Origin of the sequence: Microbacterium sp. MYb62, assembly GCF_002979475.1 — a bacterium.
Taxonomy (GTDB): Bacteria; Actinomycetota; Actinomycetes; order Actinomycetales; family Microbacteriaceae; genus Microbacterium.
Genome location: NZ_PCOY01000006.1, coordinates 112,157 through 169,182 on the forward strand (window position 1 = coordinate 112,157; position 57,026 = coordinate 169,182).

Annotated in this window: 51 protein-coding genes (1 of these 51 cut by a window edge); 25 read left to right on the forward strand and 26 right to left on the reverse strand. The window is 68.0% G+C overall.

Annotated elements, in window-relative coordinates; all coding sequences use genetic code 11:
* A protein-coding gene (gene glnA / locus CQ042_RS08885; protein WP_105670117.1) for a type I glutamate--ammonia ligase crosses the window boundary here: on the reverse strand, positions 1-1,348 show its 5' portion. The gene continues 77 nt to the left of window position 1, outside the view; only the first 1,348 of its 1,425 coding nucleotides appear in the window; the start codon lies at positions 1,346-1,348; its stop codon lies off the left edge, out of view.
* Positions 1,349-1,495: 147 nt separating this feature from the next.
* Here glnA and CQ042_RS08890 point away from each other — a divergent pair, with 147 nt between their 5' ends.
* Positions 1,496-1,891 carry an RDD family protein gene (locus tag CQ042_RS08890; RefSeq protein ID WP_258132159.1) on the forward strand — a complete coding sequence of 132 codons (396 nt, stop codon included), beginning with the start codon at positions 1,496-1,498 and terminating at the stop codon, positions 1,889-1,891.
* Positions 1,892-1,898: 7 nt separating this feature from the next.
* Here CQ042_RS08890 and CQ042_RS08895 read toward each other — a convergent pair whose 3' ends face one another.
* Positions 1,899-2,390, reverse strand: a complete 492-nt coding sequence (locus CQ042_RS08895) for a RimK/LysX family protein (RefSeq protein WP_181157506.1) — start codon at positions 2,388-2,390, stop codon at positions 1,899-1,901.
* A gap of 20 nt (positions 2,391-2,410) precedes the next feature.
* Here CQ042_RS08895 and CQ042_RS08900 point away from each other — a divergent pair, with 20 nt between their 5' ends.
* Complete coding sequence (locus tag CQ042_RS08900; RefSeq protein WP_105670119.1) at positions 2,411-3,598, forward strand: RimK family alpha-L-glutamate ligase; 1,188 nt, start codon at positions 2,411-2,413, stop codon at positions 3,596-3,598.
* A gap of 60 nt (positions 3,599-3,658) precedes the next feature.
* Here CQ042_RS08900 and CQ042_RS08905 read toward each other — a convergent pair whose 3' ends face one another.
* Positions 3,659-4,369, reverse strand: coding sequence for a DUF4191 domain-containing protein (locus tag CQ042_RS08905; RefSeq protein ID WP_105670120.1), 711 nt, complete (start codon positions 4,367-4,369; stop codon positions 3,659-3,661).
* 161 nt (positions 4,370-4,530) lie between these two features.
* On the opposite strand from CQ042_RS08905, the gene CQ042_RS08910 reads away from it, so the two are divergent.
* Positions 4,531-6,027, forward strand: coding sequence for a hypothetical protein (locus CQ042_RS08910; RefSeq protein WP_105670121.1), 1,497 nt, complete (start codon positions 4,531-4,533; stop codon positions 6,025-6,027).
* Positions 6,028-6,037: 10 nt separating this feature from the next.
* Here the strand turns inward: CQ042_RS08910 and sucB are convergent, their stop codons facing one another.
* The 3 genes from sucB to CQ042_RS08925 all read right to left on the reverse strand — a co-directional run bounded on the left by sucB (position 6,038) and on the right by CQ042_RS08925 (position 10,700).
* Positions 6,038-7,783 carry a 2-oxoglutarate dehydrogenase, E2 component, dihydrolipoamide succinyltransferase gene (sucB, locus tag CQ042_RS08915; protein WP_105670122.1) on the reverse strand — a complete coding sequence of 582 codons (1,746 nt, stop codon included), beginning with the start codon at positions 7,781-7,783 and terminating at the stop codon, positions 6,038-6,040.
* Between the two features lie 67 nt (positions 7,784-7,850).
* On the reverse strand, positions 7,851-9,224 hold the full coding sequence (lpdA, locus tag CQ042_RS08920) for a dihydrolipoyl dehydrogenase (protein ID WP_105670123.1): 1,374 nt from the start codon (positions 9,222-9,224) through the stop codon (positions 7,851-7,853).
* A 3-nt stretch (positions 9,225-9,227) separates the two neighbouring features.
* The gene (locus CQ042_RS08925) at positions 9,228-10,700 is read right to left on the reverse strand and encodes a leucyl aminopeptidase (protein ID WP_105670124.1); all 1,473 of its coding nucleotides are present in this window, start codon (positions 10,698-10,700) and stop codon (positions 9,228-9,230) included.
* Between the two features lie 113 nt (positions 10,701-10,813).
* On the opposite strand from CQ042_RS08925, the gene CQ042_RS08930 reads away from it, so the two are divergent.
* The 3 genes from CQ042_RS08930 (at position 10,814) to CQ042_RS08940 (ending at position 13,854) form a co-directional block, all read left to right on the forward strand.
* Positions 10,814-11,755 carry a proteasome assembly chaperone family protein gene (locus tag CQ042_RS08930; RefSeq protein WP_105670125.1) on the forward strand — a complete coding sequence of 314 codons (942 nt, stop codon included), beginning with the start codon at positions 10,814-10,816 and terminating at the stop codon, positions 11,753-11,755.
* Between the two features lie 168 nt (positions 11,756-11,923).
* Positions 11,924-13,162, forward strand: coding sequence for an RNA polymerase sigma factor (locus CQ042_RS08935; RefSeq protein WP_105670126.1), 1,239 nt, complete (start codon positions 11,924-11,926; stop codon positions 13,160-13,162).
* Entirely contained in the window at positions 13,159-13,854 is a 696-nt protein-coding gene (locus tag CQ042_RS08940; RefSeq protein ID WP_105670127.1) for a coenzyme F420-0:L-glutamate ligase, read from the forward strand. The genes CQ042_RS08935 and CQ042_RS08940 overlap by 4 nt, the downstream gene beginning before the upstream one ends.
* Positions 13,855-13,911: 57 nt before the next feature.
* Here CQ042_RS08940 and CQ042_RS08945 read toward each other — a convergent pair whose 3' ends face one another.
* Positions 13,912-14,928 carry a sugar-transfer associated ATP-grasp domain-containing protein gene (locus CQ042_RS08945; RefSeq protein WP_105670128.1) on the reverse strand — a complete coding sequence of 339 codons (1,017 nt, stop codon included), beginning with the start codon at positions 14,926-14,928 and terminating at the stop codon, positions 13,912-13,914.
* 80 nt (positions 14,929-15,008) lie between these two features.
* On the opposite strand from CQ042_RS08945, the gene CQ042_RS08950 reads away from it, so the two are divergent.
* Together CQ042_RS08950 and CQ042_RS08955 are read left to right on the forward strand one after the other, a co-directional pair.
* Positions 15,009-15,716, forward strand: a complete 708-nt coding sequence (locus CQ042_RS08950; RefSeq protein WP_258132162.1) for an alanine racemase — start codon at positions 15,009-15,011, stop codon at positions 15,714-15,716.
* Positions 15,713-16,753 (forward strand): alanine racemase, encoded by a 1,041-nt coding sequence (locus CQ042_RS08955; RefSeq protein ID WP_105670129.1) that lies wholly within the window; start codon positions 15,713-15,715, stop codon positions 16,751-16,753. The genes CQ042_RS08950 and CQ042_RS08955 overlap by 4 nt, the downstream gene beginning before the upstream one ends.
* A gap of 40 nt (positions 16,754-16,793) precedes the next feature.
* Here CQ042_RS08955 and CQ042_RS08960 read toward each other — a convergent pair whose 3' ends face one another.
* A complete protein-coding gene (locus tag CQ042_RS08960; protein ID WP_021200689.1) occupies positions 16,794-17,012 on the reverse strand; it encodes a hypothetical protein in 219 nt (72 codons plus the stop codon).
* 180 nt (positions 17,013-17,192) lie between these two features.
* Between CQ042_RS08960 and CQ042_RS08965 the strand changes: the two genes are divergently transcribed.
* Positions 17,193-19,319, forward strand: coding sequence for a type IIA DNA topoisomerase subunit B (locus CQ042_RS08965; protein ID WP_105670130.1), 2,127 nt, complete (start codon positions 17,193-17,195; stop codon positions 19,317-19,319).
* Positions 19,320-19,402: 83 nt separating this feature from the next.
* On the opposite strand, the gene CQ042_RS08970 is transcribed toward CQ042_RS08965, so the two are convergent.
* Positions 19,403-21,844, reverse strand: coding sequence for a DNA topoisomerase (ATP-hydrolyzing) subunit A (locus CQ042_RS08970; RefSeq protein ID WP_105670131.1), 2,442 nt, complete (start codon positions 21,842-21,844; stop codon positions 19,403-19,405).
* Between the two features lie 44 nt (positions 21,845-21,888).
* Between CQ042_RS08970 and CQ042_RS08975 the strand changes: the two genes are divergently transcribed.
* Positions 21,889-23,010, forward strand: coding sequence for an alkaline phosphatase family protein (locus CQ042_RS08975; protein WP_258132163.1), 1,122 nt, complete (start codon positions 21,889-21,891; stop codon positions 23,008-23,010).
* Positions 23,011-23,042: 32 nt separating this feature from the next.
* Here the strand turns inward: CQ042_RS08975 and sepH are convergent, their stop codons facing one another.
* Positions 23,043-24,092 (reverse strand): septation protein SepH, encoded by a 1,050-nt coding sequence (gene sepH, locus CQ042_RS08980; protein ID WP_105670132.1) that lies wholly within the window; start codon positions 24,090-24,092, stop codon positions 23,043-23,045.
* A gap of 198 nt (positions 24,093-24,290) precedes the next feature.
* Between sepH and CQ042_RS08985 the strand changes: the two genes are divergently transcribed.
* Positions 24,291-24,584, forward strand: a complete 294-nt coding sequence (locus CQ042_RS08985; RefSeq protein ID WP_028501760.1) for a DUF4193 domain-containing protein — start codon at positions 24,291-24,293, stop codon at positions 24,582-24,584.
* A gap of 80 nt (positions 24,585-24,664) precedes the next feature.
* On the opposite strand, the gene CQ042_RS08990 is transcribed toward CQ042_RS08985, so the two are convergent.
* Positions 24,665-25,129, reverse strand: a complete 465-nt coding sequence (locus tag CQ042_RS08990) for a DUF3093 domain-containing protein (protein WP_105670133.1) — start codon at positions 25,127-25,129, stop codon at positions 24,665-24,667.
* 12 nt (positions 25,130-25,141) lie between these two features.
* Between CQ042_RS08990 and dut the strand changes: the two genes are divergently transcribed.
* From dut to dxs, 5 genes are all read left to right on the forward strand, one after another.
* The gene (dut, locus tag CQ042_RS08995; protein ID WP_181157507.1) at positions 25,142-25,615 is read left to right on the forward strand and encodes a dUTP diphosphatase; all 474 of its coding nucleotides are present in this window, start codon (positions 25,142-25,144) and stop codon (positions 25,613-25,615) included.
* Positions 25,608-26,195: a DUF3710 domain-containing protein gene (locus CQ042_RS09000; protein ID WP_105670135.1), complete on the forward strand. Its 588-nt coding sequence runs from the start codon at positions 25,608-25,610 to the stop codon at positions 26,193-26,195. Before dut ends, CQ042_RS09000 begins: the two co-directional genes overlap by 8 nt.
* Positions 26,192-26,926: a DUF3159 domain-containing protein gene (locus CQ042_RS09005; protein ID WP_105670136.1), complete on the forward strand. Its 735-nt coding sequence runs from the start codon at positions 26,192-26,194 to the stop codon at positions 26,924-26,926. The genes CQ042_RS09000 and CQ042_RS09005 overlap by 4 nt, the downstream gene beginning before the upstream one ends.
* A gap of 153 nt (positions 26,927-27,079) precedes the next feature.
* Positions 27,080-29,914, forward strand: a complete 2,835-nt coding sequence (locus CQ042_RS09010; protein ID WP_105670137.1) for an aconitate hydratase — start codon at positions 27,080-27,082, stop codon at positions 29,912-29,914.
* Positions 29,915-30,071: 157 nt separating this feature from the next.
* Positions 30,072-32,012 (forward strand): 1-deoxy-D-xylulose-5-phosphate synthase, encoded by a 1,941-nt coding sequence (gene dxs, locus CQ042_RS09015; protein WP_105670138.1) that lies wholly within the window; start codon positions 30,072-30,074, stop codon positions 32,010-32,012.
* Positions 32,013-32,048: 36 nt separating this feature from the next.
* Here the strand turns inward: dxs and CQ042_RS09020 are convergent, their stop codons facing one another.
* The 3 genes from CQ042_RS09020 to CQ042_RS09030 form a co-directional block, all read right to left on the reverse strand.
* Complete coding sequence (locus CQ042_RS09020; protein ID WP_258132165.1) at positions 32,049-32,810, reverse strand: SPFH domain-containing protein; 762 nt, start codon at positions 32,808-32,810, stop codon at positions 32,049-32,051.
* Between the two features lie 71 nt (positions 32,811-32,881).
* Complete coding sequence (locus tag CQ042_RS09025; RefSeq protein WP_105670139.1) at positions 32,882-34,333, reverse strand: glycerol-3-phosphate dehydrogenase/oxidase; 1,452 nt, start codon at positions 34,331-34,333, stop codon at positions 32,882-32,884.
* Positions 34,330-34,908, reverse strand: coding sequence for a TetR/AcrR family transcriptional regulator (locus CQ042_RS09030; RefSeq protein ID WP_105670140.1), 579 nt, complete (start codon positions 34,906-34,908; stop codon positions 34,330-34,332). The genes CQ042_RS09025 and CQ042_RS09030 overlap by 4 nt, the downstream gene beginning before the upstream one ends.
* A 20-nt stretch (positions 34,909-34,928) precedes the next feature.
* Between CQ042_RS09030 and CQ042_RS09035 the strand changes: the two genes are divergently transcribed.
* From CQ042_RS09035 to CQ042_RS09045, 3 genes are read left to right on the forward strand one after another with little or no spacing between them, the layout of a single operon-like run.
* Positions 34,929-36,551, forward strand: coding sequence for an FAD-binding oxidoreductase (locus CQ042_RS09035; protein ID WP_258132166.1), 1,623 nt, complete (start codon positions 34,929-34,931; stop codon positions 36,549-36,551).
* A gap of 1 nt (position 36,552) precedes the next feature.
* The gene (locus CQ042_RS09040) at positions 36,553-37,458 is read left to right on the forward strand and encodes a YegS/Rv2252/BmrU family lipid kinase (RefSeq protein WP_105670141.1); all 906 of its coding nucleotides are present in this window, start codon (positions 36,553-36,555) and stop codon (positions 37,456-37,458) included.
* Complete coding sequence (locus CQ042_RS09045; protein ID WP_105670142.1) at positions 37,451-39,082, forward strand: GMC family oxidoreductase; 1,632 nt, start codon at positions 37,451-37,453, stop codon at positions 39,080-39,082. The genes CQ042_RS09040 and CQ042_RS09045 overlap by 8 nt, the downstream gene beginning before the upstream one ends.
* Here the strand turns inward: CQ042_RS09045 and CQ042_RS09050 are convergent.
* The 5 genes from CQ042_RS09050 to CQ042_RS09070 form a co-directional block, all read right to left on the reverse strand.
* Positions 39,067-39,618 carry a hypothetical protein gene (locus tag CQ042_RS09050; protein WP_105670143.1) on the reverse strand — a complete coding sequence of 184 codons (552 nt, stop codon included), beginning with the start codon at positions 39,616-39,618 and terminating at the stop codon, positions 39,067-39,069. The genes CQ042_RS09045 and CQ042_RS09050 overlap by 16 nt on opposite strands.
* Positions 39,619-39,714: 96 nt before the next feature.
* Complete coding sequence (locus CQ042_RS09055; RefSeq protein WP_105670176.1) at positions 39,715-41,859, reverse strand: 3-hydroxyacyl-CoA dehydrogenase NAD-binding domain-containing protein; 2,145 nt, start codon at positions 41,857-41,859, stop codon at positions 39,715-39,717.
* Positions 41,860-41,867: 8 nt separating this feature from the next.
* Positions 41,868-43,073, reverse strand: coding sequence for a thiolase family protein (locus CQ042_RS09060; RefSeq protein ID WP_105670144.1), 1,206 nt, complete (start codon positions 43,071-43,073; stop codon positions 41,868-41,870).
* Positions 43,074-43,145: 72 nt separating this feature from the next.
* Positions 43,146-44,339 (reverse strand): HRDC domain-containing protein, encoded by a 1,194-nt coding sequence (locus tag CQ042_RS09065; RefSeq protein ID WP_105670145.1) that lies wholly within the window; start codon positions 44,337-44,339, stop codon positions 43,146-43,148.
* Positions 44,332-44,913, reverse strand: a complete 582-nt coding sequence (locus tag CQ042_RS09070) for a DUF3000 domain-containing protein (RefSeq protein ID WP_105670146.1) — start codon at positions 44,911-44,913, stop codon at positions 44,332-44,334. The genes CQ042_RS09065 and CQ042_RS09070 overlap by 8 nt, the downstream gene beginning before the upstream one ends.
* 25 nt (positions 44,914-44,938) lie before the next feature.
* Between CQ042_RS09070 and CQ042_RS09075 the strand changes: the two genes are divergently transcribed.
* Positions 44,939-46,093: a S9 family peptidase gene (locus CQ042_RS09075; protein WP_105670147.1), complete on the forward strand. Its 1,155-nt coding sequence runs from the start codon at positions 44,939-44,941 to the stop codon at positions 46,091-46,093.
* On the opposite strand, the gene CQ042_RS09080 is transcribed toward CQ042_RS09075, so the two are convergent.
* Positions 46,077-46,508: a SufE family protein gene (locus tag CQ042_RS09080; RefSeq protein WP_105670148.1), complete on the reverse strand. Its 432-nt coding sequence runs from the start codon at positions 46,506-46,508 to the stop codon at positions 46,077-46,079. The genes CQ042_RS09075 and CQ042_RS09080 overlap by 17 nt on opposite strands.
* A 19-nt stretch (positions 46,509-46,527) precedes the next feature.
* Positions 46,528-47,421, reverse strand: a complete 894-nt coding sequence (locus CQ042_RS09085) for a sulfurtransferase (protein WP_105670149.1) — start codon at positions 47,419-47,421, stop codon at positions 46,528-46,530.
* 145 nt (positions 47,422-47,566) lie between these two features.
* Here CQ042_RS09085 and zapE point away from each other — a divergent pair, with 145 nt between their 5' ends.
* The 3 genes from zapE (at position 47,567) to CQ042_RS09100 (ending at position 50,579) form a co-directional block, all read left to right on the forward strand.
* Entirely contained in the window at positions 47,567-48,604 is a 1,038-nt protein-coding gene (zapE, locus tag CQ042_RS09090) for a cell division protein ZapE (protein WP_105670150.1), read from the forward strand.
* A gap of 134 nt (positions 48,605-48,738) precedes the next feature.
* Positions 48,739-49,977: an ammonium transporter gene (locus tag CQ042_RS09095; protein ID WP_105670151.1), complete on the forward strand. Its 1,239-nt coding sequence runs from the start codon at positions 48,739-48,741 to the stop codon at positions 49,975-49,977.
* A gap of 20 nt (positions 49,978-49,997) precedes the next feature.
* Entirely contained in the window at positions 49,998-50,579 is a 582-nt protein-coding gene (locus CQ042_RS09100) for a type II toxin-antitoxin system PemK/MazF family toxin (RefSeq protein ID WP_105670152.1), read from the forward strand.
* Here the strand turns inward: CQ042_RS09100 and CQ042_RS09105 are convergent.
* The gene (locus CQ042_RS09105) at positions 50,545-51,702 is read right to left on the reverse strand and encodes a DUF1611 domain-containing protein (protein WP_181157509.1); all 1,158 of its coding nucleotides are present in this window, start codon (positions 51,700-51,702) and stop codon (positions 50,545-50,547) included. The genes CQ042_RS09100 and CQ042_RS09105 overlap by 35 nt on opposite strands.
* 281 nt (positions 51,703-51,983) lie before the next feature.
* Between CQ042_RS09105 and CQ042_RS09110 the strand changes: the two genes are divergently transcribed.
* Positions 51,984-52,370 (forward strand): SPW repeat protein, encoded by a 387-nt coding sequence (locus CQ042_RS09110; RefSeq protein ID WP_105670153.1) that lies wholly within the window; start codon positions 51,984-51,986, stop codon positions 52,368-52,370.
* A gap of 63 nt (positions 52,371-52,433) precedes the next feature.
* Here CQ042_RS09110 and CQ042_RS09115 read toward each other — a convergent pair whose 3' ends face one another.
* Complete coding sequence (locus CQ042_RS09115; protein WP_105670154.1) at positions 52,434-52,883, reverse strand: hypothetical protein; 450 nt, start codon at positions 52,881-52,883, stop codon at positions 52,434-52,436.
* A gap of 92 nt (positions 52,884-52,975) precedes the next feature.
* On the opposite strand from CQ042_RS09115, the gene CQ042_RS09120 reads away from it, so the two are divergent.
* Complete coding sequence (locus CQ042_RS09120) at positions 52,976-54,070, forward strand: sorbosone dehydrogenase family protein (RefSeq protein WP_105670155.1); 1,095 nt, start codon at positions 52,976-52,978, stop codon at positions 54,068-54,070.
* Between the two features lie 22 nt (positions 54,071-54,092).
* On the opposite strand, the gene CQ042_RS09125 is transcribed toward CQ042_RS09120, so the two are convergent.
* The 3 genes from CQ042_RS09125 to CQ042_RS09130 all read right to left on the reverse strand — a co-directional run bounded on the left by CQ042_RS09125 (position 54,093) and on the right by CQ042_RS09130 (position 56,842).
* Positions 54,093-54,974 (reverse strand): aldo/keto reductase, encoded by an 882-nt coding sequence (locus CQ042_RS09125; protein WP_105670156.1) that lies wholly within the window; start codon positions 54,972-54,974, stop codon positions 54,093-54,095.
* A gap of 90 nt (positions 54,975-55,064) precedes the next feature.
* Complete coding sequence (locus tag CQ042_RS20605) at positions 55,065-55,196, reverse strand: putative transporter small subunit (RefSeq protein ID WP_219844834.1); 132 nt, start codon at positions 55,194-55,196, stop codon at positions 55,065-55,067.
* A complete protein-coding gene (locus tag CQ042_RS09130) occupies positions 55,196-56,842 on the reverse strand; it encodes a sodium:solute symporter family protein (RefSeq protein ID WP_105670178.1) in 1,647 nt (548 codons plus the stop codon). Before CQ042_RS09130 ends, CQ042_RS20605 begins: the two co-directional genes overlap by 1 nt.
* Between the last annotated feature and the right edge of the window lie 184 nt (positions 56,843-57,026).

Below are 57,026 nucleotides of genomic sequence, written 5' to 3' on the forward strand. Positions count from 1 at the left end.
ACGAGATCCAGGTCTCGATGAGCTCCTTGGTGAACACGCCGCCCTCGAGGAGGAACTGGTGGTCGGCCGCCAGCGCATCGAGCGAGTCGAGCAGGGAGTTCGGGACCTGCGGGATGTCCTTGGCCTCCTCGGGCGGGAGCTCGTAGAGGTCCTTGTCGACCGGCTCGTGCGGCTCGATACGGTTCTTGATGCCGTCCAGGCCCGCCATCAGCTGCGCGGCGAAGGCGAGGTACGGGTTGCCGGAGGCGTCGGGCGCGCGGAACTCGATGCGCTTCGCCTTCGGGTTGGAGCCCGTGATCGGGATGCGGATCGCGGCGGAGCGGTTGCCGGCCGAGTAGACCAGGTTGACCGGAGCCTCGAAGCCCTTCACCAGACGGTGGTAGCTGTTCAGAGTCGGGTTGGTGAAGGCGAGGAGCGCCGGCGCGTGCGCCAGGATGCCGCCGATGTACCAGCGCGCGATGTCGCTGAGCTGACCGTAGCCGGCCTCGTCGTAGAACAGCGGCTTGCCTTCGCTCCACAGCGACTGGTGGGTGTGCATGCCCGAACCGTTGTCACCGTACAGAGGCTTGGGCATGAAGGTCGCGACCTTGCCCCACTCCTCGGCGGTGTTCTTGACGATGTACTTGAACTTGAGGATGTCGTCCGCCGCGTGGACCATCGTGTCGAAGCGGTAGTTGATCTCCTGCTGGCCGCCGGTGCCGACCTCGTGGTGCGAGCGCTCGAGGATGAATCCCGCGTCGATCAGCTTGAGCGTGATGTCGTCGCGGAGGTCAGCGGTCTTGTCGACGGGGCTGACGGGGAAGTAGCCGCCCTTGTACGGCGTCTTGTTCCCGAGGTTGCCGCCCTCTTCCTCGCGGCCGGTGTTCCACGCGCCCTCTTCCGAGTCGACGCTGTAGAAGCTCGAGTTCGAGGTGACGTTGTAGCGGACGTCGTCGAAGATGTAGAACTCCGCCTCGGGGGCGAAGAATGCGGTGTCGGCGATGCCGGTGGACGTCAGGTACTTCTCCGCCTTCTTGGCGACCTGACGCGGATCCTTCGAATAGATCTCGCCCGTGCGCGGGTTGTAGATGTCGAACAGCATCACGAGGGTGCTCGCCTCGCGGAACGGGTCGACGTATGCGGTCGTCACGTCGGGGATGAGCTGCATGTCGGACTCGTGGATACTCGCGAAACCGCGGATCGAAGAGCCGTCGAACAGCTGACCGTCGGTGAAGAAAGCCTCGTCGACCGTCGATGCAGGAATGTTGAAGTGCTGCTGCACACCCGGGAGATCGGTGAAACGGATGTCAAGGAACTTGACGTCGTTCTCCTTGATGTAGGTCAGTACCTCGGACGAATCTTTGAACATGTACGACTCCTGTAATGCGGATCGATGGCTTCACGGCCACTCTGCAGAGTACGGACGGGGGATTTCTCTACGGTATCCGCATTGTTTCGGGCGTGTTACAGGCGCCGAGACGACAGAGCGGCATATCGCGCTCGGTAGGCTGGGGGAGTGACGGATGCAGTGAACACGTACCCCGGTGAGCGTCTCGGACTTCCCGAATCCGGCCCGAGGAGCATCGCCCGCCCTGGCCGTCGCATCGGCGCCCTTCTGATCGACTGGACGGCCGCGGTCATCCTGTCGCTCGCATTCTTCGACTACGACCCGTTCGCGACCCTCGTGATCTTCGCCGTGGTGCAGGTCCTGTTCATCCCGACCGCAGGCGGCAGCCCCGGTCATCGCATCCTCGGCATGCGCGTCGTGCGTCTCGGCGGCGGCTGGGTGGGACTCTGGCGTCCTCTCGTGCGCACCCTGCTGCTGATCTTCGTGATCCCTGCCGTCGTGTGGGATCCCGATCAGCGCGGCCTCCACGACAAGGCGGCCGGGACGGTCCTGATCCGCGCCTGAGGTCGACTCAGACCTTGCCGCGGTTGCGGCGCCGCGCCTCACGCGGTGCTCGCCCGCCCAGGAACGATCGTGCCGGGTCGACGGCGAAGCCCTGACGCAGCGCTTCGCGTCCGATGAGCATCCGGAAGCCCATCTCGTCGCGATTACTGAGTGTGACTTCGGCGAGCACTTCGCGGTCCACGAGTCGGATCAGCAGCTCCACCACAAGGCGCTCCTGCGCGTGTCCCGACGAGCTGCGGACGGCGCGACGGTCGTGCACGGGGCACTGGACGACCACGGCGTCTTCCTGGCTGTCCTGCCAGGGCTTGACCTTGAAGCGGACCCAGGGCTCGTCGTCCTGCTCGAACTCCACGATGTCGAAAGCATGCAGCGATGAGGTGCGTGCGCCCGTGTCGATCTTGGCCTTGAGCCAGTCGACTCCGAGATCGGGCAGGCTCACCCATTCTCGCCACCCCGTAAGGGTGTTTGAATGGGGGGTAGTCCTACTCACCTGATACATCCTGGCAGGAAAAATCCCCCGTGAAGATCGCAGTGCTCTCCCGCGCGCCGCAGGCGTACTCCACCCAGCGACTGCGTGCGGCCGCGCTTCAGCGCGGGCACAACGTCAAGGTGCTCAACACGCTGCGCTTCGCGATCGACCTGACCGCCGAGGAACCCGACCTGCACTACCGGGGTCGTCAGCTCAGCGACTATGACGCGATCCTGCCGCGCATCGGCAACTCGATCACCTACTTCGGCACCGCCGTCGTGCGCCAGTTCGAGCAGATGGACGTCTACACGCCGAACACCGCGAACGGGATCTCCAGTGCGCGCGACAAGCTCCGTGCGAACCAGATCCTGTCACGACACAACATCGCGATGCCTCCGACCGCGTTCGTGCGCAATCGTGCGGACGTGCGCCCGGCGATCGAGCGCGTCGGCGGCGCGCCCGTCGTGATCAAGCTCCTGGAGGGCACCCAGGGCATCGGCGTCATCCTCGCCCCGCAGGTGAAGGTCGCCGAGGCGATCATCGAGACGCTGCACTCCACCAAGCAGAACGTCCTCATCCAGAAGTTCATCTCGGAGAGCCGCGGGCGAGACATCCGCGCCCTGGTCGTCGGCGACCGGGTGGTCGCCGCGATGCGACGGTCCGCCGCCGGAGACGAGTTCCGCTCCAACGTGCATCGCGGGGGATCGGTCGAGGCCGTCGAGCTCGACCCCGTGTACGAGCGCGCCGCGGTGCGCTCGGCCCAGATCATGGGGCTGCGCGTCGCCGGCGTCGACATGCTCGAAGGCGATGAAGGCCCTCTCGTGATGGAGGTCAACTCCTCGCCGGGCCTGCAGGGCATCGAGACCGCCACGAAGCTCGATGTCGCCGGCGCCATCATCGACTACATCGCCGGTCAGGTCGCTTTCCCCGAGATCGACGTGAGGCAACGTCTGACGGTCTCGACGGGATACGGCGTGGCCGAGCTGATGGTCCACGGCGCCGTCGACCTGGTGGGGAAGACCCTGGGCGAGGCCGGGCTCTGGGAACGCGACATCACGGTGCTCACCCTGCACCGCGGCGTCAGCGTGATTCCCAACCCGCGCAAGCACGTCGTGCTCGAAGCGGACGACAGACTGTTCTGCTTCGGCAAGCTCGACGAGATGCGGTCGATGGTCCCCGAACGCCGCCGTCGCCGCGCGAAGGTCCGCCGGCTGCCACGGCAGCCCCTGTCGGAATGACGAAGAGCGCGGCCGCCCTCCGGGGGCGGCCGCGCTCTCACGCTTCGGTCTCGTACGTACTCAACGAGGGCGCTGCGAACGCACCTTCGTCGGGTCGATGCCCTTCGGGATCGGCAGCGAGGACAGCGACTGCGATACGGAGTCGACACGGCGGATCACCGCGGACATGGTGGCCTTGTCGATCGCTTTCGGCAGCTTCTTGATCGTCTTGGAGAGATCCGCGATCGGGACCTCATCTTCGCCGTGCCCCACGTAGAGCACCGTGACCGGCACGCCGTGTGCCACGCGCTGAGCCTTGCTGCGCTCCTCGTTGACGAGGCGGGTCAGCCGGCCACGTGCACCTTCGCCGACGACGACGATGCCGCCTCGACCGATCGTGCGGTAGACGGCTTCCTGCGTCTTCGGGTTGATGCCGACAGGCGTGTCGGAAGCCTGCCACTTGCGGCCCAGGCTGGTGCTGAGCACGTGTCCCGCGGCTCCGGGCATGCCGTCGATCTTCGTGTACATGGCAGACGTCGAGAGCCGTGTCATGAGGAAGAGTGCGCCGAGAACACCCAGCATCAGTCCTGTGATTCCCCACAGGACGAGCGTCCAGACCTGGAACGGCGGGATCAGGTACCCGGCGACGAGGCCGAGGAGGACGCCTCCGACGAGGATCGCGATCTGGGCCCAGGGGAGCCACGAGTAGGCCTCGCGGGTGAACCGGAAGAGGGACTTGATCTGGGAGAAGAACCCAGGACGCTTTTCGGGTTCAGGAGCACGCTTTGCCATGAGGACCAGCCTACCGAGTCCGCGGGCTCCGTGATGTCGCCGTTCGCGCCGAGCGGAGCGTGCGACACAACTTCTCCTGCACGACTGCGATGCAGGGCGCTATCTGTTCGCATCGCTCCGGAGAGGGCGAGAACCTCTCGGGCCTGCGGTGTGATGGGGACATGGCAGACATCGAGAATGAAGGCGGCGTGGGGCCGCCTCTTCTTCCGGGGACGCATCGAGTGGTCCGGACCCTCGACGCGAGCGAGGGGCCGTTCGCAGGGACGCTCGTGACCTCGGGAGACGGGGTGGCCGTGCGGGTGGATGCGGCGGCCCTCGGGGGATGGGTGGGGTGGCGCTTCTCCGGAGCGGAGCACGTCGCCGCGCCCCTCGATGTCTGTCGGCGCAGGGACGGACATGACGCGTTGCTCCCGTGGTGCACCGAGCGGGTCACGGCCTTCCTCGTTCGACGGACGGCCGCCGGCGCGATCCTCACTCCGGGGGAGAACAGCACGCTCGTCATCAGCATTCTCCGCGGACTCGATGAGGTGGGCGAGGGCATCGAGGGCGTCCGTGCCGGGGAGTGGTGGCTGACCGACGGGGGACGTCCGGTGTTCGTCTTCGGCGTCGGGACCGATGTCCGGGTCGGCGTGGTCGAGATCATCGATCGGGTGGCGGAGCACAGCGCGGACAAGGCGCTGAAGCGCGCGCTCGGCACGATCCTCGAAGGGTTGGAGAGGGCCGCACCACAGCCGCGTATCCCGCACGGGCTCATCTCAGCGTGGGAGGACGACCTGCTGAGCATCGCTGCCCCGCAGCCGCTCGAGCGTGGTGCCCATGCCCCGGAACCTGCCAGGAGAGCCGCTCGGACAGGCGTTGAACGAGATCTGCGGCCGACGGCACCTCGTCTACGAGCGGATCGAGTGCGCAGGCAGGACGGTCGGCGCGCTGTCGCGATGAGACCGGCCCCTGTTGCTCTGGTGCGGGGAGTCCCGGATGTGATCCGGGCCAGGATCCGAAGTCTCGGGAGGGCCCGTCACGGTCGGGGAACTGCACAGGCGCCGCAGGGCGATCAGTCGGCGCGAAGAGGAGCGGAGCGGCGCGTCGGTGTGCGACGCCGTTCGTTGATCATCGCGGGCGCCGCCGCCACAGCGGTCCTTGCCGGCGGCCTGCTCTGGCCGAGCGGCGATGCCCCAGGCGAGGTGTCGGACGCGGTGGAAGGCACCCCCGCGGGGGTGCGCTCACCGCAGGGGCAGGAGTCGACCCCTGTGGAGACGCCGACGAAGCCCGGTGTCGCCGACGCTGCGGAGGCTGACGCTGCCGAGGATGTGCATGTCGGAGCGGAGTCGACCGCAGACGCGCCGGAGACGGCGATACCCGCTCTGCTGGACGCGATCGCGGAGTGTCGCGCGGAGGAGGTCTCCTCGTGCCCGGCTGCGGTGGCGGCTGATTCCGCGGGAGTCCTGGACGCTCTCGCATCGGTGGGCTCTGACTCGTCGACCACCGAGCTGGTGGACGAGTACGGGGACGTCGCCGTCGTCCGACTGAGGATCGGAGTTCCCGCCGAGGGGGAAGAGGCGAGCGCGGATGCTCCCGGGCAACTGATGGTGGTACTCATCCGCTCCGCAGACAAATGGCTGGTCCGCGACGTCTACGACGTCGCGGACCAGCCAGGATGATCTCTCGCTGTCAGGCGCCGAGCTGGGACGCGAACTGCGCGGCCTCGAGACGGGCCTTGATCGCGCCGAGGAAGCGCGCCGCGTCAGCACCGTCGATGATCCGGTGGTCATACGAGAGGGCGAGGTACACGTACGACCGGATCGCGATCGCATCGGCGCCGCCGACCTTGACGAGGCCAGGGCGCTTGACGACCGTACCGGTGCCGAGGATCGCGGACTGCGGGAGGAAGACGACGGGCGTGTCGAACAGCGCACCGCGCGAACCGGTGTTGGTCAGCGTGAAGGTGCCGCCGGCGAGCTCGTCGGGCTTCAGCTTGTTCTCGCGCGTGCGGGCGGCGAGATCAGCGATCTCGTGCGCGATCTGCGCGATGTTCTTCGACGCCGCGTCCCGCAGGACGGGGGTGAGCAAGCCGCGCTCGGTGTCGACGGCGATCGACACGTTCTCGGTCGCGGGGTAGACGATCTGCTCCCCGTCGACGGTGGCGTTCACGATCGGGAACGCCTGGAGAGCCTCTGCGCTCGCGAGTGCGAAGAACGGCAGGAAGGACAGCTTGTCGCCGGTCTTCTCGAGGAACGACGCCTTCACGCTGTCGCGGTACTCGGCGAGAGCCGTGACATCGACCTCGACGACCGTGGTCAGCTGTGCCGTCTGCTGCATCGACTCCACCGCACGCTTGGCGAGGACCTTGCGCAGACGCGACATCGGCTGGGTGGTGCCGCGCAGCGGAGAGACCTCGAGTGGAGCCGGAGCAGCGGCCGCCGGAGCGGCGGGTGCTGCCGGCGCGGTCTCCGCAGCCTTCAGCACGTCTTCCTTGCGAATGCGACCGCCCACACCGGTGCCGGTGACGGTGGCCAGGTCGACGCCCTGCTGAGAGGCCAGGCGTCGCACCAGCGGTGTCACGTACAGGTTGTCGCTCTCGGTGGGCAGCGTGAGCTTCGGCGCTGCAGGTGCTGCAGCGGCCGGTGCTGCAGCGGCAGGTGCCGGCGCGGGGGCCGGTGTCGGAGCGGCTGCGGGTGCCGGAGCGGCAGGCGCTTCTGCGGCGGGAGCCGGAGCTGCGGGAGCCGAAGCTGCGGGAGCCGGAGCGGCAGGAGCTTCTGCGGCAGGAGCCGGAGCGGCTGCCGCAGCACCCGAGCCGACACGGGCGAGCACGGCGCCGACGGCGACGGTCTCGTCTTCGGCCGCGACGATCTCCTGCAGAACGCCGGCGACCGGCGAGGGGATCTCGGTGTCGACCTTGTCGGTGGAGATCTCCAGAAGGGCCTCGTCGACCGCGATGCTGTCGCCGACCTGCTTCAGCCACCGGGTCACGGTGCCCTCGGTCACGCTCTCACCGAGCTCGGGGAGCACGATGTCCGTCGCGTCGCCGGTGGGAGCCGCGGGTGCGGTCTCGGCCGCGGGGGCTTCTGCGGCAGGCGCCGGAGCCGCGGGTGCAGCTTCAGCCGGAGCGGCCTCGGCGGGCGCCTCCTCTGCGGCAGGAGCAGCGGCGGCGGGCGCGTCTGCGGCCGGAGCCGCGGCGCTGCCGTCGCCGATGCGCGCGAGCAGGGCGCCGACCTCGACGGTCTCGTCCTCGGAGACGAGGATCTCCTCGATCACACCGGACACGGGGGAGGGGATCTCGGTGTCGACCTTGTCGGTCGAGATCTCGAGCAGGCCCTCGTCCGCCTGCACGGTGTCTCCCACCTGCTTGAGCCAGCGGGTGACCGTACCCTCTGTGACGCTCTCGCCGAGAGCGGGGAGGACGACGGATGTGCTCATGACTGAGTCTCCTTCAGGAAGTTGTATGACGCTTGTCTAGCTTAGTGACTCGGGCACCGGTTGGTGCTCAGAGGGCGTGCAGGGGCTTGCCGGCCAGGGCGAGGAAGGCCTCGCCGAGGGCCTCGCTCTGGGTCGGGTGGGCATGGATCAGGGGTGCGATGTCCTCCGGGTGGGCCTCCCAGGCGACAGCGAGCTGGCCTTCGGTGATGAGCTCCCCGACGCGATCGCCGAGAAGATGCACGCCGATGACGGGGCCGTCCTTGAGGCGGACGACCTTCACGAGACCACTCGTTCCGATGATCTCGCTCTTGCCGTTTCCGGCGAGGTTGTACTCGTACGCGACGATCGCGTCGGCTCCGTGCTCGGTGACCGCCGCCTCCTCGGTCACGCCCACCGAGGCGACCTCGGGGCTCGAATACGTCACCTTGGGGATCTGCACATCCGGGATGTTGGCCGGCGTGAGCCCGCCGATCCGCTCGGCGACGGCGATGCCCTGCTGGAAGCCGCGGTGCGCGAGCTGCAGGCCGGGGACGATGTCGCCCACCGCCCAGACGCCGGGCACGCCGGTTCGCAGGTACTCGTCGACGGTCACGAAGCCGCGATCGAGCGTCACGCCGGCCTCTTCGAACCCGAGGTCGGCTGTGACCGGGCCGCGTCCGACGGCGACGAGCAGGTAGTCGGCCGTGAACTGTGCGCCGTCCTCGAGCGTGACGGTGACGGACGAGTCGTCCTGCGCGGCGCTCTGGAAGCGGACGCCGAGCGAGTATTGGATGCCGCGGCGGCGGAAGGCCCGCTCCAGGCCCTTGCTGAGGGCGATGTCCTCGTTCGGGACGAGATGAGGCAGCGCCTCGATGATGGTGACCTCGGAGCCGAAGGAGCGCCAGACGCTGGCGAACTCGACGCCGATCACACCGCCGCCGAGGATGAGGACGCGCTTGGGAATGACATCGAGGGCGAGCGCCTGCTCGCTCGTGAGGATGCGTCCGCCGATGTCCAGACCGGGAAGCGAGCGGCTGTAGGAGCCGGTCGCGAGCACGACGTCCGTGCCCACGTAGACGTCGTCGCCGACGCTGATGCTGCGATCAGGATTCAGCCGACCGAGTCCGGCGACCGTCGTGATGCCACGGGCCTTGACGAGACCTTCGAGTCCCTTGAACTTCTTGGCGACGATCCCCTCGCGGTACGCACGGACCCCGGCGGGGTCGATGCCCTCGAGCGTCGCGGTCACGCCGACGGACGCGGCATCGCGTACGTGCTCGGCCACCTCGGCCGCGTGCAGCAGCGCCTTGGTGGGAATGCACCCGCGGTGCAGGCAGGTGCCGCCGACCTTGTCCTTCTCGATGAGAGCGACGGTCTTGCCGAGCTCGCTGGCCCGCAGCGCCGCGGCGTATCCACCGCTGCCGCCGCCCAGGACGACGATGTCGAAGGTGTGGGTTGTCATCTGTCATGCCTCCGTGTGGGATGCTGCGGCGAAGGCGACGATCGATCGGACCATCGCCCCGGTGGGACCCTTCTCAGTGAAGCCGTAGGCGGAACCGGCGTGCTCGCCGGAACCGGCGATGTCGAGATGCACCCACGGGATACGCGGTGCGTCGTCGGCATCCGAGGTTCGCCCGACGAACCGGCGCAGGAACAGGCCGGCGAACGAGGCGCCGCCCATCCGGTCGCTCATGTTCGCGTTCTGCAGATCAGCGATGGGGGACTCGAGCGACTCCTCCATGTAGTCCGGTAGCGGCATGTGCCACGCGGGCTCATCGACCAGGTCGGTCGCGGCGAGGAACTCGGCGACCGTGTCGTCGTCGCCGAACACGCCGGTGTGCCGGTGGCCGAGAGCGGCGACGATTGCTCCCGTGAGGGTGGCCACGTCGATGATGACGTCCGGGTTCTCGCGGCTCGCGGCGACGAGGCCGTCGGCGAGGACGAGTCGGCCCTCGGCGTCGGTGTTGTTGACCTCGACGGTCGTGCCGTCGAGGATGCGGATGACGTCGCCGGGGCGCAGCGCGCGGCCGGAGGGCATGTTGTCGGTGATGCAGAGCCAGGCGGTCACGTGGACCGGGAGGCCGAGCGTCGCGATCGCGCGGATCGCCGCGAGCGAGGTGGCGGCGCCCGCCATGTCGAACTTCATGCCGACCATCGATGCGGCGGGCTTCAGCGACAGGCCGCCGGTGTCGAAGGTGATGCCTTTGCCGACCAGGGCGATGTGCCGTGTCGCATCCGCAGGGGAGTAGTCGAGTCGTACGAGCCGCGGGGGACGGTCCGAGCCCTGTCCGACGCCCAGTATGCCGCCGAATCCCTGGTCGGCGAGCGCCTTCTCGTCGAGGATGTCGACGGTCACTTCGAGGTCGGCGACACTGTCGGCCGCGCTCTGCGCGAGCTGTGCGGGACTCTGCCACTCTGCGGGGACGTTCACGAGGTCCTTGATGAGAGCGACCGCGTCACCGATGGCTTGCGCGTGTGCGACGTCGTCATCGCTGAGGTCCGCGTGGAGCGTGACCGCAACGGCGCGGGTCTTGCCCTTCTCGGTGCGGTATCCGTCGAACCGGTGTCCGCCGAGCACTGCCCCCTCGGCCGCCGCGGCGGCGAACGAGTCGAGGCCGTCGGCGAGAGCGACCGCGACGTGGTCGAATCCGGTCAGGGAGCGCAGTGCGGCGCCGGTCGCGTTGCGCACCGCCGCGGCATCGGGCTTGGCACCCGCCCCCACGACGGCGAACGGCAGCGAGGTCACCTCCGGCGCGTGCACCCGGACGAAGGACCCGGCAGAGCCGGTGAATCCGATACCCGCCAAGGTATCGGCGAGGCCGGGATACGCGGCCAGCGATTCCGCCGATTCGGGGAGGGTGGTCACGACGAGCACTGCGGCATCTGCAGCGCTTCCGGGGAAATGATCGGTTGTGTGCGAGAGCGCGGGAAGCGTCATGACTCCATCCTAGGATCTCCGCCGCAGCATGGTCGCGCGCCCCGGTTGCGCGTGTTCGCTCTCAGCATGATGCTCCGCGCCCCGGTATCCGGACCTGCTCGTAGCATGGAGACATGCCCTTCTCCGGTGAGATCCATGACCGCGTCGCGAATGCGCCCGCAGTGCCGCACGGCCTGCCTCTGGTGCTGCTTCTCACCGGTTTCACCGACGCGGGCAGCGCCGTGTCCGGCCTGATCGATCACCTCCGTGAGACCTCATCGCCGGAGCCGATCGTCGTGTTCGAGAACGACGCCCTCCTGGACTATCGGGCACGCCGTCCGGTGATCTCCTTCGATCAGGACCACCTCACCGAGTTCAAGCCGCCGCGGCTCGAGCTGTCGCTCGCGACGGACGCACTCGGTCGTCCCTTCCTGCTCCTCGCCGGCTACGAGCCCGACTTCGCGTGGAACCTCTTCGCGAGCACCGTTCTCGCCCTGGCCGCGGAGTTCGAGGTCTCCGGTCTGCACTGGGTGCACTCGATCGCCATGCCCGTACCGCACACGCGCCCCATCGGCACGACGGTCAGCGGCAATCGCCGCGAGCTCACGGTCGCGCACTCGGTCTGGCGCCCGCGCACCCAGGTGCCCGCGACCGCAGGGCACCTCCTCGAGTTCCGGTTCGTCGAGCGCGGCGATCGCGCCGTGGGCTTCGTGCTGCTGGTGCCGCACTACCTCGCCGAGACCGAGAATCCGGATGCCGTCATCGCCGCCGCCGAACGGCTGATGGCGTCGACCGGCCTCGTGCTGATGCTGGATGCCGTGCAGGAGCGTCGTGAGGACTACCTGGCGCGCGTCGACGAGCAGGTCGCCGGCAACGACGAGCTCCAGCAGATGGTGCACAACCTCGAACGGCGCTATGACGCCTACATGGCCGGCCGGAACCCCGACGACGACTCGTACGACGAGGGCGGATTCAGCGAGCGGGACCTTCCCAGCGCCGATGAACTGGCCGCCGAGCTGGAGCGCTATCTGGCCTCGCGCCCTTCCGGCGATGAGGACAAGCCGGGCCGCGGTTGAGACGGATCCACGAGAACTTCGTCGGAATGCGTCCGCATCGCCACACGTGTGCGATACTAGGACTCTGACCCGTTGTCAATCAGTGTTTTCGAGCGCTGGACTTGACAAGGGTCTTACTAGTGTCCGAAATGTCCCGGGGCTACACAGCAGCTCCGTGAAAGGCGAAACGTGACTCCTGCCACGACGAAGAACACCCGGACGAAGAAGGCTGCCGAAGAGACGACCGCCGACGCTCCGGTCGAGGCCGATGCGCCCGAGAAGCCCGCGCCACTGAGTGCGGCGAAGCGCGCTGCCGCGAAGCGCGCCCCCGTCAAGAAGAAGAAGTCCGAGGACGTCGTCGAAGAGGACGAGGCTCCCGCAGCGGCTGCTGTCGAGGACGACGAGGACGAAGACGCCAAGCCGAAGTTCACCGAGCCGCTGCCGACCGGCGCGATCGTCATCTCGTCCAACGACGACGAAGACGTTCCCGTCTACTCGACGCAGATCACCGGTGCGACGGCTGACCCCGTCAAGGACTACCTGAAGCAGATCGGAAAGGTCGCGCTGCTCAACGCGGCCGAAGAGGTCGAGCTCGCGATGCGCATCGAGGCGGGCCTGTTCGCCGAGGAGAAGCTGTCGGCGATGTCCGCGGCCGAGAAGACGAGTCAGCTCGGCCTCGACCTGCAGTGGGTCGCCCGTGACGGTCAGCGCGCCAAGAGCCACCTGCTGGGTGCGAACCTGCGCCTCGTGGTCTCGCTCGCCAAGCGCTACACCGGTCGTGGCATGCAGTTCCTGGACCTGATCCAGGAGGGCAACCTCGGTCTCATCCGTGCGGTCGAGAAGTTCGACTACACCAAGGGCTTCAAGTTCTCGACGTACGCCACCTGGTGGATCCGTCAGGCGATCACCCGCGCCATGGCCGACCAGGCCCGTACGATCCGCATCCCGGTGCACATGGTCGAGGTCATCAACAAGCTCGCCCGAGTGCAGCGTCAGATGCTGCAGGACCTCGGCCGCGAACCCACTCCGGAAGAGCTCAGCCGCGAGCTCGACATGACGCCGGAGAAGGTCGTCGAGGTGCAGAAGTACGGCCGCGAGCCGATCTCCCTGCACACGCCGCTGGGTGAAGACGGAGACAGCGAGTTCGGTGACCTCATCGAGGACACCGAGGCCGTGGTCCCCGCCGACGCCGTGGGCTTCACGATGCTGCAGCGTCAGCTCGAGCAGCTGCTCGACTCCCTCTCCGAGCGCGAGGCCGGCGTGATCCGGATGCGCTTCGGCCTGGGCGACGGCCAGCCGAAAACGCTCGACCAGATCGGCGACACGTTCGGAGTGACGCGTGAGCGCATCCGTCAGATCGAGTCGAAGACCATGGCCAAGCTGCGCCACCCGAGCCGCTCGCAGTCCCTGCGGGACTACCTCGAATGAGCCAGGCGAACGACGGCAAGGCACTCGAGGCGAGCGTCGACGGCAAGAGCTATGCGCGCATTCCGCTGCGTACTCGCGTCGTCATGCCCGAAGACGATCTCGACGCGATCATCACGGAGTACGCGAAGGACGCGGTGCAGCCGGGAGACCTGCTGTTCGTGACCGAGAAGATCGTCGCGATCACACAGGGACGCTCGTACCGTCTCGATGAGATCAAGCCCCGCAGACTCGCTCTGTTCCTCTCGAAGTACGTCACGCGCACGCCCTACGGCATCGGTCTCGGCATGCCGGAGACGATGGAGATGGCGCTTCGGGAGTGCGGAACGCCGCGGATCCTGTTCGCGTCCGCCGTGGCGGCGGTGACCAAGGCATTCGGTCGTCGTGGCGACTTCTATCGCATCGCGGGAGACAAAGCCCGAGCCATCGACGGTCCGACCAAGCACACCATTCCTCCGTACAACGAGGCGGTCGTGCTCGGTCCGAAGGATCCCGACGGTGTGGCCGCGCGTGTGAAGGCACTGATCGGCGGTCAGGCGGAGGTCGCCGTGGTCGACATCAACGACCTCGGTGGGAACATCCTCGGCTCGACTCTCGACAAGGACGGCGAGCGTCGCCTCGTCAAGATCCTCGGAGACAACCCGCTGGGCCAGGGCCTCGAGTCCACCCCGCTCGGGATCGTTCGCGCGGTCTGACCCGTCAGTTCACGAAGAAGGCCCCGGATGCTCGGCATCCGGGGCCTTCTCGCTGTCTCAGAAGCCGATGACCTCGCGGTAGCGGGGCTTGTGACCGGTGCGGATGCCGGTGACGCTGGGCTTGTTCTCGTACACGCCTGCACCCCAGTTGCCCTCCACGAGCACGGGGCCGTCAGGCGAGACGACGATGTCCCACCCGACGTACTGCACCTGCGGCACGACGCGGGCGACCGCGTCGATGAACGCCCGCACCTCGTCCATGTAGGGCAGCTGGAAGTCGGCGATGCGGAACCCGGAATCCGGATGAGTCTCGTGCACATGGCCGTGGGAGTCGTATCCGGCGCCGACCGCATGACCGTTCTCGTCGAGCATCGTGTAGAAGCCCCCGAACGTCATCTGATCGCTCACGGCTCCGCGCCCGAACTTCTGCGCCATCGCGAGGATGTGCGCCTTCTCGCCGTCGAAGAAGGCCGTGATGCGGGTCGTGTTGACGGTGCCGGGGCACACCGCCGCGAGAGCGTCGTGCTGACGGATCACTTCTTCGATCAGGAGTTCGCCCCGCTCCAGGAGTCCGCGATGGAACGCGGTCCAGTCCTCGATCTCGGAGGCGTGGTAGCGGTGCACGCCGGTGCCCGCCTGACCCACCGGCTCTTTCGTGACGATCGTGCCGAGGCGCTCGGTGAGCTCGCGGACCGCGTCCGCGTTGCCTTCTTCGACGACCATCCACTCGCGCTTGAGGAAAGGGGAGAACTGCTTGTCGAACTCGACCTTGTCCTGGAAGATCCACCGGTAGTCCGGGTGGTCGTACCGCTGCGAGAGCTGGTTCGACACGGGGTGCGTCATGAACGTCTCGCGCTCGGCCTTGTTCAGCATGGCGAAGTCGCAGTCGATGTAGTCCTGGAACCCGACGTTGTGCCGGGCGGCGGACCAGAGCATGTCGATCACGATGGCGGGAACGGCCTTGTGGTGCTGCGCCGAAGCCTCCTTGGCGCGTTCCACCACCGAACCGACATCGATGCGGCGGGCGCGCCCCAGCAGGTAGCGGATGCGGGGCGCGAGGGAAAGACGGGACATGTGGCTCCAGGGTCGGGGTCCCCACCAGTCTACGGGGACCGCGAAGGTCGACCTGGGAGTCGGAAGCTAGGCTGGGGCACGTGTGTGAGACGACCTCCAGCTCCCTTCCGCGGGCGATGATCTCCCGCTCGGCTCTGGCGGCGGGGGCCTCGGCGGCGGTGCGCGCCGGCGGTCGTGTCGCCGATCTCCGACGTGACGCCTGGGGACACGGCGTCCTCGCCGTCGCGCAGGCGGTCACCGCCGCCGGCGCGGAGCGTGTGCTCGTCGACGCCTCGGGAGAAGTCGAGGCGCTGCGCCTCGAGAGGATCGAGGGAATCATGACCGGCGTGCCGGACATCGACCCGCATCTCCTCTACGGGCTGCCCCGCGACGGCGGCGATGCTCTCATCGCGCGACCGGCGATGCGCCTCACCGGCCGTGTTCTCTCCACCAAGCGGCTTCGGGTCGGTGACGCGGTCTCCTACGGGTACGCCTATCGTGCTACCGCGGAGACGACGGTGGCGCTCGTCACGGGGGGATACGCGCAGGGCATCGTCCGCGCGCTCGGAAATCGCGCGCACGTCGAGGTCGGCCACGTCGCGAGGCGCATCGTCGGCCGGGTCGCGATGGACGTCTGCGTCGTCGACCTCGAGGGCGACGACGCGGAGGTCGGCACGGAAGTCACCTACTTCGGCGGCGAAGGCCCTGCGAGGCAGGCCATCATGCGGTGGGCAGCGGTCACGGGCATGGGCGCTGCAGAGCTCGCCACCGTCGCCGGTGCGCACGCGGTGCGGGGGTGGGAGGCATGACGCGCCCGGAGCTGCGTCTGAGCAGCAGAGTCCTGCATGCGAACATCGACGCGGTGCGTGCGCGGATAGATCCGTCGACGCTGATGCTCGTGCTCAAGGACGATGCCTACGGTCACGGGCTCTCGTGGGCGGTGGAGTCCGCCCTCGAAGCGGGCGTCGAGTGGTTCGGCAGTTACGACATCCGCAGCGCATTGGCTGTGCGCCGGGTCGCCGGGGGTGATGCCAGGATCTTCGCCTGGGTCACGTCGACGGACCTGGAGATCGACGATGCGCTGCTGCAGAAGATCGACCTCGGCGTCGGCACCATCGACTATCTCCGCCGCATCATCGCTCGTGCGGAGGCACTCGGCACAAGTGCCAGGGTGCATCTGAAGATCGACACGGGTCTGCACCGCAACGGCATCCTCCCCGATGACTGGTCGGCGGCCGTGGCCGAGGCGCGGCGCGCAGAGCGAGCGGGGCTCTTGGCGCTGGAAGGCGTGTGGAGCCACATCGCGGAAGCGAGCGATGCGGACGACGATGACGCTCAGGAGTCGTTCCTCGAAGCCGTCCGCATCGTGGGGGAGTCCGGGCCGATACCCGCGGCCCTGCACCTGACGGCGTCGGCAGCCTCGTGGTGGCGCCCCGAGCTGCGCGGCACGCTGTCGCGCATCGGCGCGTTCTGCTACGGAATCCGCTCGGCCGAGGGGCCGGAGCTCGACGGGATCGTTCCCGCGGCGGCCCTCGTCACCACGGTCATCGACGTCGGCGAAGGCGGAGTGACGATCGGAATCGGCAGCTTCGACGGGTTGCCTTCCACCCTGGCCGGGGCGCTCGTGGGCACACCCGGCGGAGCGCGAACGCTCACGTCGATCGGCCACACGGATTCTCACGTCGAGGGCTGGCCGGGGGCACGCCTCGGAGACGAGGTCGTCCTGTTCGGCGCGGGGGAGTGCGGCGAGACCTCGGCGACGACCCTCGCCGAGCGGATCGATACCGTGGGCGAGGAGATCCTCACCCGCCTCACACCGCGCGTGCGAAGGGTCGTCGTCGACTGACCGAGGTCAGCGCGATCGGCGGACCGGAGTCAGGTCCTGATCAGACCGTCTCGACGAGACGGGCGGTCTCGTCGTGCCAGCTGGTGGCGATGCTGCGGAGCTTCTCTTCGTACTTGCGGCCATGGTGGGCGCAGAACAGAAGCTCGGATCCGTTGACCTCAGCGGCGATGTACGCCTGAGCGCCGCAGGAATCACAACGATCCATAGCGGTCAGGCGGAACTCGACGGTGGAGGTGTCACGTTCGGTCGTTGCGTTCATCTCGGGCCTCCTCGGGTGTCGGCTTCGCTGGGGGATTTGCTCAATACAACCACGCTCCACCTGTACGCATGCCCGGTTTGCGGCGTGTTTCGCTCAGCGCGTACGCGACCACCGTGGAGTGGCCTGCCGCGGGGAGTGTCTGCGGAGCCGAGGGGGCTGGCGAGATTAGACTCGGAGATTGTGAATGCCGAGTACTCCGCCCATCATCTCCAGGTGCTTGAAGGCCTCGAGGCCGTCCGCAAGCGCCCAGGGATGTACATCGGGTCGAACGGGTCGCCCGGGCTCATGCACTGCCTCTGGGAGATCATCGACAACTCCGTCGACGAGGCCGTCGCCGGCAACGGCACGAAGATCGACATCATCCTCCACGCCGACGGAAGCGTCGAGGTGCACGACCGTGGTCGCGGCATCCCGGTCGACGTCGAGCCGCGCACCGGTCTCACCGGCGTCGAGGTCGTCTACACGAAGCTGCACGCCGGCGGGAAGTTCGGCGGCGGCTCCTACGCCGCCTCCGGCGGACTCCACGGTGTCGGCGCTTCCGTCGTGAACGCGCTGTCCGAGCGGCTCGACGTCGAAGTGGATCGCGGGGGCAAGACATACGCGATGTCCTTCCACCGCGGTGAACCCGGCATCTTCACCGACACCGGCGAGAAGCGCCCCGATGCGCCGTTCACCCCGTTCGAGGACAACAGCGAACTCCGCGTCATCGGCAAGGCGCCGCGCGGCGTCACCGGTACTCGTGTGCGCTACTGGGCCGACCGGCAGATCTTCACCAAGGATGCCGCCTTCCAGCTCGGCGAACTCGAGACCAGGGCGAGGCAGACGGCCTTCCTCGTTCCGGGGCTCGAGATCTTCGTCAAGGACGAACGCGCCGCCGGGCAGGTCATCCCCGTTCCGGATTCGGACGGCGAGACGACCACCGTCGGGCCCACCGAGACCTCATACCTCTATGAGGGCGGGATCTCCGAGTTCGTCGACTTCCTCGCGATCGACCCGCCCGTCACCGACAACTGGCGCATCCAGGGCGAGGGCACCTTCAAGGAGACCGTTCCGGTGCTGCAGGCCGACGGCCACATGGTCGCCACCGAGGTCGAGCGCGTGTGCGCCGTCGACATCGCGCTGCGCTGGGGGACCGGATACGACACCAAGGTCCGCTCGTTCGTCAACATCATCTCCACGCCCAAGGGGGGAACCCACCAGCAGGGTTTCGAGCAGGAGCTGCTCAAGGTGCTCCGCAGCCAGGTGGAGCAGAACGCCCGCCGGCTCAAGGTGGGCAACGACAAGCTCGAGAAGGACGACGTCCTCGCCGGGCTCACGGCGGTGCTCACGGTGAACGTGCCCGAGCCGCAGTTCGAGGGCCAGACGAAGGAAGTGCTCGGCACACCGGCTGTGCGGCAGATCGTGGCGCAGGTGATCCGCAAGGACCTCGCGCAGCGCTTCAGCTCCACCAAGCGCGACGACAAGAACCAGGCATCGCAGTTGCTGGACAAGATCGTCTCCGAGATGAAGGCACGCGTCTCCGCGCGTGCGCACAAGGAGACCCAGCGGCGCAAGAACGCGCTCGAGTCCTCGACGCTCCCGACCAAGCTCGTCGACTGCCGGACCAACGAGGTGGAGCGCAGCGAACTGTTCATCGTCGAGGGCGACTCGGCTCTCGGGACGGCGAAGAACGCGCGCAACAGCGAGTTCCAGGCACTGCTGCCGATTCGAGGGAAGATCCTCAACGTGCAGAAGGCTTCGGTCGGCGACATGCTGTCGAACACCGAGTGCGCGTCGATCATCCAGGTGATCGGGGCCGGCTCCGGCCGGACCTTCGACATCGATGCCGCTCGCTACGGCAAGATCATCCTGATGAGCGACGCCGACGTCGACGGCGCGCACATCCGCACCCTGCTGCTCACCCTGTTCTTCCGCTACATGCGGCCCCTGATCGAGCACGGGCGGGTGTTCGCGGCCGTCCCGCCCTTGCACCGGGTCATCGTGATGAACCCCGGATCGAAGCCGAACGAGACGATCTACACGTACAGCGAGCAGGAGATGCATACGCTGCTCGCGAAGCTCCGCAAGGCGGGCAAGCGCTGGCACGAGCCGATCCAGCGCTACAAGGGACTCGGTGAGATGGACGCCGAGCAGCTGGCGAACACCACCATGGACCGCTCGGGTCGCCTGCTGCGCCGCGTGCGCATGGAGGACGCGGAAGCCGCAGGCCGCGTCTTCGAGCTGCTGATGGGCAACGAGGTCGCCCCGCGCCGTGAATTCATCATCGACTCCTCGGACCGACTTTCCCGCGAGTCGATCGACGCCTGAGGTCGGATGCACGAAAGAAGCCGGCCCGGTGGACACCGGGCCGGCTTCTTTCGTGCAGGCGGTCATCCCGGCCTGGAGCGTGCTCAGACGATCGTGCGCCCGATGCTGCCGATCACGCCTTCGACAGGTTGGCCGGAGGCATCGCGACGCGCGCCGGCAACAGGCAGCTTGCGCACGGCGCCGGTCGGGTCCACCGCCTGAGGCGGGTGGGCGCCGACCCACGCGACCGTGAGGCGATCTTCGCCCTTCAGGAACGCGTGGGCGCGCACGCCGCCCGTGGCGCGGCCCTTGGCCGGGTACTCGGTGAACGACGAGACCTTGGCCCGGCCCGGCTCCGTGCCGGGGAGCACGCTGTCTCCGCCGGAGACCGTCGCGACGACGGACTCGGCGGCGGGATCGACGACTCCGAAGAAGAGGACCGTGGCGCCGGCGCCGAGTTTGATCCCGGCCATGCCGGCCGCCGGGGCTCCCTGCGGGCGGACCGAAGAGGCAGCGAAGTGCAGCAGCTGGGCGTCGGTCGTGACGAACACGAGCTCGGCATCGTCCGGTGCCTCAGCGGCTCCGACGACCGTGTCACCGGGTTTCATCCCGATGACCTCGACGTCGGGGCGGACCGGGATCGCGGAGGGGACGATGCGCTTGACGGTGCCCTGCGCGGTGCCGAGCGCGATCGGCGTCTCGCTGTCGAAGCGCACGAAGCCGATGACACGCTCGCCCTTGGTCGTCATGCCGAGATAGTCGCGCAGCGGAGTTCCGGCGGCGAGCTGCACGGACGTGGCGGGGACGGACGGGAGGTCGACGGGGGAGAAGCGCACCACGCGTCCAAGGCTGGTGAGTGCTCCGAGCTCCGCGCGGACCGTGGTCTCGACGGTCGTCAGGATCGCGTCGTGCTTGCTGCGGCGCGCAGGTACCGTGAGCTCCTGGCCTTCGCCCAGATCGATGCGGACGGTGCGACCCGTGGTCGAGAGCACCAGTACGGTCGGCGCGTCGGCGATCTGCAGATCGACCGTGCCCTTCGTGGCACGGGGCTTGGGCGGCGCGGCGTTCATGAGGAGCGTCCGCCGCGGGGTGCCGTACGCGTCTGCAGCGGCGTCGAGCTCCTTGGCGACGGCGGCCCGGAGCAGCACGGGGCTGGCCAGGAGCTCGCGGAGGGCGGCGATCTCGGCGAGCAAGGCGTCGCGCTCGGTCTCGAGTTCGATGCGGGAGAACTTCGTCAGCCGGCGCAGGCGCAGCTCGAGGATGTACTCCGCCTGCAGCTCGCTCAGATCGAAGACCGAGCGCAGCCGTGTGCGTGCCTGCTCCGAATCGTCGGACGAGCGGATGACCTGGATGACCTCGTCGATGTCGAGGATCGCGATGAGCAGACCCTCGACGAGGTGCAGACGCTCTTCGCGTCGCTTCAGTCGGTAGCGGCTGCGACGGGTGATGACCTCGAGGCGGTGGCCGACGTAGACGCTCAGCATCTCCTTGAGGCCGAGCGTGCGCGGCTGACCCTCGACCAGGGCGACGTTGTTGATGCTGAACGAGTCTTCCAGCGGCGTCAGGCGGTAGAGCTGCTCGAGAACGGCGTTCGGGTCGAAGCCCGTCTTGATGCCGATCGCGACACGCAGCCCGTGGTTGCGGTCTGTGAGGTCGGTGACGTCGCTGATGCCCTGCAACTTCTTGGACTGCACGGCATCGCGGATCTTCTCGAGCAGCCGTTCGGGGCCGACCATGTACGGAAGCTCCGACACGATGATTCCGGTGCGCCGGGGCCCGAGAGGCTCGATCGAGGTCTTGCCCCGCACTTTGAGTGCGCCGCGTCCGTTCGTATAGGCGTCCTTGACGCCGTCGAGCCCCATCAGGATCCCCCCGGAGGGGAAGTCGGGGCCGGGGACGAACTCCATCAGCTCTTCGGTGGTCGCATCCGGGTTCTCGAGCAGGTGCGTGGCGGCGGCGACCACCTCGATGAGGTTGTGGGGCGCCATGTTGGTCGCCATGCCGACCGCGATGCCGCTCGCACCGTTGACCAGGAGGTTGGGGAACGCGGCGGGCAGGACGGCCGGCTGCTGGAACTGGCCGTCGTAGTTGGGGATGAAGTCGACGACGTCCTCGTCGAGGTTCTCGGTGAGGGCCAGGGCGGCGGCGGCGAGTCGCGCCTCGGTGTATCGAGCGGCGGCAGGGCCGTCGTCGAGGGATCCGAAGTTCCCGTGCCCGTCGACCAGGGGGACGCGCAGCGCCCATTCCTGCGCGAGACGCACGAGGGCGTCGTAGATCGCGGAGTCACCGTGAGGGTGGAGCTTTCCCATCACCTCGCCGACGACGCGCGCGCTCTTGACGTGACCGCGGTCGGGGCGCAGGCCCATCTCGGCCATCTGGTACAGGATGCGGCGCTGGACCGGCTTCAGACCGTCTCGCGCGTCGGGGAGCGCGCGCGAGTAGATCACCGAGTATGCGTACTCGAGGAACGAGCCCTGCATCTCGGTGGACAGGTCGATGTCCTGGATGCGCTCCTCGACGGGCTCGGGCTGCGGAGTTTTCGGCATGGACTTCCTGAGGGCATACGGGAGCCTGTGTCAGACTGGCTCGGATGTCCTTCATGCTACCGTCCGTGTCGCCGAGCGCCCGGAGCGTCGTCGGGGTGGCGGGCGACCTCTTCGCCGCGCTGCGGGGCGAATCCGAGGTGCTGCCTCCTGCGGACTCCGTCGTCCTCGTCGTGATCGACGGGCTCGGGGCGATCAGCCTTCGCGGACACGCGGGCCACGCTCGTGCTCTGACGACGGGGATGGCGAAGAAGGATGTGGCGCAGTCGGTGTTCCCCTCGACCACCGCGGCCGCGCTGACCAGCATCGTCACGGGGGTGTGGCCGGGGGAACACGGCCTCGTCGGGTACCGGGTGCTCGATCGGAGCCGAGACGTGCTCGTGAATCAGCTCAGCGGCTGGGAGACCGACGGCATCGATCCGCTGGTCTGGCAGGCGTCTCCCACCATCTTCGAGCGCGCCGTCCACCGCGGCCATGAGAGCTTCGCCGTCGGGTTCGCCGGCTACGCGCACAGCGGGTTCACGAAGGCCACGCTCCGCGGTGCCGAGTTCGTCGCCGCGACGACGGCGGCGTCACGGATCGAGGTGGCGTACGAGCTCGCGCAGTCGAATCCCGGATCACTCGTCTACTGCTACCTTCCCGAGGTCGACAAGGCCGGTCACAAGAACGGCATCGCGTCGCGGGAATGGGTCGCCGCATTGGAGGACGTGGACTCCGCGCTGTCAGCCCGCGTGCCTCCAGGGGTCGGAGTCCTCGTCACATCGGATCACGGCATGGTCGACGTGCCGCCGAACCGGCAGGTCGTGCTGGAGGATGCCCATCTCGAGGGTGTCCGTCATGTCGGCGGGGAACCCCGCATGCTCCATGCCTACGTGGAGCCGGACGCGGATGCAGCAGCGGTGGCGGCACGTTGGCGGGTTGATCTCGAAGGTGTCGCCGATGTCGTCAGCCGCGACGAGGCGGTCCGAGCAGGCCTGTTCGGACCCATCGTGACCGAGGCGGCGGCCTCGCGGGTCGGCGACCTGCTGGCCATCGCTCGTGGCACGTGGGCGGTGTACGACGGCACGGCTTCGGATCAGCGGGGGCGCGGCATGATCGGCCAGCACGGCGCGCTCACGCCCGAGGAGCGCCAGGTTCCGCTGATCCGTCTGGGTGCGTTCGCCCGCTGAAACGCCCGGGAGAAGCTCGCCTCAGGCGCGCTTCACTCGTCGGTGCGTGCTCCGAAGACGATCTCGTCCCAGGAGGGCATGGCGTTGCGCCGACGCCTCCTGCCGCTGGAGTCGCCGGAATCCGATGAGTTGGTCGGAGCCGCCGGCTGGGGGGCTTCCGGTTCCTCGCTCGGCTGCTCGAAGCTGTCGAACAGGGAGATGGGGCTCGGGTCGGAGCGCTCGGTGTCGTCGGCCTCATCGAGCAGCGGTGCGGTCTCGCGCTGGCCGCGCCGACGCCGCAGCGCCTCCAGGAGGTCGGCCGTCTCGGGGCTGGTCGTCTGTGAGGCAGGGGCACGCTTGATCGCGGCGTCCTGCGCGGCGAGATCGGAGCGCTCGGGGAGCGAAGGATCGTCGACCTCCGTGTCCGTCGCGGGCAGCAGGCGGGGACCGAAGGCTCCCGAGTCGAAGCGACTCTCGTCTTTGTACGGGGAGGTGACCCGATCGGCCTCGACCGCTCGCAGGCGCGGGATGAGTCCTTCGGGAAGAGCGCCCTGCCGGGAGAGCTGCGTGGCATCCGCGTTGAGTGGCGACAGCGCACTGCGTCGCGGATCGAAGTTCCAGCGCGCGTCGTGCTCGACGTCGTTGGCGGTGAACTCGAGCTTGATGATCCAGCCGGAATCCTCCTTCCAGCTCGCCCAGCGTTCCGACGTGGCCTCGACCTCGTGGAGCTTGGCGCGGACGGCGACGCCGAATGTCGGCTGCGCATCGGGTTCCACCTCGCTCCCGATGAGCACGGGCACGGCGAGGGCCTGTCCGATGATGTGCTCGCGCTCGGCCAGGACGGGTCCCTCGAAGCGGGCGACGTCGTCGACGCTGATTCCGAGGAGCTCGGCGACCTCGATCGCGGTGAGACCGGCGCGGATCTGCGCCTGGATGTCACGCGGACTCGCGGCCATCTTCTGCGCGGTCGGTTCGGCCTGCCGCGTGGCGCGACGGATCTCGCGCTGCAGCACGTCGTCGATGGGCAGCGCGAACCGCTCGCCCGACTCGGTCGCGAGTACGAGGACTCCTGCTTCTGTGCCGACGATGGTGACGTTTTCCATGCGAATGCCCCTCTGATGGGTGTCCGTTCATGGTGTCACGCGGGGGGCGCCAGGGCCGGGAATAGCCTGGGCGTGCCGTGAGTTTGCTCTGTCGCACGGACGAGCATTTGCGTTATCCCCTCCGGTCGTGCAAACTATGGCCGCCGAATACCCGACGGCGCACCACCCACTCGCACCATGAAAGTGGAGATCTACCGCATGGCAACCGATTACGACGCCCCCCGAAAGAGCGAAGACGACTCCGAGTCGATCGAAGCCCTCAAGGAGCGTGTGCCGGACAAATCCTCCGGCTCAAGCGGGGACGAAGACTCCGACAACCCGTCGAGCTTCGACCTTCCGGGTGCCGACCTCTCCGACCTCGAGCTCGACGTCGTCGTGCTGCCCGCGCAGCAGGACGAATTCACGTGCATGAGCTGCTTCCTCGTGAAGCACCGCTCACAGCTCGACCACGAGGGTGCATCCGGACCCATCTGCAAGGAGTGCGCTGCGTAAGCAGTCCTCCGAGCGACGTCTCACGCGCCCCCGACCGTCGCGGTCAGGGGCGCGCTGTCGTTGTGCCTGGGATCCCGCCGTCAGGACTGGGCAGCGCGGATGGCGGCGGCCAGCCGGTCAGGAGTGCGGGTGGAGATCGTCCATGCGTCGACGGGATCGTCCACGTCGAGGTTCGGGACCACCACGACGCCGTCGATCCCTCCGCGGATCAGATGCCATCCGCGTGCAGGGAGTCCGGGTCCACGAGCCTGGCGGGCGTCTTCGCCGGTCAGTGCCACGGGGTCGCCCAGGAACTTCGCATCGATCTGGGCCCGCCCGGCACGCAGCGTGGTGCCCTCGACGGCGACGACCGGTGTCGCGGCGATGAACCCGAGCACCAGCAAAGCCGAAACAGCCGCGCCGAGCATGAGCGCGACGGTCGAGCCGATCGGCACGAAGACGAGTGAGACCATGGGCCCGGCCACCGCGACGGTCACGAGCAGCCAGAGGCTGGGAGCGAGCCGTTCTCGGTAGTGGGGACGTGCGTCTGTAGCGGGGTTCTGCATTAGCCTCATGGGGTGACCGATTCCGTTGATGTCCCCATTATCGCCGCTGTGGTCCCCGGATACGCGCATCCGGGAGACGCCGGCGCTGATCTGGTGGCCGCCGAGGCCGTGCACCTCGAGCCGGGGGAGCGCGCCCTCGTGGCCACGGGGGTCAGCATCGCCCTGCCCGACGGCTACGCGGCGTTCGTCGTTCCACGCAGCGGCCTCGCCGCCAAGCACGGGATCTCGATCGTGAACTCGCCCGGAACGGTCGACGCGGGTTATCGCGGTGAGATCAAGGTGAGCCTGATCAACACCGATATCAAGAGCGCGTACGATGTGGCGGTCGGCGATCGCATCGCGCAGCTGGTCATCATGCCGGTCACGCGCGCCACGTTCATCCCGGTCGACGAGCTGCCGGACAGCGTCCGCGGCGCCGGTGGATTCGGCTCCACCGGATACCAGGCAGGGCTCCACCAGAACGAAGCAGGACAGGCCAATGACTGACAACAACGAGACCCCTTCGAAGTCGGCACCGCTCAACCGTGCCACCGACGGCCCTTTCGACGACTCCGAGGCGAACCCGGTCCGTCCGTACATCGACCTCGGCGGCATCAAGATCCTGCCCCGCGAGGGCCTGAACCTGCGGCTCGAGGTCGAGGAGCAGTCGAAGCGCATCGTCGCGGTCGGTCTCGACTACGCCGACTCCTCCCTGCAGGTGCAGCCGTTCGCCGCTCCGCGCTCCGGAGGGCTGTGGGATGAGACCCGCGTGCAGCTGCGCGACCAGGTGAAGGCGCAGGGCGGCCGTGTCGAAGAGCGCGAAGGCCCGCTGGGCAAGGAGCTCCTCGCCGAAGTTCCCGCCACGGCGGCAGAAGGATCCGGTCTGCGCCTCGCGCGCTTCATCGGCATCGACGGCCCGCGGTGGTTCCTGCGCGGGGTGATCGGCGGCGCCGGCGCCTCCGACCCGGACGCGGCCACCAAGGTGGAAGACCTCTTCCGATCGATCGTGGTCGTCCGCGGCGGCTCCCCGATGCCGCCGCGCGACCTGATCCCGCTGAAGATGCCGGCGACCCCGGGTTCCGCGTGAGCACTCCGGAACCCGACGCCGAACGCGAGAAGAGCACCTCCGAGATCCTGGGCGAAGCTCTCGGCAGCGCTGCACGACGTGCCGGGCTGGACCCTGCGGAGAGTGCGAGCACGCACAAGGTCGTCTGGTCCGCGATCGGCGGGGTGCGCGGCATCCTCGAATCGGTGCTGCCCAGCCTCGCCTTCGTCGTCATCTTCACCATCCGCCCCGAACCGCTCATCCTCTCGCTCGGGATCTCCGTCGGACTGGCCGCGGTCTTCACGATCGTCCGCCTCCTGCAGAAGTCACCGCCGTCGGCCGCGATCGGCGGACTCGTCGCCGCCGTCGCCGCGGCCGCGCTGGCGCTGTGGACCGGGCGTGGCGCCGACAACTTCGTCCCCGGGCTCATCACGAACGCGGTCTACGGATCGGTCATCCTGGTCTCCGCCCTGATCGGCTGGTCGCTGATCGGCCTCGCGGTCGGATTCCTGATGGGGGAGGGCACCACCTGGCGGAGCGACCGCCGCAAGCGCCGCGCCTACTTCTGGCTCGGCATCGCGTGGGCCGCACTGTTCTTCGCCCGCCTGGCCGTGCAGCTGCCGCTCTATCTCGCCGGCGACGTCACGGCGCTGGGCACGCTCAAGCTGATCATGGGACTGCCGCTGTTCGCCCCGCTCATCGCGGTCACCTGGCTGGTCGTTCGTGCGCTGCATCCTCGCACGCCTGCGCGCGAGGATGCCCCCGAGGCGTGATAGATTTATCTTGACATCAAGATAAATCGCAGGCTTTCGCCGGCGAGCTGCGCGGAGCAGACTGGTTAGGTCCGCCTTGCTAGCCGCAGGGGCTCGCCGGCGAGCAAGATGGAGGCGCCTGTCGCTCCCATCCGAATAGAAGGAGACGGATTCGTGTCCACGGTGAACAGCTTCGGTGCCAAGAGCACCCTGACAGTCGGCAGCACCGACTACGAGATCTTCCGCATCGACACGGTGCCCGGTTTCGAGAAGCTCCCCTTCAGTCTCAAGGTCCTCCTGGAGAACCTTCTTCGCACCGAGGACGGCGCGAATGTGACGAAGGCGCAGATCGAGGCGCTGGGTTCGTGGGATGCCGCGGCAGAGCCCAACACCGAGATCCAGTTCACGCCGGCACGCGTGGTCATGCAGGACTTCACCGGTGTTCCCTGCATCGTCGACCTCGCCACCATGCGTGAGGCCGTCACGGCACTCGGCGGCGACGCGAACAAGATCAACCCGCTCTCGCCCGCCGAGATGGTCATCGACCACTCCGTCATCGCCGACCTGTTCGGCTCGGAGAACGCCCTCGAGCGCAACGTCGAGATCGAGTACGAGCGCAACGGCGAGCGGTACCAGTTCCTGCGCTGGGGCCAGACCGCGTTCAGCGACTTCAAGGTCGTCCCGCCGGGAACCGGCATCGTGCACCAGGTGAACATCGAGCACCTGGCCAAGGTCATCTACGACCGCGACGTCGACGGCGTGCTCCGCGCCTACCCCGACACCTGCGTCGGCACCGACTCGCACACCACCATGGTCAACGGCCTCGGCGTGCTGGGCTGGGGCGTCGGCGGCATCGAGGCCGAGGCCGCGATGCTCGGCCAGCCCGTGTCGATGCTGATCCCGCGCGTCGTGGGCTTCAAGCTCTCGGGTGAGATCCCCGCCGGCGTCACCGCGACCGACGTCGTGCTCACGATCACCGACCTGCTGCGCAAGCACGGCGTCGTCGGCAAGTTCGTCGAGTTCTACGGCGAGGGCGTCGCCTCGGTGCCGCTCGCCAACCGCGCCACCATCGGCAACATGTCGCCGGAGTTCGGCTCCACGGCCGCGATCTTCCCGATCGACGACGTCACGCTCGAGTACCTGCGCCTGACCGGCCGCAGCGAAGAGGCCGTCGCGCTGGTCGAGTCGTACGCCAAGGAGCAGAAGCTCTGGCACGACGCCGCGCACGAGCCGATCTTCAGCGAGTACCTCGAGCTCGACCTCGGCACCGTCGTGCCGTCGATCGCCGGACCGAAGCGCCCGCAGGACCGGATCCTCCTGTCCGAGGCGAAGTCGCAGTTCGAGCAGGACATCCTGAGCTACGCCTCGCCCTCGACCTCGGACTCGATCGTCGACCTCGAGTCGAAGCATTCGTTCCCGGCGTCCGACCCCGGTCAGGTCCCCGGCGACGAGGAGCCGACCACGCGTCCGGTCCACATCAACAGCGGCGCTCCGGCGAACGCCTCCAAGCCCGTGCCGGTCACGACGCCGTCGGGGGAGAAGTACATCCTCGACAACGGCGCCGTCACGCTCGCGGCCATCACCTCGTGCACCAACACGTCGAACCCGTCGGTGATGATCGCCGCGGGTCTCGTGGCACGCAAGGCGCTCGAGAAGGGCCTGAAGCAGAAGCCGTGGGTCAAGACCACGCTCGGCCCGGGCTCGAAGGTCGTCACCGACTACTACGAGAAGTCCGGACTCGACAAGGACCTCGAGGGCCTCGGCTTCTACACCGTCGGCTACGGCTGCACGATCTGCATCGGCAACTCCGGTCCGCTGATCGAAGAGGTCTCCGAGGCGATCAACTCGCACGACCTCGCGGTCACCGCGGTGCTCTCGGGCAACCGCAACTTCGAGGGGCGCATCAGCCCCGACGTGAAGATGAACTACCTCGCCAGCCCGCCGCTCGTCATCGCGTACGCGCTGGCAGGTTCCATGCACTTCGACTTCGAGAACGACCCGCTCGGCAAGGGCTCCGACGGCAACGACGTGTTCCTCAAGGACATCTGGCCGACGCCGGACGAGGTGCAGGAGATCGTCGACTCGTCGATCTCGCGCGACCAGTTCATCAAGCAGTACGCGACCGTGTTCGACGGTGACGAGCGCTGGCGCAGCCTTCCCACCCCGGATGACGCGATCTTCCAGTGGGACGAGAACTCCACCTACGTCCGCAAGGCGCCGTACTTCGACGGCATGACGATGGAGCTCACCCCGGTGAAGGACATCGAGGGTGCGCGCGTCATGGCGACGCTCGGCGACTCGGTCACGACCGACCACATCTCGCCCGCCGGCAACATCAAGCCGGGTACCCCTGCTGCGCAGTACCTCACCGAGCACGGCGTCGATCGGAAGGACTTCAACTCCTTCGGCTCGCGTCGTGGAAACCACGAGGTCATGATCCGCGGCACGTTCGCCAACATCCGTCTGAAGAACGCCATGGTCGCGGCGGTCAACGACGGGCAGGTCGTCGAGGGCGGATTCACCCGCGACTTCACGCAGCCCGGCGGCCCGCAGTCGTACATCTACGACGCGAGCATGAACTACCAGGAGCAGGGCACGCCCCTCGTCATCTTCGGTGGCAAGGAGTACGGTTCCGGTTCGTCGCGCGACTGGGCGGCGAAGGGCACGAGCCTGCTGGGCGTCAAGGCGGTCATCACCGAGAGCTTCGAGCGCATCCACCGCTCGAACCTGATCGGCATGGGCGTGGTCCCGCTGCAGTTCCCCGCCGGCGAGAGCTGGGAGTCGTTGGGTCTGGACGGCACGGAGATCGTCTCGATCTCGGGGCTCGAAGAGCTCAACAACGGTGTGACCCCGAAGACGGTCAAGGTCACGGCCACCCCGAGCGAGAACTCGCCCGAGGGCAAGCAGCCGGTCGAGTTCGATGCGGTCGTCCGCATCGACACCCCCGGTGAGGCGGACTACTACCGCAACGGCGGCATCCTGCAGTACGTGCTGCGCTCGCTGGTCTGATCGCAGCGGACGAAGGGGCTCTGGTCTTCGGATCCGAGCCCCTTCGCCCTGTCAAGGGGGTGGGTGCTCACCGAGGTTTCTCCGCCTGTCGGGGTAGGATCTAGAGGCGCCCGCACCCTTGCCGGGCGCTTCTGACGGAGCCTGTGAGGAGGTGCAGATGCCCATTCTTCCGAGCATCTCAGGACCCCGTGATCTGGACGCGCTCACGACCGACCAGCTGGCCGAGCTCGCCGCGGAGATCCGCGCCTTCCTGGTGGAGAACGTCTCCCAGACCGGTGGTCACCTCGGCCCGAACCTCGGCGTCGTCGAGCTGACGATCGCGCTGCATCGCGTCTTCTCGTCGCCGGACGACCCGTTCATCTTCGACACCGGGCATCAGTCATACGTGCACAAGCTCCTCACCGGTCGACAGGACTTCTCCGGACTGCGGGTGCGCGGGGGCCTCGCCGGCTATCCGCAGCGCGGCGAGAGTGCCCACGACGTCGTGGAGTCCTCGCATGCCTCCAGCTCGCTCAGCTGGGCCGACGGCATCTCCCGGGCGTTGACGGCGACGGGTCGCGCAGATCGTCATGTCGTCGCCGTCGTCGGCGACGGTGCGCTGACCGGTGGCATGACGTGGGAGGCGCTCAACAACATCTCCGACGACAACGACCGCAACCTGGTCATCGTCGTCAACGACAACGGACGTTCGTACGCACCCACGATCGGCGGGATGTCGCGGTATCTGAACCGCGTACGCACCGCGGCGGCATACAAGGACCTCCATCAGCGCTCCGATCGACTGTTCCGCGCGTTCGGTCCGGTCGGCCGCGCGGTGTTCCGCGGTGTCCGTGGGGGCACGCACGGCTTCCTCTCGCGGTTCACCAACAACGAGGCGCTCTACTCCAATCTCGACATCAAGTACCTCGGACCGGTCGACGGTCATGACCTCCCCGCGCTCCTCGAGACGCTCGATCTGGCGAAGTCGTACGGCGCTCCGGTCATCGTGCACACGATCACAGAGAAGGGCCGGGGCTATCAGCCGGCGCGTGATGACGAGGCTGACCAGTTCCATGCGGTGGGGAAGATCGACCCCACGACCGGTGAGACGCTGTCGTCGGGCGGTCGTGGCTGGACGGACGTGTTCTCGGACGCCCTGGTCTCGGTGGGAGAGCAGCGGAGCGACGTGATCGCGATGACCGCGGCCATGCTGCGTCCGACGGGGCTCGCACCCTTCGCCGAGCGCTTCCCCGATCGTGTCTACGACGTCGGAATCGCCGAGCAGCATGCGGTGGCATCCGCCGCCGGATTGGCCTACGGAGGTCTGCACCCCGTCGTGGCTCTCTACGCCACCTTCATGGGGCGGGCGTTCGACCAGGTGCTCATGGACGTCGCTCTGCACCGCGCGGGCGTCACCTTCGTGCTCGACCGTGCCGGGGTCACCGGTCCCGACGGCCCGAGCCACCACGGCATGTGGGACCTCGCGATGCTGCAGATCGTTCCTCACATCCGCATCGCCGCCCCTCGTGATGGGGCACGCCTGACCGAGGCTCTCGGCGAGGCCGTGGAGGTCGACGATGCTCCGACCGTCATCCGTTTCCCCAAGGGCGAGGTCGCGGCCGATCTTCCGGCGATCGAGAGGCTGGAGGATGGGGTCGATGTGCTCGCCCGCGGCGAGTCCGAGGACGTGCTCATCGTCGCCATCGGACCGTTCGCCGAACTCGCTCTCGATGTGGCCGACCGTCTCCGCGCCCAGGGGATCGGGGCCACGGTCATCGATCCGCGGTGGGCGATCCCGGTGCAGCCGTCGATCGTCGAGCTCGCTGCTCATCATCGCCTGGTGATCACCCTCGAGGACGGCATCCGGGTCGGCGGCATCGGCACGCGGGTCCGCCAGGTGCTTCGCGAGGCAGGCATCGACACGGCCGTCGACGAGCTCGGCCTGCCCGATGAGTTCATCGACCACGCCTCTCGCGACCAGATCCTCGCCGACGCGGGCCTCACCGCCCCGAAGATCGCGCAGGACATCGTGGCGCAGGTGCTGGGAACCAGGATCCCGAAGGCGCGTCATGCCGGCGAGACCGGGGCGATCGATCTGCCGCTGCACGAGCGCCGCTGAGCATCACGCGCTCGACAGAACGACGACCGTCTGACGTCAGTTCAGCGCGTGCAGGGCGGCGACGGCCTGTGCGCCGCGGTCGACGTCTCGAAGCGCCGCGGAAAGCAGGTATCCGTCGGTGAGCGCATCGCCGGTGACCATCACTCGGACGAGTTCGACGCCGCAGGCTCGTCGCACCTCCTCGGCGCTGGCCGCGATCACCCTCGTGTTGATCTCATCGTTGTGGGGCAGTTCGTTCCCGTCGATCCCGCGGATCACGTCTCTCAGTGCCGCGCCGACGATGTTGGAGACGCGTTCCTTGACGTTGACGACGTCGAGCTCGAAGACGCGCAGGTCTCGACCGGTCGGTATGGGTCGCCACTCGAAAGAAGCATGCACCCGGTGCTGATGTCCACTGGCACCGCCCATCTCTCGGACCGGGAGGTCGGTCGCGCGGCAGCGCACATCGATGAGCCTGTACCAGTAGAACAGCGGGAACGCTCCGTGCGAGCCCGGGTCCAGAACGACGACCTCCCCGACCGCACCTCCGCGGTTCCTCGGACGACGCTGCGGACGGTTGCGGATGATCGGCTTGCCGTTGCGCGTCCGGATCGCCGCCCAGCCCTCGTCGACGGTGACGATGAAGAGTTTGAGCAGGGCGGGGAGGACCAGGAGCGTGGTGAGGATCGCCGTGCCGGTCTTCAGCAGTCCCGACATCCCCTTGCCGCCCAGCATCGTGAAGAGCATGTCCATGTCACCACTGTGCAGGATCGCGGCGTGACGGCGTGCCATCGGGAAGCATCGGACGGGGGAGTTCATGCGCTGTTCCGCTCGCGTTCCCCGCGACGCCGTGCCCAGGATACGCCGCGCTCGGGATTCGCCGCAGGGGGTCAGGCAAGGTCGGCGAGAGTGCGGGCGACGACGTCCTCCACCGCTGCGCGGCAGCGGACGCGATCGGCGTCCACGAGTCCGATGCGGGTGCGCCGGTCGAGGACGTCGTCGACGGTCATCGCGCCCTCCGCGCGGACGGCGAACTCGACCTCGGCGGTGGTCAACGCCGTCGCATCATCCAACACCTCGTCGGAGGCGGGAACCGCTCGATCGACGAGCCGCAACGACGCCGTGCGGCTCGGCGTCGTCGGTAGTCCGCGCGTCCGCACCGCGAGGTCCACGGCATCTTCGGCCATCCGGCGATAGGTGGTCAGCTTTCCCCCGAGCACCGTGACGAACCCCATCTCGGATGCCGTCACAAGATGGCGGCGCGAGACATCGGCGGTCGAATCCATCCCGCTGTCGACCAGCGGACGCAGGCCGGCGAAGGCGCCGCGCACCCTCTCTCGACCCAACGGTGCGCCGATCACGCGATTGAGGTTTTTCAACAGGAAGTCGATCTCGGGCTCGGTCGGCTGCGCGACACGCGGCACGACCCCGGGAGAGTCTTCGTCGGTGAGGCCGACGATCACCCGTCCGTAGGCCTGGGGCAGCGCGAAGACGTAGCGACTGATCGATCCCTCGTGCGGGATGGTGAGCGCTGTCGACGGTGCACCCAGGTCGGCGGCGTCGAGGACGATGTGCGTGCCTCTGCTCGGGCGCACTCGGATCGTCTGGTCGAGCGCTCCCGCCCAGACGCCGGTTGCGTTGATGACGGCGCGGGCTCTGAACTCGAACCGCTCGCCTGTCGTCGTCTCCTCGACGGACGCGCCGTCACCGCGCAACACCACCGCACGGACCCGGGTGAGGATGCGGGCGCCGAGAGACGCTGCGGTGCGGGCGACGGTCGCCACGAGCCGTGCGTCGTCGACCAGCTGACCGTCGAAGGACAGCATTCCGCCGCGGAGCCCGTGCGGATCGAGTGCAGGCACCAGACGGGTGGCGGAGCGCGCGGACACGAGAGCGGGGGCGGGCAGTGTCGTGCGCGTGGTGTGCGCACGCATGCGGAGCAGGTCGCCCAATCCCATCCCGACGGCGCCCGCAGTGCGCTGGCGGAGTGTGACTCCACGGGAGAAGGGCAGGAGTTGCCCGAGCGGGCGGATCAGATGCGGGGCGATCGTGGTCATCAGGAGATGCCGCTCGTGTGCGCTCTCTCTCGCGGTCGCGATGTCACCGGTCGCGAGGTAGCGCAGGCCGCCGTGCACGAGCTTCGAACTGAACCGGCTGGTCCCGAAGGCGAGGTCCTCGGCTTCGATGAGCGTCACACGGAGACCGCGGGAGGCGGCGTCCAGGGCGACTCCCACGCCCGTGATCCCTCCTCCGACGACGAGCACGTCGACCGTCTCGTCGGCTGCGCGTGCGAGTTCGATCCTCCGTCGCGCGACGTTGAGCGCGGATGATTCCCGGGTCATGGGCGTAGCAGTCCGTCGAGTGCGGCTCGCAGTTCGCGCTCCCACGCGCTCTCGGAGATGATGTCGGCCACCGTGCCGTGGGAGAGGACCGCGGACTGCGCGATGAGCAGCAGCATGACAGCGATCTCCTCGGGCGCGCCTCGTCTGACCGATCCGTCCGTCTGCGCGGCGCGTATGGCGGTGGCGAGCCAGCGCAGGATCATGCGCTGGCTCGATCCCACGCGCTGCAGGGTGTACCGGGTGAATGCCTCGGGCTCGTCGGCGAGCAGCCGGCTGTAGAGCGAGTCGTTCCGGAAGAGCATGGTGAAACGGAGCACGTCGTCGACGAGGGCGGTTCGGGTGCACGCATCCGCGGGGAAGGTGCTCAGGATGCCGGCGACGCGGCGCAGCAGCGCGGCGCGGACGACATCGTCCGCATCGCTCCAGTTGCGATAGATCGTGGGGCGACTGAGATCGGCACGGCGGGCGAGTTCGGCGATCGTGACGCCGTGTACGCCGCGACGCTCGATCAGCGAGTCGGCGGCGTCGAGGATCCGCGTCTGCGTGGCGTCCCACAGAGGTTGACGTTCTTCCATGATGTGTCACACTGTAACGCATGGGCCAAGACAATGGCAGGGTCGATGCGGACCCGTCGATGAGATGGAACGGCTGGGGCGATCCGGCCAAGGCGAAGGACCTGCCTCTGGCGGTGCGAGCGCTGCTGCCGATGCTGCTGGGGCGCGTGCGCAAGCCCCGGCCGGCCGTCGAGCTCGCGCACGTGCAGCTCGAGCCTTCGCGGTTGACCGCTGAGGACCACGCGGCATTCAGTGCCGTGGTCGGCCCGGCGAACGTCGATGACGCCCCCGAGTCGCGCATCCGTCACGCGGGTGGGCGCTCGACACCCGACCTCCTCCGTCGTCGCGAGGTCCACCAGGACGCCCCGGACGCCGTCCTCCGTCCCGCCCACCACGACGAGGTCCGCGCGTGCCTCGACATCGCGGTCGCCCGAGGGGTCGCGGTGGTCCCCTTCGGCGGCGGCACGAGCGTCGTCGGAGCGCTGGACCCCGAGCGGGGTACGCATCATGCGGTCGTGAGCCTCGACCTGCGACGTCTCAGCGGTCTGATCCGGCTCGATGAGATCAGCGGCGAAGCCCTGCTGGCGGCGGGGACGACGGGGCCGGAGGCGGAAGCGTCGCTGTCCGCGCGCGGCTTCGAGCTCGGCCACTTCCCTCAGAGCTTCCGCTACGCCACGATCGGCGGATTCGCGGCGGCCCGGTCCTCGGGGCAGAACTCGGCCGGCAACGGACGTTTCGACACGATGGTGACCGGGCTCAGAGTGGCGACGCCGACCGGAGACATCGAGCTCGGGCGCTCGCCCGGCTCCGCCGCAGGACCCGATCTGATCAGGGTCTTCCTCGGCTCCGAGGGCATCTTCGGTGTGATCACAGAGGTGCGGGTGCGGGTGCACCCGATCCCGCGTGATCGGGTGTTCGAGTCCTGGTCCTTCCCCGACTTCGCCGGCGGCGCGGAGGGTCTGCGCCGCGTCGCGCAACAGGGTGACGGGCCCACCGTCATCCGGCTCTCCGACGAGGCGGAGACGGCGGTGAGTCTCGCGCAGGTCGGCAAGATCGGCAAGGCTCTCGCGAAGGGCGCGAGCGTGGTGACCGTGTACGAGGGGCCCGGTATCGCTGAGAGGCGTGCCCGTGCCGGTGTCCAGCTCGCTGCTGCCGGCGGAGTGTCGGCGGGCGAAGGCGCCGCGGAGGAGTGGCTGAAAGGTCGATTCGACGGCCCCTACCTGCGGGATTCGCTGCTCGACGCCGGAGTCTTCTGCGAGACGCTCGAGACCGCGACGACGTGGTCGAATCTGCAGACGCTGCGTTCGGCGGTCGAGTCTACTCTCAAAGACGGCTTCGGGGACGCCGGGGCGAAGTCGTATGTCATGTGCCACGTGTCCCACATCTACCCGACCGGAGCATCCTTGTACTTCACCGTGCTCGCCGGCCTCCGTTCGGACCCAGTCGGTGTGTGGGGCGCGGTGAAGGCGCGTGTCAACGACGCGATCATCGCCTCGGGTGGGACCATCAGCCATCACCATGCGGTCGGCCGGGATCATGCGCCCTGGCTCGGTCACGAGATCGGCGAGACCGGCATCCGCATCCTCCGTGCGATCAAGCGCGAACTCGATCCGTCGGGCATCCTGAACCCCGGCGCCGTGATCCCCGCCGAACGGGCCCACTGACGTGGCCGAGCACATCGCCGTGCTCGCGAATCCGTTCTCCGGCAAAGGCCGGGGCGGGCGAGCGGCAGAGTCGGCTGTCCGGCTTCTCCGGGAGCGCGGCGCCGAGGTGCGCGCGTACGCGGGCGCATCCGCCGCGGACACCGCTCGGCTCGCGGTGGCCGCGCTGGCGGACGAGCCTCGCCTCCTCGTGGTCGTCGGTGGTGACGGCACGCTCTCCGGCGTGCTCGACACGTTGTGCGCTGCCGACGTCCCCATCGTTCTGGTGGCCGCGGGCACGGGGAACGATCTCGCCCGTGCCCTCGGGCTCCCGCGCAGTGACGCCAGGGCGGCCGCCGATCTCGCTCTCACCGGCGTGCCGCGGGCGATCGACGTCGGCGTCGTCCGCACGGCGCTGGGCAGCCGGAAGTTCCTGACCATCGCGGCACTGGGATTCGACGCGAAGGTCAGCGACCGCACCAACAGACTCCGCTGGCCGCACGGTTCTCCTCGCTACTACCTCGCGCTGCTCATCGAACTCGTGCGGCTGCGACCGATGGACTTCACCCTCGCCGTCGACGGAGAAGCCGCCAGGAGCGCGCCGGGTACGCTGATCGCCGCCGGCAGCACCTCGAGCTACGGGGGTGGGATGCCGATCTGCGCCGGGGCCGTCCCCGACGACGGACTCCTCGACATCGTCCATGTCGCGCCGCTGGGTCGACTGCGCCTGCTGCGTCTGTTCCCGCTGCTGCTCCGCGGGACGCATCTCGCGCGCGGTGAGGTCGCGCATCGTCGTGCCCGGTCCGTCACGGTGTCGGCGCCCGGCCTCGTGGTCTACGCCGACGGCGAGCGGATCGGCGAGGATGAGTGCACCATCTCAGTGCTGCCGGGCGCGCTCACGATGATGGTGCCGAAGGAGAGCGATGACTGAGTTCGACGAGGATGTCGTGGTCGTGGGTTCCGGTTTCGGAGGGTCCGTGGCCGCTCTGCGACTGGCGGAGAAGGGCTACCGTGTTCGGGTCTACGAGGCGGGTCGTCGCTTCGAGGACGATGATTTCGCAAAGACCAGCTGGGATGTCCGGCGGTACCTGTGGGCACCGGCGCTCGGCTGCCAGGGTGTGCAACGTATCCACCGACTGCCGCACGTGATGATCCTGGCCGGGGCCGGCGTTGGCGGCGGATCGCTCAACTACGCGAACACGCTGTATCAGCCGGGGACGGCCTTCTTCGCTGATCCGCAGTGGCACGGTATCGCGGAGTGGGAGTCCGAGCTGGCACCGCACTACGCGACGGCGAAGCGGATGCTCGGCGTCGTCGAGCACTACCCGCACACAGGTCCTGTGGAGCGGATCATGGCCGGCGCCGCGGACGATCTCGGCGTGGGGTCGACGTTCCGCCACGCGCCGGTGGGCGTGTGGTTCGGAAAGCCGGGGGAGCGCACGCCCGATCCGTTCTTCGACGGCGAAGGGCCGGACCGCACGGGGTGCACCCTGTGCGGAAACTGCATGGTCGGGTGTCGTGTCGGCGCGAAGAACACCCTCATGAAGAACTACCTCGCCCTCGCCGAGCGTCGAGGTGTCGTGATCGAGCCGCTGCGCACCGTGAGCGAAGTGCGTGAACTCCCGGGCGGTGGATTCGCCGTGACGACGCAGCGCAGCGGGGCCTGGTTCCGGCACGCGCGGCGGACCGTGACCGCCCGGCAGGTCGTGCTGGCAGCCGGGACCTGGGGGACGCAGCAGCTGCTGCACCGCATGAAGGAGTCCGGGGCATTGCCGCGGATCTCGGCATCTGTCGGCCGCCTCACGCGCACCAACTCCGAGGCGCTGGACGGCGCGGTCGCGACGAGTGTCCCGGAATCGCTGCAGCTCGCTCGGGGCGTCGCGATCACGACCTCGTTCCACATCGATGATCGCACGCACGTCGAGAACGTCCGCTACGGTCCGGGATCGAATCTCATGGGTGCGCTGGCGACCGTGCTCGTCCCCGGCGACCGGCCGTTGGGGGTGCGCCTGCGCAGTCTCGGCGCGCAGGTGCTCCGCTCCCCGCTACGGCAGTTCCGCCTCGCGAGCCTCCGTCGCTGGAGTGAGCGCGGAATCATCGCGCTGGTGATGCAGACGGCGGACAATTCGCTCACCCTGTCGCTGCGCCGACGCCTCGGTCGACTCGTGCTGACGAGTGCGCAGGGACACGGCGAGCCGAACCCCAGCTACCTCCCGCAGGCGCACGCGGCGGCCGCGGCGATCGCGGCGCGGGTCCAGGACGAGGGCGGGGTCCCCACTGCTGCGCGGGGCTCCTGGCCGGAAGTGTTCGGGATCCCGCTCACGGCGCACTTCCTCGGCGGTGCGGTGATCTCCGCGTCCCCCGCAGACGGTGTCGTCGATCCGTACCACCGGGTCTGGGGACACCCCGGCCTGCACGTCGTCGACGGCGCGGCCGTTCCGGCGAATCCCGGTGTGAACCCCTCGCTCACGATCACCGCGCTCGCGGAACGGGCGCTGTCCTACTGGCCTCGACGCGGCGCCGACGACTGCCGACCGGCTCAGTCCGCGAACTGAGCCTCGGCGGTCGCGGTCTGCGGCGCCGGGACGTCGAGCAGCGCCCGCGATGCCGTCCAGTACCAGCCGTAGGCGACGCTGATGGCACTCACGCCCAAGAGGGGCAGCGCGATGTACGGCTCGGTGAGGTGGCTCAGCAGGGTGCCGAACTCTTCGGTCTCGATCACAGGCCAGACGCCGACGATCGCGATGACCAGACCTCCGACGACGAGACCGAGCCCCGCGAAGGCGACCAGGTGTCGGCGGATGCCCGACACGGTCCGCAGGAGTCGACCCAGTCCGAAGGCGAGTGGGCCGCCGACGATGGTCGCCAGAGCGGAGATGGCCACGACGAAGAGCAGCTGGAACCATGCCACCAGGATCAGGATCGAGAAGATGCCCTGCAGCGAGCGCGACATGATCGTGAGGACGACGGTCGTCACCACGAGGAACAGCGTGTTGAAGGTGATCCAGGTGGCGACGGCACCGCGCCAGAACTCGCGCCAGAGAAAGGCCATCGGCTGCTGCGCCGTGCGCGGGGACGGACGAGAGGTCATCGCCCCAGGCTAGGCCCCCGTCCGCAGTGGACGACGAAGCGCCCCGCCGGATTCGCGAGGAATCCGACGGGGCGCTTCGTGTGATGATCTTCTCGATCAGCGGCTCTCGACGCCGCGGATCTGCGGGGTGTGGAACGAGCCGTCGAACGCCCGCTCCGATGCACCCTCGCGGTCGAGGTACGGGGAGGCACCGCCATCGATGAACGGCCAGCCGGCGCCGAGGATCAGGCACAGGTCGATGTCTTCGACCTCGGGCACGACGCCCTCGTCGAGCATCAGCTTGATCTCCTGAGCCAGGCCGTCCTGCACACGCTGGAGGATCGTCGCCGCCGAGGCGGGCGTCTTGCCCACAGCGGGCTTGAGGACCTTCTCGGCCTGCTTGCTCCAGCCGACGACGCGTCCGCCCTTGTCCTTCTCCACGACCGCATCGAGCTCGGCGAGGGCGTGGAAGTTCTCGTTGGCGTAGAACCGCTCGGGGAACGCGTGCACCATCGTGTCCTGCACGTGGGCGGCGACCTTCCACCCGACCAGGTCGATGAGCTGGAACGGGCCCATCGGCAGGCCGAGCGGGCCGAAGGCCTTCTCGACGTCGGCGATCGGGGTGCCCTCGTAGACGGCACGTGCCGCCTCGCCCATGACCTTCGCGAGCAGGCGGTTCACGACGAAGCCGGGGGCATCGGCGGTGAGCACAGCGTTCTTGCCCAGGTTCTTCGCGACGACGAAGGCGGTCGACAGAGCGGCGTCAGCGGTCGCCGGCGTCTTCACGATCTCGATGAGCGGCATGACCGCGACCGGGTTGAAGAAGTGGAACCCGACCAGCCGCTCGGGGTGTGCGAGCTTCGACCCGATCTCCTCGACGGACAGCGACGACGTGTTGGTCGCGAGGATCGCATCGTCGGCGACGATCTTCTCGATCTCGCCGAACACCTGCTGCTTGACGCCGACCTCTTCGAAGACCGCTTCGATCACGAAGTCGCAGTCCGCGTAGAGGCTCTTGTCGGTGGTGCCGGTCACGAGCGCGCGCAGCTTGTTCGCCGAGTCGGAGTCGAGACGACCCTTGGCCTCGAGCTTGCCGATCTCCTCATGGATGTAGGCGACTCCCTTGTCGACGCGCGCCTGGTCGAGATCGGTGATGAGCACCGGCACCTGGAGCTTGCGCACGAACAGGAGTGCGAACTGGCTCGCCATGAGGCCCGCGCCGATGATGCCGACCTTGGTGACCTTCTTCGCGAGCTGCTTGTCGGGCGCGCCGACAGGTCGCTTCGCACGCTTCTGCACCAGATCGAAGGCGTACATCGACGCGGCGAACTGGTCGCCCGTGACGAGTTCGGCGAGCGCCTCGTCCTCGCGGGCGAAGCCTTCGGCCTTGGTGCCGCTCTTGGCCTTGTCGAGCAGGTCGAGTGCCGCGTACGGCGACTTCGGCATGGTGCCGATCTTCGACTCGAGCATTCCGCGCGCCATCTTGATCGCGATCGGCCACTTGGTGAGGCGCTCGATCTTGCCCGGCTCGTTCTTGCGCTCGACCTTCTTGCCCCCGAGCACGGCGTCGGCCCAGGCGAGCGAGTTCTCGAGGTAGTTCGCGGCGGGGAAGATCGCGTCGAAGATGCCGAGGTCGAACGCCTGCTGCGGCTTCAGCATCCGGTTCTGCTTGAGCGGGTTGGAGATGACGACCTCGAGGGCGTTCTCGATGCCGATCAGGTTCGGCAGCAGGTAGGCCCCACCCCAGCCGGGGATGATGCCGAGGAAGACCTCGGGCAGTGCGACGGCCGCGGCAGAGGCATCGACGGTGCGGTAGCTGGAGTTCAGTGCGATCTCCAGGCCGCCGCCCAGGGCGAGGCCGTTCACGAAGGCGAACGACGGCACACCGAGGTCGCCGAGCTTGCCGAGCACCTTGTGCCCGAGCTGCGCGATCAGGCGCGCGTTGTCGCGCGAGCCGACCTTGCTGATGTCGGACAGATCGGCGCCGGCGGCGAGGATGTACTGCTTGCCCGTGACGCCGACCGCGTGGATCTCCCCGGCAGCGGCCCGGGCCTTGAGCCCGTCGAGCGTCTCGCCCAGCTGTGTGAGAGTCGCAGGACCCAGCGTGTTCGGACGGGTGTGGTCACGACCGTTGTCGAGCGTGATCAGGGCGAGCACCTTGCCCGATGCGAGACGGATGTCGCGCACGGGGGACTGGGTGATGACCTCGCCGTCGGTGAGCGCCTGGATGGGGGAGAAGTCGATCTCGTCGTAATTCGTCACGTTCGCGCTCACTTCTTCTTCTTGCCGTCGTAGTACGGGTTCTCCCAGATGACCGAACCGCCCTGACCGAGGCCGACGCACATGGCGGTCAGACCGTAGCGGACATCGGGACGCTCGGCGAACTGTGCCGCGAGCTGGATCATCAGACGCACGCCGGATGCCGCGAGGGGGTGGCCGACCGCGATTGCGCCGCCCCACTGGTTGACGCGGGGATCGTCGTCGGCGATGCCGAAGTGGTCGAGCAGGGAGATCACCTGGATGGCGAACGCCTCGTTGAGCTCGAACAGCCCGATGTCGGAGATCGTGAGACCGGCCTTCTTGAGGGCCTTCTCGGTCGACGGGATCGGACCGATGCCCATGATCTCCGGCTGCACACCGGCGAACGCGAACGAGACCATCCGCATCTTCGGTGCGAGTCCGAACTCCTTCACAGCTCCACCGCCGGCGAGGAGCGACATCGTCGCCCCGTCGGTGAGCGGCGAGGAGGTGCCGGCCGTGACGCGTCCGTGCGGACGGAACGGCGTCTTGAGCGCCGCCAGGTCCTCCATCGTGGTCTGCGGGCGGCGGCCCTCATCCTCGGTGGCGAGACCCCATGCTCCGTCGGCGCCCTTGGTCGCGACGGAAACGAGGTCGGGCTGGATCTTGCCGGCATCGTAGGCGGCCTGCACCTTGTGCTGGCTCAGCATGCCGAAGCGGTCGGAGCGCTCCTTGGTCAGGTGCGGGAAGCGGTCGAAGATGCGCTCGGCCGTGACACCCATGTTGAGGGCGCCGGGGTCGACCATCTTCTCCGCGACGAAGCGCGGGTTCGGGTCGGCGTTGCCGCCGATGGGGTGGTGCCCCATGTGCTCGACGCCACCCGCGAGGGCGAAGTCGTACATGCCCACGCCGATCGATGCGCCCATGGTGGTGACACTGGTCATCGCGCCCGCGCACATGCGCTCCACCGCGAGTCCCGGCACGGTCTGCGGAAGTCCGGCCAGGATCGCCACCGAGCGGCCGAGTGTCAGCCCCTGGTCGCCGGTCTGGCTCGTCGCGGCGATCGCCACATCGTCGATGCGGTCGGCCGGGACGGCAGCGTTGCGCTCCATCAGGCCGATGGTCGCCTTCACGGCGAGGTCATCCGCGCGGGTGTTCCAGTACATGCCCTTTTCGCCGGCACGCCCGAAGGGCGTGCGTACTCCATCGACGAAGAAGACGTCCGAGATCTCGGCCACTCTGCCTCCAAGTTAGTGCGTGACCTCAGTCTATGAAGCCCGCGAAACCGGGAGGAATCGGTTGGATCGAACCTACGAAGCCGGCGCGGGGGTCGTGTCCGGCGTTTGCGCTGCTTCTACAAAGGCGGCGGCGATCTTCTGTGCGGTCTGTTCAATCTGCCAGCGTCGGGCCCCGAGGGCGGCCAGTGCAGCGCCGATCTCCTCCGGGGTTTCGCCCGGCAGATCCCAAGCCACGCGACGAAGATACTCCGGAGTGAGAAGGTTCTCCGTCGGCATCCCCAGCTCTTCCGCCACGGCCTCCACGACGGGGCGGGCGGCCTTCAGCCGGGCATCCGCTTCGGGGTTGCGATCCGCCCAGGCGCGCGGAGGAGGAAGCGTGTCGCTCGGGACACGTTCGCGAGGGAGCTCCTCGGTCGTACGCCCGTCGAGGATCGCCTGCCACCACCTGTCGAGCTGGGTGCGACTCGCGCGACCCTGGAACTCCTTGACGCCGGCCAGCGCCTGCTTCGAGGTCGGGTTCGCCATCACGGCGGCGATGAGGGAACGGTCCGGCACGAGACGCCCCGGCGAGACGTCCTGCGCCTGGGCGTATGCCTCTCGTGCCTGCCAGAGGGATCGGGCCACGGCGAGATTGCGCGAACCGCGCACCTGATGGAGTCCGCTGAGCCGGCGCCACGGGTCTTCACGCGGCGGCTTCGGGGCGCGTGCGAGCGTCGCGGCGAATTCCTCCGCGGCGAATGCGGTCTTCCCCTGCTCCTCCAGCTCGACGACGAGGACGTCGTGCACGTCGATCAGGTGCAGCACGTCGAGCGCGGCGTACTCGAGCCAGGAGTCGGGCAGCGGGCGCGTCGACCAGTCCGCGGCCGAGTGCTCCTTCTTGAGCGTGATCCCCAGCGTGTCCTCGACGACCGCCGCCAGTCCGACGCGCTCATGCCCGAGCAGACGAGAGGCGAGCTCGGTGTCGAAGATCACCGGCGGCTCGAGGTGGAGCTCCCGCAACGAGGGGAGGTCCTGGCTCGCGGCATGCAGCACCCACTCGACATCGCCGATGGCTTCTTGAAGCGGTGCGAAGTCGCCGATCGCCGGGGGGTCGAAGAGGAAGACCCCGGCGTCCCGGCGGAACACCTGCACGAGGTAGGCGCGCTGCGAGTAGCGGAAGCCGGATGCGCGCTCCACGTCCACGGCCACGGGGCCGGTACCGGCGGCGAGCACGGCGCAGGCCGCGCGGAACTCCTCAGCATCCGAGATCACGGAGTATTCAGTCACGTACAGCCTTTCGCGCGCCGATCACGGCGATGCCCTCGGAGCCGGGCGGAAGCCCCGCCAGCATTCCGACCAGTTCGGCCCATGCTTCGACGTGCGGTCGGAACGGGCCCTCCGGAGTCCAGGACGCCCGCAATTCTATCTGGGCGCCGTCTCCTTCGACGGCGAGACCGCCGAATCCCTTGGAGAGCGTCTTGGTCGAGGTCCCCGACGCCGAGTGATAGACCGCGTCTCGGGAGTCGAGCGCATCCACCAGCCACGACCACGTGACGTCCGCGAGAAGCGGGTCCGTGCCGATCTCGGTCTCCAGAGGCGCCTGGGCGAAGATCACGATGCGCCACGTGCCTCCCCACGCTCCTGGCTCGTCGGGATCGTGCAGCAGGACGAATCGCCCCGTGCCGTACACGGACTCCCCGTCGCCTTCCGGGCGCACGTCGGCGGCGAGGGCGATGGCGAAGGGAGCGAGGCCCTGTGGGGTCGCGATCTCGCGCACCGTGATGTCATCGCGGAACTCGGTCTCGCGCAGTTCGGCCACGGCGCTCTCGAAAGGCGTCCCGGCCTCGGGATGTGCGGTCACGGCAACAGGCTAGAGTCAGGAAGCGATGAAGAGTCTCAGGCACGCCGTTACGCTCCTTGTCCCCGCCCTGCTCGCGTTCGGCGCGGCGCTGGCCCTCGTCGTGTTCGCCGTCGCCCGCCGAGTCGTCACTCCCATGCGTCGCGCGACCGACACCGCGATCCTCTCGGTGGACACCGGCGCCCAGACCATCGAGCTGCAGCGCACCCTCGACACCGAGCTGCCCGGCCGTTACGGCCTCTTCACGACCGGCACCTACGGCTACGTGAAGCTGGGTGCGGTGCTCAGCGCGGATGGGACGAGCGTGCGCCGCAAGCTCCTCACGCAGATCGAGCCCGGTGCCCGCGTGGACAGGGCTGCGGCGTTCAGCGGGTACTACTACTCCTCGCCCAGCGAACTCCATCTGCGCTGGGAGAACGTGCTGATCGGCTCTCCCGCCGGACCCTGCCCCGCCTGGTACTTCCCGGCCTCTTCCTCGACGTGGGTCATCCAGGTGCACGGACGAGGAGCGACCCGCGCGGAATGCCTGCGGGCCGTGCCCGTGCTGCACGCCGCCGGCCTGCCCAACCTTGTCGTCTCCTACCGCAACGACGGTGAAGCTCCACGCACCAGGGCAGGGGCCTACTCGCTCGGTGCGTCGGAATGGCGAGACGTCGATGCCGCGATCGCCTACGCCCTGCGTCGCGGCGCCGAGCAGGTGATCCTGATGGGCTGGTCGATGGGCGGCGCGGTGTCTCTGCAGGCCGCTGTCACCTCCGGCCACCGGGATCGCATCGCCGGGATCATCCTCGAGTCGCCGGTCGTCGACTGGCGCACGGTGCTGCGGTTCCAGGCGAAGCTGGCCGGGGTGCGACCGCCTCTGCCAGGACTCGCCATGGGCGCACTGCAGATGCCCCTCACCGCTCGTCTGAGCGGCGCGGACGAGCCGATCCCGTTCGATCGTCTGGACATGGTCGCCCGTGCGGACGAGCTGGCCGCGCCGATCCTGATCCTGCACAGCGACGACGACGGCTTCGTGCCGGCAGATTCGTCGCATGCGCTGCAGGCGGCTCGACCTGATCTCGTCACGATGCCCCGGTTCACGGTGGCACGGCATACGAAACTCTGGAACTACGACCAGACGGGGTGGACGACCGCCATCACCGACTGGCTCGATGCGCAGGGACTCAGCGCTTCTGGCTGACCTGGTTCTTCGCGCGCATCAGCATGCCGGTCATGCCGCCGATGCGCAGCGGAGACACCGCCTTGGTGAGCCCGATCGACTGCGGATAGTCGTTCGGGATGGCGAGGACCTCGTCAGCGGTGAGTCCGGTGAGGCCCTGCACCAGGATGCTCGCGAAACCGCGGGTCGTCGGCGCCTCCGGCGGCGCCGACGCGTGCATGGTCACGATGTCGTCGTTCACCTCGACATGGATGTACACCGGAGACTGGCACTCCGCGACGCGCTCGTACATCTCCGGGTGGGCCGCGACCTCGTCGGACACGTCCGGAAGCTCGTCCGAGAATTCGAGCAGCAGCAGGAGACGGTCGGACTCGGGGGTCTCCAGGAAGCCGTCGCGGATCTCGGCGAGGGTGTCAGGAACTTCGCTTGTGCTCATCCCTTCCATTTTCCCATGCTCAGAGCGTCCCGGGCTCCGAGCCGGTGACGATCGGCACACGGACGGCGCTGCCCCACTCTGTCCAGGAGCCGTCGTAGTTGCGCACGTTCTCGAATCCGAGGAGATGCTTGAGCACGAACCACGTGTGGCTCGAGCGCTCTCCGATGCGGCAGTAGGCGACCACGTCGTCTCCATCGGTCAGGCCGGCGCCGTCACGGTAGATGGCGTCGAGCTCGGTGCGACTGCGGAAGCCGCCGTCCTCCGCCACGGCCTTCGCCCACGGCACGCTCTGCGCGGTGGGGATGTGTCCTGCTCGCAGCGTCCCCTCCTCCGGGTATGCCGGTGCGGTGGTGCGCTCACCGGAGTACTCCTCGGGGGAACGGACGTCGATCAGCGGGTTGCCGATGTGATCCAGTACGTCTTCCTTGTACGCGCGGATGGCCGAGTCGTCGCGCTCGACCACGGGGTATTCCGTCGCCGGACGGTTCGTCGCGTCGCGCGTGAGTTCACGGCCCTCGGCGATCCAGCGGTCGCGTCCGCCGTCGAGAAGGCGCACGTCTTCGTGGCCGAAGAGCGAGAAGACCCAGAGGGCGTACGCGGCCCACCAGTTGTTCTTGTCTCCGTAGATCACGACGGTGTCCGAGCGTTCGATGCCCTTGCGGCTCAGCAGCTCGGCGAAGCCCTCTCCGTCGACGTAGTCGCGCACGACGGGGTCGTTGAGCTCGGTGTGCCAGTCGACTTTCACCGCTCCCGGGATGTGTCCCGTCTCGTACAGGAGCACGTCTTCATCGGATTCGACGACCACCAGGCCCGGGGCTCCCAGGCGTTCGGCGAGCCATTCCGTGGTCACGAGGCGGCCGGGCTCGGCATACTCGGCGAACTTGGGGGAGGAGGAATCGAACTCGATGGCCATGGGATCTCCGAAGCGTAGAGCGGACGAGGGGGCGGGTGCGGACGGCGTAGTGTTGATCCGTCCCTTCGACGATAGATCCCCGCCGACCACCCTGCGCCCGATTCGTAAGACTTCGACACAGGTGAGCACCCGATTCAGGACCGTGATGACCGACACGACCAGCCGCACCGTGCACCTCACCGAGCGTCAGCCGACGGTCACCGGACCCGAGATGCTGGCGAGCCTGGTGCCGCCGCCGCAGTTCGACACGGCCACGTTCGACAGCTACCGCGCCGACCCCGCCTACCCCTCGCAGGAGGAGGCGAAGGACACCCTGATGCGCTTCGCCGGACGCGGTGCACCCGTGAAGCGCGGGGGGCTGTTCAGCCGCGCCAAGAAGGAGCCCGAACTCAAGCCGGGCGTCTATCTGGACGGCGGGTTCGGAGTCGGCAAGACGCACCTGCTGGCCTCGATCTACCACGCGATGCCCGCACGCCGGAAGTACTTCGGGTCGTTCATCGAGTACACGGCGCTCGTCGGCGCGCTCGGCTACAAGAACACCGTCGACCTGCTCAAGGGCGCCGATCTGCTGTGCATCGACGAGTTCGAGCTCGACGATCCGGGCGACACCATGGTCATGACCCGGCTCCTGGGCGAACTCGTGCCGACCGGCACCCGGCTCGCCGCGACCTCGAACACCCCGCCGAACGCTCTCGGGGAAGGACGCTTCGCCGCGCAGGACTTCCTGCGCGAGATCCACGCGATGTCCGACAGCTTCCAGACGCTGCGCATCGATGGCGTGGACTTCCGGCAGCGGGCGCTCGACGGTCACGCGGTCGTGCTCGATGACGAGGCCTACGCCGCGGCGGTCGAGAGTGCCGCGGCTGCGGCTGCGGGGGCGGCATCGGACGATCGGTTCGACGACCTGATCCGTCATCTCGCCCAAGTGCACCCTTCGCGCTACATCCGGCTCATCGACGGCCTCGGCAGCGTGGGGCTCCGCGATGTGCGCCAGCTCACGGACCAGTCGGAGGCGCTGCGGTTCGTCGCGTTCGTGGACCGCGTCTACGACGCGCAGATCCCGATCCTCGCGACCGGAACCGGCCTCGATGCCGTCTTCTCCGACGAGATGCTCGCCGGCGGGTACCGCAAGAAGTACTTGCGCGCCATCTCGCGCCTGAACGCGCTGACACATTCTGCGTAAGCCCGAAGCGTCGCGTAACGCGATGTTCACAGGCGAAGCCGCGCTGTAACCGCGGGGAAACAAACCTCACGCATTGGCGAAACCGCAGGTCGTCACACTGAAGCTCTCAATTACTTCGGATGTGAGGTTTTCCTATGGATGCTCCCGGCAACATCTCGTGGGCGATCACCGCGACAGCGCTGGTCCTGCTCATGACGCCCGGCGTCGCCTTCTTCTACGGCGGTCTCGTCAAGGCGAAGAGCGTCGTCAGCATGATGATGATGAGCTTCGGCTCGATCGGCCTTGTCGCCGTGCTGTGGATTCTCTTCGGCTTCTCGATGAGCGCCGTCGACAGCCCGACCGCCTTCGCCGGCAATCCGTTCGCCGACTTCGGGCTCTCGAGCCTGGCAGCCGGTGAGGGATCGAACGTTGCCCTGCTCGGCGTGGCCTACGGTGCCACCTTCGCGATCATCACGATCGCGCTGATCTCCGGCGCGATCGCGGACCGCGCCAAGTTCGGCAGCTGGCTGATCTTCGCCGGTGTCTTCGCCACCGTCGGCTACTTCCCGGTCGCCGCGTGGGTCTGGGGCGGTGGCTGGATCATGAACCTCGGCACCACCCTGTTCGGCGAGGACAGCGGCATCGGCGTGATCGACTACGCCGGCGGTACCGCGGTGCACATCAACGCCGGGGCCGCGGCTCTGGCCCTCGCGCTGGTCCTCGGCAAGCGCATCGGCTTCCAGAAGGGCATCCTGAAGCCGCACAACGTCCCGCTGACGCTCCTCGGCGCTGCGCTGCTCTGGTTCGGCTGGTTCGGCTTCAACGCCGGCGCCGAGTGGCTGGCCGAGGACATGGGGGGTGTGGGTCTCATCGGCATCAACACGCTCGGTGCGACGGCAGCGGCCATCCTCGGCTGGATCCTGGTCGAGAAGATCAAGGACGGCAAGCCCACCTCGGTCGGCGCCGCATCCGGTGCGGTGGCGGGCCTCGTCGCGATCACCCCGGCGTGCGCCAACCTGACGCCGGGCTGGGCACTGCTGCTCGGCGCACTCGCCGGTGTCGTGTGTGCACTCGCGATCGAGCTGAAGTTCCGTCTCGGCTTCGACGACTCGCTGGACGTGGTCGGCATCCACCTCGTCGGCGGCCTCATCGGAACGCTGTACCTCGGCTTCTTCGCCACCGAGACCGGCCTGTTCGTCGGCGGTGACGCCCGCCAGCTCGCCGTGCAGCTGATCGCCGCGCTCGGCGTGCTGATCTACTCCTTCGTCGTCGCGTTCATCATCGGCTTCGCGATCGAGAAGACGATCGGCTTCCGCATCACGAACGAGGACGAGATCGCCGGTGTCGACCAGGTCGTGCACGGCGAGGAGGGGTACGCACTCGCCGACGCGTGATCTGCGGTTAGGGTGACCGTGTGAGCAAGACCAACGGCATCCTGACAGCACTCGCGGAGATCCTGCTCAAGGCAGTGGGCTCCGGCCGGGCGTCTCGGACATCAGATCCGAGACGCCCGGACGCGCGTCTGCGGCCTTCGCAGGAGCGCTCGGCCCCGGCGGAGGGATCGGATCGCGGTCGCACGCGGGGCACCGAGACCGTCCGCATCGCTCCGGAGCGCATCACCGATCTGCAGGTCGCCTATGCGCCGCAGCGGGACGGGGCTCCGGATGCCGGGGAGATCGTCTGGACCTGGGTGCCGTACGAGGAGGACGACGGGCGGGGCAAAGACCGCCCTGTGCTCGTCATCGGCCGGGAATCCGCAGACCGCGTGTTCGCGGTGCGCATGACGAGCAAGCCCCACGACGGCGAGCGAGACTACCTCTCGATCGGCACCGGAGCCTGGGACTCGCAGGGACGCGAGTCCTGGGTCGATATCGAACAGCTGTACAGCGTGCACGAACGAGGGCTGCGGCGCGAGGCCGCAGTCCTGGATCGCACACGCTACGACCGGGTCGGAGCCGCTCTCACGCGGCGCTACGGGTGGTCCGTCGCGGGCTGAGCGTCGGGAACGCCTGCAGCACCATCTCCACCAGCTCGCTCAGCGGTCGGGTCAGCGGATCCGTGGCGGGGAGTCCGGTGTCGAGCTCGATCTCGTCGATGGCTGCGGTGAGCTGCGCCGTCGTGAGGTTCTCGTGGTTCACCGTGACGCCGATGACCTTCGTGTCCGCGAACGCCTCGATCAGCGTGATCTCACTCGTGACCGTCGGCATCGCGACCATGGGGAAATCGCCGAGGACCTTGCGGCCGGGGGCATGCTGCACGATGACGCCCGCGGGCTGACTGCCGCGGAGGATGTGAGCCGAGGTGATGTACGCGGGGTGGCTGAGTGCGCCCTGACCTTCCACGATGATCACGTCGGGATCCTCGCCCTCGAACGCTGCGACGACCTGATTCTCGACCTCGCCCGAGCAGAACTGCGGGACGAGGGCGTCGAGCGCCACGCCGTAGCGCCCGCCCTGGATGATCGTGGTCTGACCGGTACCGACCATGACGGCATGGATACCCTGCTCGTTGAGCGCCCGCACGAGGATCGTCGCCGTGGTGCGCTTGCCGATCGCCCCATCGGTCCCGAGGATCGTGATGCGGGGGCAGGTCACATCGAAGATGCGCCCCGAGAACAGGTGGAGATCCTTCTTCTCGCGCGGGCGACGGATATCGGTGATGGTGACCTGTGCGAGGAGCGCCGCTGCGACGAACTCGGCATCATCGGTGAGGAACTCGTGCAGCCCGTTGATGATGTGCATGCCCCGAGCGATGCCGTCCAGCAGCACGGTGCGCTGGTCGGCGGAGAGCAGGCCGTCCGCCGGGGCGACTCCGCAGATCAGGTAGTCCGGCACGTGACCCGCGTGGGCGATGGCCGTGGGCAGTCCGGCGAGGATCGGGATGTCGTTCGCGACGCCGTCCAGGAGCATTCCGGCATCGGCGCCCGCATGCGTGCTGTCGATGACGCTGAGGATCTCGTACTTCTCGGAGTGCCGGACCAGACCGTTCGCGGTCTTGCCGTCCTGCTCGCCGAACTGGCCCTCGCAGTAGACGATCGCCGTCGTCCCCGTCGGGAGAGCGATAGGAGTCGCCCACGCGTGCGCGGGGTCGATGAAAGGGGGAACTGACGGGGTGGGCATGATGCTCCTCGGGCTCACACAGAGGAGGCGACGGAGAACGAAATGACCGATGCGGCCCGTTGGTCGACGAGAAGTCTTCCCTGATGCCGGCAAGATACCGGCATGTTCACCGTAGCAGTGCTGTCTGAGACCCGGCCGCGAGTGCGCGTCAGGTCGGGGTCGGCTTCGCGGGCGTGCCGAACAGGACCGGTGCGAACCGTTCCGGTGCGGGGCAATCCGATCCGGCGCGGGCTTCGAACCAGTGGTGAGTCGCGCACAGCGGCGCCACACAAGGAGGAATCATGCGTTTCATCCCCACCAAGGTCCACGGAGCCCTCGACTACATCGTCGGCATCGCGTTGATCGCCGCACCCTGGCTGTTCGGTTTCGCGAACGTGGGCGGAGCAGCAGTCATCATCCCGATCGTCCTCGGCGTCGGCCTCATCGTCTACAGCCTGTTCACGAAGTACGAATGGGGCCCCTTCGGATTCATCCCGATGCCCGTCCATCTGGTGTTCGACATCGTCGCCAGCCTCTTCCTCGCGCTCTCTCCGTGGATCTTCGGCTTCGCGGGGGAAGCGCTCAACGTGTGGCTTCCGCACGTCGTCGTCGGTATCGCCGTGATCCTCGTCGTGCTGTTCTCGCAGCCGCAGCCGGCGACCACGAGGGCTCGGGCAGCCACCGCCTGATCTCTCCCGATACGCGGTGCCGGGCGACTGGACTTCCCGAAGCAGTCGCCCGGCACCGTCGTGTCAACGCCCCGATGTCGAGTGCTCGAACCCCCGCAGCGCCTCGCTCAACCACCGCCCGTACAGCGGCCACGGCTCGCCTCGCCGGCGGAGGGCGATGACGTGTGATCGCAGCTCGTCCGTGAATGTGAACCACTCTCCGCCCTCGCGGATCGAGGCGAAATCGCTATGTCGCTGCTGTTCGAGCGGGCGGCCGCCGCGCTCGAACGCGAGGAGCTCGTCGTGTCTGATGCTCGCCAGGCGCTGTCGCGGACGCCGACTGGTGCCGATCTTCACGCGGCGACCGAATCGGATGTAGTAGACGACGTCGACGCGGGGGAGGGGGAGGTCGGGATCGGGGGCGTCGCCGTAGCGCCATTCACAGGAGGCGCAACACCACGCGCCGTCTCTGCGGATTCCCCGAGCGCCACCGCAGAGGGCGCAGGGGCCGGGGAGTGCATGTTCGGTCGACACCGTGGCAGGCTACGCGCCCCCTCGGGCACGGCACCTCTTCTGCCGGGCGCGCGACGCGCATAGTGTCGACACGGAGGGCGAAGGGAACGGTGATGACGACGATACGGCGGGTGCTCCGGGTATCGGCCGCTCTGTGCGTCGTAGCGATCGCTCTCGTCGCGTGCACTCCGACGTCTCCCGCGTCGCCCTCTCGGACGCTCTCCGCGGAGCACGGCAGCCTCTCCCCAGAGCGCAGGACGACGATCGCGGAGGGCGTGGACGCCCCGTGGTCGATCGCCTTCTCCGGTGGCGCAGCGTTGATCAGTGAGCGCGACACCGCCCGCATCGTCGAGGTGTCGGACGAGGGCACGCTGCGTGAGGTCGGCGTGATCGGCGGTGTGGAGCCACGCGGAGAGGGCGGCCTGCTCGGCATCGCTGTTCACGAGGGCTACCTGTACGCGTATTCGACGACCGCCGAGGGGAACAGGGTGCAACGCTTCGCGCTGTCGGGGTCGCCCGGTTCGATGGAGATAAGTGGACCCGAGACGATCCTCTCCGGTCTCCCGGCCGCCGGGAACCACAACGGCGGCCGCATCGCGTTCGGTCCCGACGGAATGCTCTATGTGACGGTCGGCGACGCCGGCGATCGTGAGGGAGCGCAGGATGTCGGGTCGCTCGCGGGGAAGATCCTCCGCATCACACCGGACGGGAGAGTGCCGGAGGACAACCCCTTCGAGGGGTCGCCCGTCTTCAGCCTGGGCCACCGCAACCCGCAGGGCCTCGCGTGGGATGAAGACGGCACGATGTACGCGAGCGAGTTCGGTCAGGACACCTGGGACGAGCTGAACGTGATCGAGCCCGGTGGCAACTACGGATGGCCGGCGGTGGAGGGCATCGCCCAACGGGACGACTTCATCGATCCGGTTCAGCAGTGGGCGCCGGACATCGCGAGCCCGAGTGGCATCGCCATCGCGTCGGGATCGATCTTCATCGCGAACCTCCGCGGAGAGCGGCTCCGGGAGGTGCCGCTCTCCGATCTCCGGGTCTCGGGCGAGTACTTCGCAGAAGACGCGGCCGACTCGCTCGGGAGGCTTCGCGACGTCGTGGTCGCTCCGGACGGGGCGCTCTGGATCCTCACGAACAACACGGACGGGCGGGGAAACCCTCGGGAGGGTGACGACCGCGTCGTGCGCATCCCGATCGGGTAGCGCGACGACGGGCCGGGCATGTTCACGCCTCGGGAATCTCGCGTCCGAACGCCTCGAGCGTGATCGCCTCGGGCTCGGGCCCGCCGCGCACGCCCATGTCCAGGGCGTCGATGCGGCCGATCTCGTCGGCGCTGAGTTCGAAGTCGAAGACATCGAAGTTCTCCGCGATGCGAGCAGGCGTGACCGACTTCGGGATGGCCTGCACCCCGTTCTGGATGTGCCAGCGCAGCATCACCTGCGCGGCCGTCTTGCCGTGTGCCTCGGCGATCGCAAGGATCACAGGGTCGTTGAACGTGCTCCGGGAGTCGTCGCCCCGGTAGGACGTGATGCCGCCGATCGGCGACCAGGCCTGGGTCGCGATCCCGTGTTCGCTGCCGAAACGCTGCAGCGGCTTCTGCGAGAAATACGGATGCACCTCGATCTGGTTCACGGCCGGCACGACGGTGGTCTCCGACAGCAGGCGCTCGAGGTGGGGCACCATGAAGTTGCTCACACCGATCGCACGCACCTTCCCATCTGCGAGCAGGGCTTCCAGCGCCCGGTACGCGGCGACGGTGCGATCGAACTCGCTCGGCAGTGCCTGATGCAGGATGAAGAGGTCGATGACATCGACCTGCAGCTTGCGGATGCTCTTCTCCCAGGCGTGGAGTGTCTCGTCGTATCCGTAGTCGGAGATCCAGACCTTCGTCTCGAGGAACACCTCGTCACGGGGAAGACCGGATGCACGGAGGGCATCGCCGACGCCCCGCTCGTTCCCGTAGGCGGCGGCGGTGTCGATGAGTCGGTATCCGACGTCGAGCGCCGCTCCGACGGCCTCCGCGGTCTCGGTAGGGGGAGTCTGGAAGACGCCGAAGCCCAGCGCGGGCATCTCGACGCCGTTGTTCAGGGTGAGGTGAGTGGTCATGCTTCGACGCTAGGCCTGTTCGTCCAGGCGAGGGAGGGACTGGCAGTACTCCGATGGCCCCGCACCGCGTCGGCGCGGGGCCATCGAAGATCAGATGATGTCGCGCCCTTCGCGCTTCGCCTCCTTGGCATCCTTCACGAAAGCGCGAATCACGACGGCGAGCACACCGACGACGATGATCGGCCACACCAGCACGTACGCGGTCAGCAACACGGTCTCCATCAGGCTTCCTTCCCGGCGAGCGTGGCGTCGCCCTTCGTGTCGGCGCTTCGTGCGACATCCGCGTTGTCGAAGCTGCCGGTGCGTTCCTTGATCAGGTCGAAATCGAATCTCCTCGTCCTGTTCATCATCGTGAGAGCGACGCAGACGATCGTGCTCACCGCATAGGCGACCAGCGACCCCGACAGCACCGGGTATTGGTGGAGGAAGCCGATCGCGAACGGGGCCGACACCAGGGTGGCGAGCGTTCCGACCACGAGTGCCACCCGCAGGCCGAAGAAGCCGAACGACATCAGGGCCAGGACCACTCCGATCCCGACCACCGAGAGGACGTCGCTCACGAGCCCCCACCCGCCGGAGAGCGGGATCCACTCGAAGCGCACGGGCAGGAAAGCGGCGAGGGCGGCGATCACGGCGATGCTGAACGCGGAGTTGGTGACGCGATCCCAGTAGAAACTCGCGATGACGGGGAAGACGAGCGCTCCCCACAGCGCGCCGACGAAGACCAGCAGGTCGAGGATGTTGAACTGCATCGACGCGAAGCCGAGCGCCGCAGCGGTCGCGCCGATCATGGTGAGTCTGCCGACGAGCAGCATCGTCTTCGGGTTCGCGTTCTTCTTGCCCGCGATGTTCTGCCCGTAGATGTCGGCCATCATTATCGACGACAGAGCCGTCATGTCGGCATCAGCGGTGGAGGACAGCGAACCGATGATCATGACGAAGAACACGCAGATCAACAGCGGCGGCAGGTAGGTCGAAGCCATCTGCGGAATCAGGTTGTTGACGTCACCGTCGACCGGCTGGATCCCCGCGTACAGGGCGAGCACCCCGAGCATGCCGATGCCGATGATCGACGCGCCGTATCCGAAGGTCGCTGTCACGAAGGTCTTCTTGATCAGATCCTCGCGCACGGCGAACAGTCGCTGTGCGATGGTCTGGTTGCCGATGGCGTAGGCGAGCACGGCCGCGATGTAGGGCGCGCCCTGGTTGAAGAACGCATCGGACGAGAAGAAGTCGCCCTGCTGAGGGGTGAGGTTCGAGGCGCCGGTGACGAACAGCTCGGGCCCGCCCGCGGCGAAGAAGATCACCGGGACGATGATCGCGACGGCACCCAGCATCGCGATGACCTGCGCGAAGTCGGTGAGCACGGAGGCTCGGAAGCCGGACCACAGCGTGTAGGCGAGCACGCCGATCGCGATGGCGACGATGCCCTGCGTGAAGGTGAACGGCGACAGCATCGCGACCAGCGCGCCTCCGGCGATCAGATTCGAGGTGAGGCTGATCAGGCTGCCGAGCACGTTGGAGCCGGCGAGCATGAGCTGGCTCGAACGTCCGTGGCGCGCGAACATCACCTCGGCGATGGTGTGCGCGTGAGGCGCGACCTTGCGGATACGTCGCCCGAACGGGTAGATGAGCAGGATCATCAGGGCGCCCCAGAGACCGTAGTGGATGGGGCCGGAGATGCCGTAGGTGTATCCGGATGTCGCAGAGGCGTACATCGAGGATGCCCAGATCCAGGTGGCTGTCATCGAAGCGGCGGAGATGCCGAATCCGATCTTGCCGCCACCGGTCATGTACCCGTCGGCGTTCTCCTTCCTCCGGGAGATGCGGATGGACATGTAGAGGCTGCCGCCGAAGAACAGCAGCATGAGCAGGACCACGACCGGTCCTGACAGTGTGGGGAGGACTTCCACTTGGTACTCGCTTTCTCGTCTTGATGCGGCGATGCCGCCTGTCGATGGAGAAGGAGTCCCGCTAAGTGGGGGAGTAGTGCGTCGTCTGTTGTTGGGGGTTCTGAGGACTGCGGAGAACGGTCGACATGGCGAGAATGAA

Coding starts and splice junctions, on each gene's coding strand:
- CQ042_RS08905 (WP_105670120.1), bottom strand. CDS start 4,369: ATGGCAAAGCGTGCTCCTGAACCCGAAAAGCGTCCTGGGTTCTTCTCC.
- CQ042_RS08910 (WP_105670121.1), top strand. CDS start 4,531: ATGGCAGACATCGAGAATGAAGGCGGCGTGGGGCCGCCTCTTCTTCCG.
- CQ042_RS09030 (WP_105670140.1), bottom strand. CDS start 34,908: ATGGAAGAACGTCAACCTCTGTGGGACGCCACGCAGACGCGGATCCTC.
- CQ042_RS08930 (WP_105670125.1), top strand. CDS start 10,814: ATGCCCTTCTCCGGTGAGATCCATGACCGCGTCGCGAATGCGCCCGCA.
- CQ042_RS09045 (WP_105670142.1), top strand. CDS start 37,451: ATGACTGAGTTCGACGAGGATGTCGTGGTCGTGGGTTCCGGTTTCGGA.
- CQ042_RS09050 (WP_105670143.1), bottom strand. CDS start 39,618: ATGACCTCTCGTCCGTCCCCGCGCACGGCGCAGCAGCCGATGGCCTTT.
- CQ042_RS09025 (WP_105670139.1), bottom strand. CDS start 34,333: ATGACCCGGGAATCATCCGCGCTCAACGTCGCGCGACGGAGGATCGAA.
- CQ042_RS20605 (WP_219844834.1), bottom strand. CDS start 55,196: ATGGAGACCGTGTTGCTGACCGCGTACGTGCTGGTGTGGCCGATCATC.
- CQ042_RS08975 (WP_258132163.1), top strand. CDS start 21,889: ATGTCCTTCATGCTACCGTCCGTGTCGCCGAGCGCCCGGAGCGTCGTC.
- CQ042_RS09125 (WP_105670156.1), bottom strand. CDS start 54,974: ATGACCACTCACCTCACCCTGAACAACGGCGTCGAGATGCCCGCGCTG.
- CQ042_RS09035 (WP_258132166.1), top strand. CDS start 34,929: ATGGGCCAAGACAATGGCAGGGTCGATGCGGACCCGTCGATGAGATGG.
- CQ042_RS08960 (WP_021200689.1), bottom strand. CDS start 17,012: ATGAACGCAACGACCGAACGTGACACCTCCACCGTCGAGTTCCGCCTG.
- CQ042_RS09075 (WP_105670147.1), top strand. CDS start 44,939: ATGAAGAGTCTCAGGCACGCCGTTACGCTCCTTGTCCCCGCCCTGCTC.
- zapE (WP_105670150.1), top strand. CDS start 47,567: ATGACCGACACGACCAGCCGCACCGTGCACCTCACCGAGCGTCAGCCG.
- sucB (WP_105670122.1), bottom strand. CDS start 7,783: ATGAGCACATCCGTCGTCCTCCCCGCTCTCGGCGAGAGCGTCACAGAG.
- CQ042_RS08945 (WP_105670128.1), bottom strand. CDS start 14,928: ATGTCCCGTCTTTCCCTCGCGCCCCGCATCCGCTACCTGCTGGGGCGC.
- CQ042_RS08990 (WP_105670133.1), bottom strand. CDS start 25,129: ATGCAGAACCCCGCTACAGACGCACGTCCCCACTACCGAGAACGGCTC.
- CQ042_RS08970 (WP_105670131.1), bottom strand. CDS start 21,844: ATGCCGAAAACTCCGCAGCCCGAGCCCGTCGAGGAGCGCATCCAGGAC.
- CQ042_RS08955 (WP_105670129.1), top strand. CDS start 15,713: ATGACGCGCCCGGAGCTGCGTCTGAGCAGCAGAGTCCTGCATGCGAAC.
- CQ042_RS09085 (WP_105670149.1), bottom strand. CDS start 47,421: ATGGCCATCGAGTTCGATTCCTCCTCCCCCAAGTTCGCCGAGTATGCC.
- dxs (WP_105670138.1), top strand. CDS start 30,072: ATGCCCATTCTTCCGAGCATCTCAGGACCCCGTGATCTGGACGCGCTC.
- CQ042_RS09020 (WP_258132165.1), bottom strand. CDS start 32,810: ATGAACTCCCCCGTCCGATGCTTCCCGATGGCACGCCGTCACGCCGCG.
- CQ042_RS08985 (WP_028501760.1), top strand. CDS start 24,291: ATGGCAACCGATTACGACGCCCCCCGAAAGAGCGAAGACGACTCCGAG.
- CQ042_RS09000 (WP_105670135.1), top strand. CDS start 25,608: ATGACTGACAACAACGAGACCCCTTCGAAGTCGGCACCGCTCAACCGT.
- CQ042_RS08925 (WP_105670124.1), bottom strand. CDS start 10,700: ATGACGCTTCCCGCGCTCTCGCACACAACCGATCATTTCCCCGGAAGC.
- CQ042_RS09080 (WP_105670148.1), bottom strand. CDS start 46,508: ATGAGCACAAGCGAAGTTCCTGACACCCTCGCCGAGATCCGCGACGGC.
- CQ042_RS09130 (WP_105670178.1), bottom strand. CDS start 56,842: ATGCTGCTGTTCTTCGGCGGCAGCCTCTACATGTCCATCCGCATCTCC.
- CQ042_RS08895 (WP_181157506.1), bottom strand. CDS start 2,390: ATGTATCAGGTGAGTAGGACTACCCCCCATTCAAACACCCTTACGGGG.
- CQ042_RS08940 (WP_105670127.1), top strand. CDS start 13,159: ATGAGCCAGGCGAACGACGGCAAGGCACTCGAGGCGAGCGTCGACGGC.
- CQ042_RS09110 (WP_105670153.1), top strand. CDS start 51,984: ATGCGTTTCATCCCCACCAAGGTCCACGGAGCCCTCGACTACATCGTC.
- sepH (WP_105670132.1), bottom strand. CDS start 24,092: ATGGAAAACGTCACCATCGTCGGCACAGAAGCAGGAGTCCTCGTACTC.
- CQ042_RS09120 (WP_105670155.1), top strand. CDS start 52,976: ATGACGACGATACGGCGGGTGCTCCGGGTATCGGCCGCTCTGTGCGTC.
- lpdA (WP_105670123.1), bottom strand. CDS start 9,224: ATGACAACCCACACCTTCGACATCGTCGTCCTGGGCGGCGGCAGCGGT.
- CQ042_RS09105 (WP_181157509.1), bottom strand. CDS start 51,702: ATGCCCACCCCGTCAGTTCCCCCTTTCATCGACCCCGCGCACGCGTGG.
- CQ042_RS09095 (WP_105670151.1), top strand. CDS start 48,739: ATGGATGCTCCCGGCAACATCTCGTGGGCGATCACCGCGACAGCGCTG.